51 protein-coding genes, 2 tRNA genes, 2 pseudogenes and 1 riboswitch (2 of these 56 only partly in view) are annotated in these 56,522 nt (G+C 64.5%); of the genes and pseudogenes, 38 read left to right on the top strand and 17 right to left on the bottom strand.

Going from position 1 to position 56,522, the window contains the following annotated elements; translation table 11 throughout:
- From AC5RTE_RS02940 to AC5RTE_RS02930, 3 genes are all read left to right on the top strand, one after another.
- A protein-coding gene (locus tag AC5RTE_RS02940; RefSeq protein WP_494039898.1) for an ATP-dependent Clp protease proteolytic subunit crosses the window boundary here: on the top strand, nt 1-274 show its 3' end. The gene continues 386 nt to the left of window position 1, outside the view; only the last 274 of its 660 coding nucleotides appear in the window; its start codon lies beyond the left edge, outside the window; the stop codon is at nt 272-274.
- Nucleotides 275-449: 175 nt separating this feature from the next.
- Nucleotides 450-1,730, top strand: coding sequence for an ATP-dependent Clp protease ATP-binding subunit ClpX (gene clpX, locus AC5RTE_RS02935; protein ID WP_494039897.1), 1,281 nt, complete (start codon nt 450-452; stop codon nt 1,728-1,730).
- 99 nt (nt 1,731-1,829) lie between these two features.
- Complete coding sequence (locus AC5RTE_RS02930) at nt 1,830-2,462, top strand: mycothiol-dependent nitroreductase Rv2466c family protein (RefSeq protein ID WP_494039896.1); 633 nt, start codon at nt 1,830-1,832, stop codon at nt 2,460-2,462.
- Between the two features lie 342 nt (nt 2,463-2,804).
- Here AC5RTE_RS02930 and valS read toward each other — a convergent pair whose 3' ends face one another.
- Nucleotides 2,805-5,426 (bottom strand): valine--tRNA ligase, encoded by a 2,622-nt coding sequence (valS, locus tag AC5RTE_RS02925; RefSeq protein WP_494039895.1) that lies wholly within the window; start codon nt 5,424-5,426, stop codon nt 2,805-2,807.
- A gap of 127 nt (nt 5,427-5,553) precedes the next feature.
- On the opposite strand from valS, the gene AC5RTE_RS02920 reads away from it, so the two are divergent.
- The 5 genes from AC5RTE_RS02920 to ndk all read left to right on the top strand — a co-directional run bounded on the left by AC5RTE_RS02920 (nt 5,554) and on the right by ndk (nt 12,345).
- A complete protein-coding gene (locus AC5RTE_RS02920) occupies nt 5,554-6,312 on the top strand; it encodes an SDR family oxidoreductase (protein WP_494039894.1) in 759 nt (252 codons plus the stop codon).
- A gap of 393 nt (nt 6,313-6,705) precedes the next feature.
- Nucleotides 6,706-10,038 (top strand): isoleucine--tRNA ligase, encoded by a 3,333-nt coding sequence (ileS, locus tag AC5RTE_RS02915; RefSeq protein WP_494039893.1) that lies wholly within the window; start codon nt 6,706-6,708, stop codon nt 10,036-10,038.
- A gap of 3 nt (nt 10,039-10,041) precedes the next feature.
- Complete coding sequence (locus tag AC5RTE_RS02910) at nt 10,042-11,400, top strand: bifunctional folylpolyglutamate synthase/dihydrofolate synthase (RefSeq protein WP_494039892.1); 1,359 nt, start codon at nt 10,042-10,044, stop codon at nt 11,398-11,400.
- A gap of 3 nt (nt 11,401-11,403) precedes the next feature.
- On the top strand, nt 11,404-11,871 hold the full coding sequence (locus AC5RTE_RS02905; protein ID WP_494039891.1) for a DUF4233 domain-containing protein: 468 nt from the start codon (nt 11,404-11,406) through the stop codon (nt 11,869-11,871).
- A 54-nt stretch (nt 11,872-11,925) separates the two neighbouring features.
- A complete protein-coding gene (gene ndk / locus AC5RTE_RS02900; protein WP_494039890.1) occupies nt 11,926-12,345 on the top strand; it encodes a nucleoside-diphosphate kinase in 420 nt (139 codons plus the stop codon).
- A gap of 80 nt (nt 12,346-12,425) precedes the next feature.
- Here the strand turns inward: ndk and AC5RTE_RS02895 are convergent, their stop codons facing one another.
- Nucleotides 12,426-13,109 (bottom strand): vitamin K epoxide reductase family protein, encoded by a 684-nt coding sequence (locus AC5RTE_RS02895; RefSeq protein WP_494039889.1) that lies wholly within the window; start codon nt 13,107-13,109, stop codon nt 12,426-12,428.
- A gap of 451 nt (nt 13,110-13,560) precedes the next feature.
- On the opposite strand from AC5RTE_RS02895, the gene AC5RTE_RS02890 reads away from it, so the two are divergent.
- The 13 genes from AC5RTE_RS02890 to AC5RTE_RS02830 all read left to right on the top strand — a co-directional run bounded on the left by AC5RTE_RS02890 (nt 13,561) and on the right by AC5RTE_RS02830 (nt 27,195).
- Nucleotides 13,561-17,037: an Rne/Rng family ribonuclease gene (locus AC5RTE_RS02890; RefSeq protein ID WP_494039888.1), complete on the top strand. Its 3,477-nt coding sequence runs from the start codon at nt 13,561-13,563 to the stop codon at nt 17,035-17,037.
- Nucleotides 17,038-17,248: 211 nt separating this feature from the next.
- A riboswitch (TPP riboswitch) is annotated at nt 17,249-17,346 on the top strand.
- Between the two features lie 7 nt (nt 17,347-17,353).
- On the top strand, nt 17,354-18,874 hold the full coding sequence (thiD, locus tag AC5RTE_RS02885) for a bifunctional hydroxymethylpyrimidine kinase/phosphomethylpyrimidine kinase (RefSeq protein ID WP_494040144.1): 1,521 nt from the start codon (nt 17,354-17,356) through the stop codon (nt 18,872-18,874).
- A gap of 263 nt (nt 18,875-19,137) precedes the next feature.
- Complete coding sequence (rplU, locus tag AC5RTE_RS02880; RefSeq protein WP_306639081.1) at nt 19,138-19,446, top strand: 50S ribosomal protein L21; 309 nt, start codon at nt 19,138-19,140, stop codon at nt 19,444-19,446.
- A gap of 59 nt (nt 19,447-19,505) precedes the next feature.
- Nucleotides 19,506-19,769 (top strand): 50S ribosomal protein L27, encoded by a 264-nt coding sequence (gene rpmA, locus AC5RTE_RS02875; RefSeq protein WP_009372867.1) that lies wholly within the window; start codon nt 19,506-19,508, stop codon nt 19,767-19,769.
- Nucleotides 19,770-19,885: 116 nt separating this feature from the next.
- On the top strand, nt 19,886-21,475 hold the full coding sequence (gene obgE / locus AC5RTE_RS02870; RefSeq protein WP_494039887.1) for a GTPase ObgE: 1,590 nt from the start codon (nt 19,886-19,888) through the stop codon (nt 21,473-21,475).
- Entirely contained in the window at nt 21,465-22,616 is a 1,152-nt protein-coding gene (gene proB, locus AC5RTE_RS02865) for a glutamate 5-kinase (RefSeq protein ID WP_494039886.1), read from the top strand. Before obgE ends, proB begins: the two co-directional genes overlap by 11 nt.
- A gap of 26 nt (nt 22,617-22,642) precedes the next feature.
- Nucleotides 22,643-24,022, top strand: coding sequence for a glutamate-5-semialdehyde dehydrogenase (locus AC5RTE_RS02860; RefSeq protein ID WP_494039885.1), 1,380 nt, complete (start codon nt 22,643-22,645; stop codon nt 24,020-24,022).
- A 77-nt stretch (nt 24,023-24,099) separates the two neighbouring features.
- The gene (locus AC5RTE_RS02855) at nt 24,100-24,330 is read left to right on the top strand and encodes a hypothetical protein (RefSeq protein WP_494039884.1); all 231 of its coding nucleotides are present in this window, start codon (nt 24,100-24,102) and stop codon (nt 24,328-24,330) included.
- Nucleotides 24,275-25,000 carry a nicotinate-nucleotide adenylyltransferase gene (gene nadD / locus AC5RTE_RS02850; protein ID WP_494039883.1) on the top strand — a complete coding sequence of 242 codons (726 nt, stop codon included), beginning with the start codon at nt 24,275-24,277 and terminating at the stop codon, nt 24,998-25,000. The genes AC5RTE_RS02855 and nadD overlap by 56 nt, the downstream gene beginning before the upstream one ends.
- A 7-nt stretch (nt 25,001-25,007) precedes the next feature.
- On the top strand, nt 25,008-26,303 hold the full coding sequence (locus AC5RTE_RS02845) for a hypothetical protein (protein ID WP_494039882.1): 1,296 nt from the start codon (nt 25,008-25,010) through the stop codon (nt 26,301-26,303).
- Nucleotides 26,304-26,350: 47 nt separating this feature from the next.
- On the top strand, nt 26,351-26,752 hold the full coding sequence (gene rsfS, locus AC5RTE_RS02840) for a ribosome silencing factor (protein WP_494039881.1): 402 nt from the start codon (nt 26,351-26,353) through the stop codon (nt 26,750-26,752).
- Nucleotides 26,753-26,865: 113 nt separating this feature from the next.
- Nucleotides 26,866-26,941, top strand: a tRNA-Ala gene (locus AC5RTE_RS02835).
- 181 nt (nt 26,942-27,122) lie between these two features.
- A tRNA-Ala gene (locus AC5RTE_RS02830) sits at nt 27,123-27,195 on the top strand.
- Between the two features lie 87 nt (nt 27,196-27,282).
- On the opposite strand, the gene AC5RTE_RS02825 is transcribed toward AC5RTE_RS02830, so the two are convergent.
- On the bottom strand, nt 27,283-28,599 hold the full coding sequence (locus AC5RTE_RS02825; protein ID WP_494039880.1) for a class I SAM-dependent methyltransferase: 1,317 nt from the start codon (nt 28,597-28,599) through the stop codon (nt 27,283-27,285).
- 69 nt (nt 28,600-28,668) lie between these two features.
- Between AC5RTE_RS02825 and AC5RTE_RS02820 the strand changes: the two genes are divergently transcribed.
- From AC5RTE_RS02820 to AC5RTE_RS02795, 6 genes are all read left to right on the top strand, one after another.
- Nucleotides 28,669-29,751, top strand: a complete 1,083-nt coding sequence (locus tag AC5RTE_RS02820) for an FAD-dependent oxidoreductase (protein WP_494039879.1) — start codon at nt 28,669-28,671, stop codon at nt 29,749-29,751.
- A 50-nt stretch (nt 29,752-29,801) separates the two neighbouring features.
- The gene (locus AC5RTE_RS02815) at nt 29,802-30,956 is read left to right on the top strand and encodes a class I SAM-dependent methyltransferase (protein ID WP_494039878.1); all 1,155 of its coding nucleotides are present in this window, start codon (nt 29,802-29,804) and stop codon (nt 30,954-30,956) included.
- Between the two features lie 191 nt (nt 30,957-31,147).
- Nucleotides 31,148-32,350: an ROK family transcriptional regulator gene (locus AC5RTE_RS02810; RefSeq protein WP_494040143.1), complete on the top strand. Its 1,203-nt coding sequence runs from the start codon at nt 31,148-31,150 to the stop codon at nt 32,348-32,350.
- A 105-nt stretch (nt 32,351-32,455) separates the two neighbouring features.
- On the top strand, nt 32,456-33,808 hold the full coding sequence (locus AC5RTE_RS02805; RefSeq protein ID WP_494040142.1) for an extracellular solute-binding protein: 1,353 nt from the start codon (nt 32,456-32,458) through the stop codon (nt 33,806-33,808).
- A gap of 2 nt (nt 33,809-33,810) precedes the next feature.
- Nucleotides 33,811-34,692, top strand: a complete 882-nt coding sequence (locus tag AC5RTE_RS02800; RefSeq protein ID WP_494039877.1) for a carbohydrate ABC transporter permease — start codon at nt 33,811-33,813, stop codon at nt 34,690-34,692.
- Entirely contained in the window at nt 34,689-35,570 is an 882-nt protein-coding gene (locus tag AC5RTE_RS02795; protein WP_494039876.1) for a carbohydrate ABC transporter permease, read from the top strand. The genes AC5RTE_RS02800 and AC5RTE_RS02795 overlap by 4 nt, the downstream gene beginning before the upstream one ends.
- Nucleotides 35,571-35,611: 41 nt before the next feature.
- Here AC5RTE_RS02795 and AC5RTE_RS02790 read toward each other — a convergent pair whose 3' ends face one another.
- Nucleotides 35,612-35,815, bottom strand: coding sequence for a hypothetical protein (locus AC5RTE_RS02790; RefSeq protein ID WP_494039875.1), 204 nt, complete (start codon nt 35,813-35,815; stop codon nt 35,612-35,614).
- A gap of 410 nt (nt 35,816-36,225) precedes the next feature.
- Here AC5RTE_RS02790 and AC5RTE_RS02785 point away from each other — a divergent pair, with 410 nt between their 5' ends.
- Nucleotides 36,226-37,191, top strand: a complete 966-nt coding sequence (locus AC5RTE_RS02785) for a methylenetetrahydrofolate reductase (protein WP_494039874.1) — start codon at nt 36,226-36,228, stop codon at nt 37,189-37,191.
- Nucleotides 37,192-37,244: 53 nt separating this feature from the next.
- Nucleotides 37,245-37,985: pseudogene (locus tag AC5RTE_RS02780) on the top strand (hypothetical protein); the annotation flags it as partial.
- A 52-nt stretch (nt 37,986-38,037) separates the two neighbouring features.
- Here AC5RTE_RS02780 and AC5RTE_RS02775 read toward each other — a convergent pair.
- Nucleotides 38,038-38,541, bottom strand: coding sequence for a DUF2004 domain-containing protein (locus tag AC5RTE_RS02775; protein ID WP_494039873.1), 504 nt, complete (start codon nt 38,539-38,541; stop codon nt 38,038-38,040).
- A 45-nt stretch (nt 38,542-38,586) separates the two neighbouring features.
- The gene (locus AC5RTE_RS02770; protein WP_494039872.1) at nt 38,587-39,504 is read right to left on the bottom strand and encodes a LysR family transcriptional regulator; all 918 of its coding nucleotides are present in this window, start codon (nt 39,502-39,504) and stop codon (nt 38,587-38,589) included.
- A 411-nt stretch (nt 39,505-39,915) separates the two neighbouring features.
- Here AC5RTE_RS02770 and nrdH point away from each other — a divergent pair, with 411 nt between their 5' ends.
- The 4 genes from nrdH to nrdF all read left to right on the top strand — a co-directional run bounded on the left by nrdH (nt 39,916) and on the right by nrdF (nt 44,620).
- Nucleotides 39,916-40,161 (top strand): glutaredoxin-like protein NrdH, encoded by a 246-nt coding sequence (gene nrdH / locus AC5RTE_RS02765; RefSeq protein ID WP_050054847.1) that lies wholly within the window; start codon nt 39,916-39,918, stop codon nt 40,159-40,161.
- 128 nt (nt 40,162-40,289) lie between these two features.
- A complete protein-coding gene (nrdI, locus tag AC5RTE_RS02760) occupies nt 40,290-40,742 on the top strand; it encodes a class Ib ribonucleoside-diphosphate reductase assembly flavoprotein NrdI (protein ID WP_494040141.1) in 453 nt (150 codons plus the stop codon).
- Nucleotides 40,743-40,762: 20 nt separating this feature from the next.
- On the top strand, nt 40,763-42,883 hold the full coding sequence (gene nrdE, locus AC5RTE_RS02755) for a class 1b ribonucleoside-diphosphate reductase subunit alpha (protein WP_494039871.1): 2,121 nt from the start codon (nt 40,763-40,765) through the stop codon (nt 42,881-42,883).
- Nucleotides 42,884-43,645: 762 nt separating this feature from the next.
- Complete coding sequence (gene nrdF / locus AC5RTE_RS02750; protein ID WP_494039870.1) at nt 43,646-44,620, top strand: class 1b ribonucleoside-diphosphate reductase subunit beta; 975 nt, start codon at nt 43,646-43,648, stop codon at nt 44,618-44,620.
- A gap of 66 nt (nt 44,621-44,686) precedes the next feature.
- Here nrdF and AC5RTE_RS02745 read toward each other — a convergent pair.
- The 3 genes and pseudogenes from AC5RTE_RS02745 to AC5RTE_RS02735 all read right to left on the bottom strand — a co-directional run.
- Nucleotides 44,687-44,901, bottom strand: a pseudogene (locus AC5RTE_RS02745) (integrase core domain-containing protein); the annotation flags it as partial.
- Between the two features lie 301 nt (nt 44,902-45,202).
- Nucleotides 45,203-45,793, bottom strand: coding sequence for a hypothetical protein (locus AC5RTE_RS02740; RefSeq protein ID WP_494039869.1), 591 nt, complete (start codon nt 45,791-45,793; stop codon nt 45,203-45,205).
- Nucleotides 45,790-46,287: a DM13 domain-containing protein gene (locus tag AC5RTE_RS02735; protein WP_494039868.1), complete on the bottom strand. Its 498-nt coding sequence runs from the start codon at nt 46,285-46,287 to the stop codon at nt 45,790-45,792. The genes AC5RTE_RS02740 and AC5RTE_RS02735 overlap by 4 nt, the downstream gene beginning before the upstream one ends.
- 256 nt (nt 46,288-46,543) lie before the next feature.
- Here AC5RTE_RS02735 and AC5RTE_RS02730 point away from each other — a divergent pair, with 256 nt between their 5' ends.
- Nucleotides 46,544-46,735: a three-helix bundle dimerization domain-containing protein gene (locus tag AC5RTE_RS02730; protein WP_494039867.1), complete on the top strand. Its 192-nt coding sequence runs from the start codon at nt 46,544-46,546 to the stop codon at nt 46,733-46,735.
- 44 nt (nt 46,736-46,779) lie between these two features.
- Here the strand turns inward: AC5RTE_RS02730 and AC5RTE_RS02725 are convergent, their stop codons facing one another.
- The 3 genes from AC5RTE_RS02725 to AC5RTE_RS02715 all read right to left on the bottom strand — a co-directional run bounded on the left by AC5RTE_RS02725 (nt 46,780) and on the right by AC5RTE_RS02715 (nt 48,352).
- Entirely contained in the window at nt 46,780-47,001 is a 222-nt protein-coding gene (locus AC5RTE_RS02725; protein WP_494039866.1) for a glycerophosphodiester phosphodiesterase, read from the bottom strand.
- Complete coding sequence (locus tag AC5RTE_RS02720; protein ID WP_494039865.1) at nt 46,998-47,483, bottom strand: PI-PLC domain-containing protein; 486 nt, start codon at nt 47,481-47,483, stop codon at nt 46,998-47,000. Before AC5RTE_RS02720 ends, AC5RTE_RS02725 begins: the two co-directional genes overlap by 4 nt.
- 323 nt (nt 47,484-47,806) lie before the next feature.
- A complete protein-coding gene (locus AC5RTE_RS02715) occupies nt 47,807-48,352 on the bottom strand; it encodes an AMIN-like domain-containing (lipo)protein (protein WP_494039864.1) in 546 nt (181 codons plus the stop codon).
- A gap of 272 nt (nt 48,353-48,624) precedes the next feature.
- Between AC5RTE_RS02715 and AC5RTE_RS02710 the strand changes: the two genes are divergently transcribed.
- A complete protein-coding gene (locus tag AC5RTE_RS02710) occupies nt 48,625-49,185 on the top strand; it encodes an RBBP9/YdeN family alpha/beta hydrolase (RefSeq protein ID WP_494039863.1) in 561 nt (186 codons plus the stop codon).
- A 60-nt stretch (nt 49,186-49,245) separates the two neighbouring features.
- Complete coding sequence (locus AC5RTE_RS02705) at nt 49,246-50,142, top strand: DNA/RNA non-specific endonuclease (RefSeq protein ID WP_494039862.1); 897 nt, start codon at nt 49,246-49,248, stop codon at nt 50,140-50,142.
- Between the two features lie 93 nt (nt 50,143-50,235).
- Here the strand turns inward: AC5RTE_RS02705 and AC5RTE_RS02700 are convergent, their stop codons facing one another.
- The 5 genes from AC5RTE_RS02700 to AC5RTE_RS02680 form a co-directional block, all read right to left on the bottom strand.
- Entirely contained in the window at nt 50,236-50,667 is a 432-nt protein-coding gene (locus tag AC5RTE_RS02700) for a hypothetical protein (RefSeq protein WP_494039861.1), read from the bottom strand.
- Between the two features lie 880 nt (nt 50,668-51,547).
- Nucleotides 51,548-52,315, bottom strand: a complete 768-nt coding sequence (locus AC5RTE_RS02695; protein ID WP_494039860.1) for an SCO1664 family protein — start codon at nt 52,313-52,315, stop codon at nt 51,548-51,550.
- A gap of 2 nt (nt 52,316-52,317) precedes the next feature.
- Nucleotides 52,318-52,872, bottom strand: coding sequence for a DUF3090 domain-containing protein (locus AC5RTE_RS02690; protein ID WP_494039859.1), 555 nt, complete (start codon nt 52,870-52,872; stop codon nt 52,318-52,320).
- Between the two features lie 24 nt (nt 52,873-52,896).
- Nucleotides 52,897-53,589 (bottom strand): MSMEG_4193 family putative phosphomutase, encoded by a 693-nt coding sequence (locus AC5RTE_RS02685; protein WP_494039858.1) that lies wholly within the window; start codon nt 53,587-53,589, stop codon nt 52,897-52,899.
- Between the two features lie 65 nt (nt 53,590-53,654).
- Entirely contained in the window at nt 53,655-54,017 is a 363-nt protein-coding gene (locus AC5RTE_RS02680) for a UBP-type zinc finger domain-containing protein (protein WP_494039857.1), read from the bottom strand.
- A 158-nt stretch (nt 54,018-54,175) separates the two neighbouring features.
- Between AC5RTE_RS02680 and AC5RTE_RS02675 the strand changes: the two genes are divergently transcribed.
- Together AC5RTE_RS02675 and AC5RTE_RS02670 are read left to right on the top strand one after the other, a co-directional pair.
- Nucleotides 54,176-55,942 carry an NAD(P)/FAD-dependent oxidoreductase gene (locus tag AC5RTE_RS02675; RefSeq protein ID WP_494039856.1) on the top strand — a complete coding sequence of 589 codons (1,767 nt, stop codon included), beginning with the start codon at nt 54,176-54,178 and terminating at the stop codon, nt 55,940-55,942.
- Nucleotides 55,926-56,522 carry the 5' portion of a hypothetical protein gene (locus tag AC5RTE_RS02670; RefSeq protein ID WP_494039855.1) on the top strand. It continues 264 nt past the right edge of the window, so only the first 597 of its 861 coding nucleotides appear in the window; the start codon lies at nt 55,926-55,928; its stop codon lies off the right edge, out of view. Before AC5RTE_RS02675 ends, AC5RTE_RS02670 begins: the two co-directional genes overlap by 17 nt.

Below are 56,522 nucleotides of genomic sequence, written 5' to 3'. Positions count from 1 at the left end.
CCTGCCTAACGCCCGCGTCCTGATCCACCAGCCGGCGCTGTCCGGCGGCCAGGGCGGCCAGGCTTCGGACCTTGAGATCCAGGCCGCCGAGGTCATGCGCATGCGGTCCTGGCTTGAGGACACGCTGGCGCACCACTCCGGCCGGACGTCCGAACAGGTCAACAACGACATCGAACGCGACAAAATCCTCACCGCAGAAGAAGCGCAGGTGTACGGCCTGATCGACCAGGTCCTGGATTCACGCAAGATCAAACCGCAGGCCATCAGCAGGTAGCGGTAAAGTAAAGCGCCGGTGGCGCCAATCATTTGGCTCCACCGGCCTTTTCCTTCCACCCTCGGAAGCGAATGTGACCTAGAGTGGATGTTGTCACAACCGGTCCACGCAGGCTGGGTGGGATTCCAGCAACGGTGCAAGGCTGCCTGGCAGCAAAATACTAAGGGGTTCACATATGGCTCGGATTGGCGAGAGCACGGATCTGCTGAAGTGCTCTTTCTGCGGAAAGAGCCAGAAGCAGGTGCGCAAGCTCATTGCCGGGCCCGGTGTCTACATCTGTGATGAGTGCATTGAGCTTTGCAACGAAATCATCGAAGAAGAACTGGCGGAAGTTGCAGACCTCGGCAGCTTCGAGCTTCCCAAGCCCCGCGAAATCTTCGACTTCCTGCAGGAATATGTGATCGGCCAGGAGCCTGCAAAACGCTCCCTCGCCGTCGCCGTCTATAACCATTACAAGCGGATCCAGGCCGGCCACGCGCCGAAGTCGGGCACTCTGGCCGAGGGCGGCCATCATGACGACGTCGAGATCGCCAAGTCCAACATCCTCCTTATCGGCCCCACCGGCTGCGGAAAGACCTACCTGGCCCAGACGCTCGCCCGCCGCCTGAACGTGCCCTTCGCTGTAGCCGACGCCACGGCCCTGACCGAGGCCGGCTACGTGGGCGAGGACGTGGAGAACATCCTCCTGAAGCTCATCCAGGCCGCCGACTACGACGTCAAAAAGGCCGAGCAGGGCATCATCTACATTGACGAGATCGACAAAATCTCCCGTAAAAGCGAGAACCCCTCCATTACCCGCGATGTCTCCGGCGAGGGCGTCCAGCAGGCCCTGCTGAAAATTTTGGAGGGCACTGTTGCCTCCGTTCCTCCGCAAGGCGGCCGGAAGCACCCGCATCAGGAATTCATCCAGATCGACACCACCAACGTGCTGTTCATCGTCGCCGGCGCCTTCGCCGGCCTCGAGGAAATTATCGGCTCGCGGTCCGGACGGAAGGGGATCGGCTTCGGCGCGCCCCTGAATGAGGCCAGCAAGAAGATCGACTCCTACGGCGAAGTGATGCCGGAGGACCTGCTGAAGTTTGGACTCATCCCCGAATTCATCGGCCGGCTCCCCGTGATCACCACCGTGTCCAATCTGGACCGGGACGCCCTGATTCAGATCCTTTCCACGCCCAAGAACGCGCTGGTGAAGCAGTACCAGAAGATGTTCCAGATCGACGGCGTGGAATTGGTGTTCGATGACACCGCCCTGGACGCAATCGCGGAGCAGGCATTCGAACGCGGCACCGGTGCCCGCGGCCTGCGCGCCATCATGGAGGAAGTGCTGCTTCCTGTGATGTTCGATCTTCCCAGCCGTGAAGATGTGGCCAGCGTGGTCATCACCGAGGACGTCGTCCTCAACGGCGCCGAGCCCACCATGATCCCGCACGTCACCAAGCGCCGGAAGTCTGCCTGATCCGGCGCCTGCCCGGGCCCTCGTGTTGATACAGGCGGCGTACCACTACGCCAGTTGTGGCTGCCCCCTGCGCAGCCACCCACCCCGGAAGGACTCTCCATGACTGAAGCTGCTGCCAGTACTGAACCTGCACGGAACAAGGCGGACTTCTGGTTCGATCCGCTGTGCCCCTTCGCCTGGATCACTTCCCGGTGGATTGGCGAAGTGGAGGGCGTCCGCGACATTGAAACTGTATGGCACGTCATGAGCCTTGCCGTCCTGAACGAGGGCCGTGACCTCGAGCCCGCCTACCGGGAATCCATGGACAACGCCTGGGGCCCGGTCCGCGTCATAATCGCGGCGCAGAAGGACTACGGCCAGGAAGCGGTTAAGGCACTGTACGACGCCATGGGCTCGATGATCCACGAGCGCGGCGAGAAGGACCGCGCCGTCGTAATCACGAAGGCGCTGGCGGAGTGCGGTCTGCCTGCCGACCTGGCGGCAGCCGCCACTACCGATGCCTTCGATGCCGATCTGCGTGCAAGCCATGAAGAAGGCATTTCGCTGGTGGGCGAGGACGTGGGAACGCCTGTGGTCGCTTTCAACGGCACGGCGTTCTTCGGCCCGGTCCTCACCAGGATCCCGCGGGGCGAGGATGCAGGCAAGCTTTGGGACGCCACCACGGCCATCGCTTCCTACCCGCACTTCTTCGAACTCAAGCGCAGCCGCACAGGGCGGCCCGAATTCGACTGATCATGTGGTGCCGGCCCCGCGGCAGGGAGCCGAAGAGCCCCGCTGGAACTACTCGTTTGTAGTTTCACCGGGGCTCTTGTGCTTCCCCGAGGGCAGGACAAGAATGGTTTTACCCCCTTCGAAAGAAGAGGGACGCAGAAACCAAAGATTCAGTGACATGTATTCAAACGCAGCCATCGGCAAAGTTAGAAGCAGGCTACCAGTGACGAGGTAGGAAGACCTGAAGATTCTGAGGATTCTGCCAGACCATCAAGGCGTCACCAGATGGCCGAAAAAGTCGAAGCCCCACCAACGGCAAAACGCTGATGGGGCTTCCCCTTTGCCCTGGGACGGTTAGTCCGGTCAGGCCTGGGCCGGCTCCTCCGAGGCAGCCAGGGCCACGTCGCTCACCGTCAGGTCGCCGTCGCCCACCAGCAGGGTAATTTCCCGGGCGTTCGACGCGGCCTTCAGGTCGCCAAGCCCCGCCTCCAGCTGTGCGGTAAGCGCTTCGGAGGCCGTGATGGTGGCCGAGAGAACCTCTGTCCGCTGCTTGACCTTTGCCTCGGACTTCGCCTTGCGGACTCCGCTCAGCGCAACACCGACGGTGGCAAGCATCGTGGTGTCACCGATGGGAACGTCCAGCGGTGCGGGCCACGGCGCCCGGTGCACCGAGCCGTTGCGCCACCATCCCCAGACCTCTTCAGTGGCAAAGGGCAGGAACGGTGCGAACAGCCGGAGCAGGGTGTCCAGGGTGGTGGCCAGTGCTGCGAGCACGGAAGCCTGTTCGGCCTCACCCGCGGCGCCGTATGCCCGGTCCTTGATAAGTTCCACGTAGTCGTCCGTGAACTGCCAGAAGAAGCTTTCGGTGATCTGCAGCGCGCGGGCGTAATCGTAGTTTTCGAACGCCCTGGTGGACTGGGCCACGACCTCCGCGAGCTGGGCAAGAACTGCCCGGTCCAAGGGGTTGGTCAGTACCGGTAGATCGCCGGAGAGCACCGATGCTTCTGTTGCGCCGAGGTTCAGGACAAACTTCGAGGCGTTCAGCAGCTTGATGGCCAGGCGGCGGCCGATCTTCATCTGGGCGATCTCGTAGGCGGTGTCGGCCCCCAGTTTCGCCGAAGCGGCCCAGTAGCGGACAGCGTCGGAGCCGTATTCCTCCAGGACGTCGGTGGGGACCACCACGTTGCCCTTGGACTTGGACATCTTCTTGCGGTCCGGGTCGAGGATCCAGCCCGAGATGGCAGCATGCTTCCACGGGGCGCTGTTCTCCAGGGCGTCCGCGCGGACCACCGAGGAAAAAAGCCAGGTCCGGATGATGTCGTGGCCCTGGGGCCGGACGTCAAACGGGAACACCTTCGCGAACAGGTCCTCATCACGCTTCCAGCCGCCCACGATCTTAGGTGTCAGGGAGGACGTAGCCCATGTGTCAAGGATGTCAGCGTCGCCGGTGAAGCCGCCGGGAACATCGCGCTGGGCTTCATCGAAGCCGGGGGCGGCGTCGGCAGCCGGGTCCACGGGGAGCTGGTCGTCGGACGGCACGATGGGGGAGTCGTAGTCCGGGTTGCCGTCGGCATCCAGGGGGTACCAGACGGGGATGGGCACGCCAAAGAAGCGCTGGCGGGAGACCAGCCAGTCACCGTTCAGGCCGGAGATCCAGTTCTCATAGCGTGAGCGCATGAAGGCGGGGTGGAAGTCGATTTCCTGGCCGCGGGCGATAAGCCGCTCACGCCGGTCCTCGTCCCGGCCGCCGTTGCGGATGTACCACTGGCGGGATGTCACCACTTCAAGGGGCTTGTCGCCCTTTTCGTAGAAGTTGACGGGGTGCATGATCTTTTTGGGCTCGCCCTCGAGCAGGTCCGCAGCGGTGAGGAGCTTGACCACCTCTTCCTTGGCGCTGAAGACGGTCTTGCCCGCAATGGCGGCGAAGGCTTCCCGGCCGATGTCGGTGGTGATCCATTCGGGAGCCTCGCTGATGATCCGGCCGTCCCGCCCCACGATGGCGCGGGTAGGAAGCTGCAGTTCGCGCCACCAGGTCACGTCAGTCAGGTCGCCGAAGGTACACACCATGGCGATGCCGGACCCCTTGTCCGCTTTGGCGAGTGGGTGGGCCTTAACTTCAACCTCGACGCCGAACACCGGGGACGTGACCTTCTTGCCGAACAGCGGCTGGTACCGTTCGTCGTCGGGATTCGCCACCAGTGCGGCGCAGGCAGCCAGCAGTTCGGGACGGGTGGTTTCGATGTAGATCTTCTCCCCGTCCTCGGTGAAGAACGGGTAGCGGTAGTACGCCCCGGGCACCTCGCGGTCCTCCAGTTCGGCCTGCGCGACGGCCGTGCGGAAGGTGACATCCCAGAGGGTGGGCGCCTCGGCCATGTAGGCGTCGCCCGCAGCCAGGTTGGCCAGGAAGGCCCGCTGGGAGACTGCGCGCGAGTTGTCGTCGATGGTGCGGTACGTCAGTTCCCAGTCCACGGACAGGCCAAGGGTCTGGAACAGGTTTTCGAAGACCTTCTCGTCCTCGACGGCAAGTTCCTCGCACAGTTCGATGAAGTTCCTGCGGGAGACGACGTCGAAGTCACGCTGGTTCTTGGCTGGCTGTGCCGGCGGCTGGTAGTCAGCGTTGTACGGAATGGAAGGGTCGCAGCGGACGCCGTAGTAGTTCTGCACTCGGCGTTCAGTGGGCAGGCCGTTGTCATCCCAGCCCATGGGGTAGAAGACGTTCTTGCCGGTCATGCGCTGGTAGCGCGCCAGCACGTCGGTCTGCGTGTAGGAGAACATGTGCCCCACGTGCAGTGATCCGGAAGCGGTGGGAGGGGGAGTGTCGATCGAATAGACCTGCTCCCGGGTGGTTTCCCTGTTGAACTTGTAGGTCCCCTCGGCAAGCCAGCGCTGCGTCAAGGCAGCTTCGAGGCCTTCAAGGGCCGGCTTGTCCGGAACGTTGATGGGGGCGGTGTTGGGCGTGTCTGTACCCTGAGTGTCTTCAGCCATCTGCCAATTGTTTCATGTCCCCGCACGTCCGCCTGCCGGAGGGCATCAGCCGCGCAGCGCGGGCACCAGCGTCACAGGCCGACACAGCTTCCGGCCTTCGCCGGACGGCTGGCGCTAGGGTGGTGCAATGACTTCGGACTTCCAGGAAAAGGCAGCTTTGGTAACCGGTGCGAGCAGCGGAATCGGGGAGGCAACGGTCCGCGCGCTGGCAGCCCAGGGGTGGACGGTGTTCGCGGTGGCCCGCCGTGCAGAGCGTCTTGCCGCCCTCGAAGCCGAGACTGGCGCCGTCGCGCTTCCTGCTGACATCTCAGAGGACGACGACGTGTCCCGGCTGCTTGCCCGGGTGACCGAAGCGGGGGGCATAGACACCCTGGTCAACATTGCGGGCGGAGCCAGGGGAGCGGACACCATCGGCGACGCAAGTACCGAGGACTGGGAGTGGATGTACCGTGTCAACGTCCTGGGCACCATGAAGCTCACCAGGGCGTTCCTGCCGATGCTCCGCGCCCACGGCGAAGGCACTGTGCTGAACCTGACCTCCACGGCGGGCATATCGGCCTACGAGGGCGGGGGCGGCTACAACGCTGCCAAGTCCGCGCAGCACGCCATGACCGGTGCGCTGCGGCTCGAGGAAGTGGCAAACAACATCCGGGTGATCGAAGTGGCGCCCGGCCTGGTTCAAACCGAGGAATTTGCCTTGAACCGGCTGGGTGACCCGCAGGCCGCCGAAAAGGTCTACCAGGGAGTTGAGAAGCCGCTTACGGCAGAAGACGTGGCGGAGGTAGTCCGTTACGCCGTAACTGCACCGCACCACGTCAACCTGGACCAGATCGTGATCCGTCCGGTGGCCCAGGCCGCCAACCACAAAATCATCCGCAAGGGTTAGCCAGCCCGACGGCGGCACGAGGCAGGCCGAGGCGGCGGCGTGCACTGCGGCTTCCGGCACCGTCCATCTGCCAACTCTTATTGGTGGCCCGGGCCCGGGAATAGTAGACTCGAAAGCGGCTACGACCCGGCTATCACCGGTGAGCTTCCGGAAGAACGCGTTAACCGCCGGCCAGGTGGGAAGCGTCAGTAGAACCGGACGGGTAAGCCCGTCACAGCAGTAATGAGAGGCCGGAGCACGCCTGTTCCCCCGGGAACTGGCAGCGCCGGTAAGTGAGGTGGTACCGCGGTGAGCGTGAAGTCCAGGCGGACAGCACGGCAACCGTCCTCGCATCCTGAACGGAACTGAAGGCCCCGGCCGGCAGTTCGCCCAGCTCAACCCAGGATGTCGAGAATGACGTATTACCCGAAGGCCTCAGCCGCCACCAGTGGCACCTCCTCCAGGGGTGCAGGTGTCTCCGCTTCCGTGAAGTTCCCGGAAATCGAAGAGCGCATCCTCAAATACTGGGACCAGGACGGCACCTTCCAGGCCAGCATCGACCAGCGCAGCGCCGACGCCCCGGGCGGTGCACCCGGCAGCAACGAGTTCGTCTTCTACGACGGGCCGCCCTTCGCCAACGGCCTGCCGCACTACGGCCACCTGCTGACCGGCTACGCCAAGGACCTGGTGGGCCGCTACCAGACCCAGCGCGGCAAGCGCGTGGAGCGCCGCTTCGGCTGGGACACCCACGGCTTGCCGGCAGAGCTGGAAGCCATGAAGCAGCTGGGCATGACGGATAAGACCCAGATCGAAGCCATGGGCATCGACAAGTTCAACGACGCCTGCCGCGCCTCCGTCATGAAGTACGCCGACGAGTGGCGCAACTACGTGACCCGCCAGGCACGGTGGGTGGATTTCGACAACGACTACAAGACCCTCAACGTCGAGTACATGGAGTCCGTCCTCTGGGCGTTCAAGCAGCTCCACGAAAAGGGCCTCACCTACAACGGCTACCGCGTGCTGCCCTACTGCTGGAAGGATGAGACGCCGCTGTCCAACCACGAGCTGCGCATGGACGACGACGTCTACAAGAACCGCCAGGACCAGACGGTAACGGTGACCTTCCCCATCACTGCCGGCGAATCGGAACTGTCCCGGCAGCTCGCCGGCGTGCAGGCGCTGGCCTGGACCACCACACCCTGGACGCTTCCCACCAACGCCGCGCTCGCCGTCGGGCCCGCCATTACCTACGCCGTACTGCCCGCGGGACCCAACGGCATCAAAGCCGCCTCCGCCGACGCACCCGTGAGCGGCAGCTTCCTGCTCGCTGCGGACCTGCTGGCCAACTATGCCAGGGACCTCGGGTACGACGACTTCGAGGCAGCGCAGGCCGCCGTCGTCTCCACGCACACCGGCGCAGAGCTGGAAGGCCTGGCGTACCAGCCGCTGTGGCACGACTTCGCGGACAACGAAAAATACGGCATGGAAAACGCCTGGCGGTTCCTCGTGGCCGACTACGTCACCACCACCGACGGCACCGGCATCGTCCACCAGGCCCCGGCCTACGGCGAGGATGACCAAAAGGTCTGCGAGGAGGCCGGCATCCCGGTGATCCTCTCCGTTGACGAAGGCGCAAAGTTCCTCCCGCTCTTCAAGCACGGCGACCTTCACGACATCGTGGGCCTGCAGGTCTTCGAAGCCAACAAGCCCATCACGCAGGTGCTGCGCGCCCAGGGCCGCCTGGTCCGCCAGGCCAGCTACGAACACAGCTACCCGCACTGCTGGCGCTGCCGCAACCCGCTGATCTACCGGGCCGTGTCCTCCTGGTACGTGGAAGTCACCAAGTTCAAGGACCGCATGTCCGAACTGAACCAGGAGATCAACTGGATCCCCGGCAACGTCAAGGACGGCCAGTTCGGTAAGTGGCTCGAAAACGCCCGCGACTGGTCCATCAGCCGCAACCGGTATTGGGGCAGCCCCATCCCGGTGTGGCAGTCCAGCGATCCCGAATATCCCCGCACCGACGTCTACGGCTCCCTCGCCGAGATCGAAGCGGACTTCGGCCGCTTGCCGCTGAACAAGGACGGCCAGGTTGACCTGCACCGCCCGTTCATCGACGACCTGACCCGGCCCAACCCGGATGACCCCCGCACTCCGGAAGAGGGCCAGTCGGTGATGCGCCGCGTGGAGGATGTGCTGGACGTCTGGTTCGACTCCGGCTCCATGCCCTACGGCCAGGTGCACTACCCGTTCCAGAACGAGGCCTGGTTCGACACCCACAACCCTGCGGACTTCATCGTGGAGTACATCGGCCAGACGCGCGGCTGGTTCTACATGCTGCACATCCTTTCCACGGCGCTGTTCGACCGGCCAGCCTTCCGCAACGTCATCAGCCACGGCATCGTGCTGGGCTCCGACGGGCAGAAGATGTCCAAGAGCCTGCGCAACTATCCGGACGTCTCCGAGGTGCTGGACCGCGACGGCTCGGACGCCATGCGCTGGTTCCTGATGTCCAGCCCCATCCTCCGCGGCGGCAACCTGGTGGTCACCGAGCAGGGGATCCGCGACGGCGTCCGCCAGGTCATCCTGCCGCTGTGGAACGTGTACAGCTTCTTCACGCTGTACACCAACGCCGCGGCCGGCGGCGCAGGGTATGACGCCCAGCTCCGCTACGACGGGTACGCCGACACCCTGGACCAGTACCTGCTGGCCAACACCGGCGAACTGGTCCGGAACATGACGGTTCAGCTGGACACCTATGACATCTCCGGCGCCTGCGACGAACTGCGCAGCTACCTGGACATGTTGACCAACTGGTACGTCCGCCGGAGCCGCCAGCGGTTTTTCAATGAAGACCAGGACGCCTTCGACGCCCTGTACACCGCACTGGAAACCGTGTCCCGCGTGGCCGCGTCCCTCCTGCCGCTGGTCACCGAGGAAATCTGGCGCGGCCTGACCGGAGGCCGCTCCGTGCACCTGGCCGACTGGCCGGACGCCAACCTGTTCCCGGCCAGCCCGGACCTGGTGGAGGCCATGGACAAGGTCCAGCAGATCTGCTCCACCGGGTCCTCCCTCCGCAAGGGAGCAAACCTCCGTGTCCGCCTGCCGCTGCAGGAACTGACGGTCGTGGCACCGGGCGCCGACGCCCTCACCGGTTTTGCCGGCGTCGTGGCCGATGAGCTCAACCTCCGCTCAGTCCGCCTGCTGGATGCGGCCACTGCCTCGCCCGAGGAGTTCGGCATCCAGCAGAAGCTGGTGGTCAATGCCCGTGCCGCCGGCCCGCGCCTGGGCAAAAACGTGCAGCTGGCCATCAAGGGCTCCAAGTCCGGCGACTGGTCCGTGGACGACGCCGGTACGGTCACCGCCGGCGGGCTCCAGCTGGAACCGCAGGAGTACACGCTGGAGACAGTGGTGGCTGATTCCGAGGGCGGACCTGCTGAATCAACGAAAGCAGTCGCTGTCCTGCCGGGCGGCGGATTCGTCGTCCTCAACACCGAGGTCACCCCCGAACTGGAAGCCGAAGGCCTGGCGCGCGACATGGTCCGTGCCATCCAGCAGGCACGCAAGGACGCCGGGCTGAAGGTCAGCGACCGCATCCGGACCTCAGTGACGGCCCCGCAGAACGTCGTCGACGCCCTGCTTGCCAACGCTGACCTGGTCAAGGGCGAAACGCTCACCGTGGACCTCACGGCGGAACCCACTGATATCGCAGAGCCGGCTGTCGGCGTCGAAAAAGTAGAGGCGTAATCCATGACTGACGAATTTTCCGTAGAGAGCGTCTACGCCGAACTGCTGGGCCGGGCGCCGGAAAACAAGATGGAGCCGCGGCTTGCCCCGCTGTTCCGGGCGATGGACGTGCTGGGGGAGCCGAACAAAGCGTTCCCGATCATCCACGTCACCGGGACCAACGGCAAAACGTCCACCGCCCGGATGATCGAATCGGTCCTGCGGGCCCACGGCCTGAGCACCGGACGGTACACCAGTCCGCACCTGACGAAGGTCACCGAACGGATCAGCATCGACGGCCATCCCGTCCCGGACGAGACCTTCGTCCGGATCTGGGATGAGATCCGGCCGTACCTGCAGATTGTCGACGCCGAGCTGGAGGCAGAGGGCCAGCCGCGGCTGACGTACTTCGAGTGCCTCACCATCCTTGGTTTTGCGGTCTTCGCGGACCAGCCCGTTAACGTGGCGGTCATTGAGGTGGGCCTGGGCGGCATTACGGACGCCACCAACGTGGGGGACGGGCAGGTTTCGGTGGTCACACCCATTTCGCTGGACCACACCGACCTGCTCGGGGACACCACCGAAGACATCGCCTACGAAAAGGCCGGCATCATCAAGCCCGGCGGCTACCTCGTCAGCGCCGCCCAGCCGCTGGACGCCGCCCAGGTCCTGCTGGAGAAGGCCAAGGACGTTGGCGTGCCCTTCAAGTTCGAGGGAGTGGAGTTCGGCGTCGAGTCCCGGACCGTGGCAGTCGGCGGCCAGATGGTCACCATCCAGGGCATTGCCGGCCGCTACCCGGACTTGCTGGTGCCGCTCCACGGGGCACACCAGGCGCAGAACGCAGCAGTTGCCGTTGCAGCGCTGGAAGCGTTTTTCGGCGGCGAAAAGGAACTTGGGTTCGACGTGCTCCAGGAGGGCTTCGCGGAGGTCACTTCGCCCGGCCGGCTTGAGGTGGTCCGCACAGCGCCCACCATCGTGGTGGACGCCGCCCACAACCCCGACGGCGTCAAAGTTTCCGCGGCTGCCCTTCAGGAGGCCTTTACCTTCACCAGGCTTGTCCCGGTGGTGGGCATCCTCAAGGAGAAGGACGCCGAAGAGATTTTGCGCCAGCTCAAGGAATCCCTGGGCGGGATGGCGGAGGAGTTCTGCTTTACGCAGTCCAATTCACCGCGCGCCGTGCCGGCAGCCGAACTGGCCGAGCTCGCCATCGATCTCGGCTTCGGCGAAGACAACGTGCACGTAGCGGAGAAACTCGATGACGCCCTGGAGTGGGCTGTGGAACGCGCCGAAGCGAACGACGACCTTTCCGGCGGCGTTCTGGTCACAGGCTCCATCACACTGGTGGCCGAGGCCCGCATCCTGCTCGGGAAGACGGAGGCATAGCCGATGGCGAAGCTGACCAAAGCCCAGCGCGAATGGCGGCCGGGCATGCCCAGGAAGCGGCGCTCCACCAAAGTGATGTTCGCGTCCACCGTGCTGCTCCTGGAAGCCTTTGTTATGTTCTTCGCCACCCTGGCGGTGTTCGGGCTTCGCCGCGGGGAGTTCCCGCCCGCACTCATCCTCGGGGTGGGAATCGGCCTGAGCGTGCTGATGATTGTGGCCTGCGCCTTCCTCACCAAACCGTGGGGCATTGGGCTTGGCTGGATCCTGCAGCTTGTCCTGATCCTCACCGGCATCTTCGAGCCTGCCATGTTCCTGGTGGGTGCCCTGTTCGCAGCAGCCTGGTGGTACGGGATCCGTACCGGAATCCGGCTGGACCGGGAAGCCGGTGAAAGGGCCCGCGAGCAGGCGGCCTGGGAAGCGGCCCATCCGGAAGAGTCCGCGGGGCCCGGCCAGCAGCCCCCGTCCCCCTAAACAAAGTCACCGTAGACTTGACCCGAAAACCTCTACCAACGCATTGGAGCAGTTGTGACTACTGAGCGCACCCTCGTCCTGATCAAGCCCGACGGCGTCGCCCGCAACCTCACCGGGGCCATCCTGGCCCGGATCGAAGCCAAGGGCTACACCCTGGCGGAGCTGAAGAAGGTGGAGGCATCCCGTGAGCTGCTGGAGCAGCACTACGAGGAACACGTGGGCAAGCCCTTCTACGAGCCGCTGGTCGAGTTCATGCTCTCCGGTCCGGTGGTGGCAGCCATCTTCGAAGGCCACCGCGTCGTCGAAGGCTTCCGCGCCCTGGCCGGCACCACTGACCCCACTACGGCCGCCCCCGGCACCATCCGCGGGGACTTCGGCCGCGACTGGGGCGTGAAGGTCCAGCAGAACCTGGTGCACGGCTCCGACTCCACGGACTCTGCCGAGCGCGAGATCAAGATCTGGTTCCAGGGCTAACAGTCCGGGACGACAGATAAGGCCGATGTTCTTCGCGAACATCGGCCTTATCTGTCACCTCGCTTGGCTGGGCTGCAGCGTCAGAAGCCCGAAGTTCCGGCGAAAACCTGGATGAAGGCGAAGAAGATGGTGGCAATGACCGCCACGTAGAGCAGTGCGGTGATAATCCACCCGGAATCGCCCAGGATCCGGGCCGCGTTGGCCGGCACCGGAATAACCCCGGCGGTGATGTTCCGGATGGTCACCCAGACGAACAGGGGAATCATCGCCGCCCAAACGATCATGCAGAACGGGCACAGCACGTGGATGTCGTAAAGGGCCTGCGACCACAGCCACACCACAAAGACAAAGCCGAGCGTGACGCCTGCCTGCAGTCCTGCCCAGAACCAGCGGGCAAAGGTGGCTCCGGCCAGCAGTCCCATGCCCACCGTGATAACTACGGCGAACGCGACGATCCCGATGAACATATTGGGGAAACCGAACAGAGAGCTCTGCCAGGTCTGCATCACCTGGCCGCAGGAGATCCAGGGATTTACGTCGCACACGGTGGTGTGGTTGGGGTCCTGAAGCACTGCAAGCTTTTCCAGGACCAGGGTCCCCGAGGCGAGCCAGCCGATGACTCCTGTGATGACCAGCAGCCAGCCGAAGGGCTTGTTCCGTGTCATCGCCGGCACAGCACCTGCTGTCCTCCCGGCCGGGTCCGCGTCCTGGTTCAGGCTCCGTTCCTGTGCAGGGGTGCTGCTGAGGGGGGAGATGCTGGGCATTGGTGTGGCGTCCTTTTCATCCGGTGCTCCTTGCCTGATTGTAACGCCGGAGGCTGGAAGGAAGGTCCAGGCGGACGGGAACAGCCGGCGGATCCGGTGCTGCCTCCGACGTGATTTAGTCCGGGTATGAGAGAATGATGGTGGCTGGAAGCCGATCCACATTCGGACTCCGGTCCGGTGGCTTGTTCCCAAGACCGCCAATGACGAGCAGGGCAGGCATCGGTCTCACCGACGCAGTCTCCCGCGACTCCATTGCGCGGCACCTGGTTGTGGCACGTAGAACAACGGGTTTCAGAACATCCCACCGGCCCCCACGGGCTGCCGCACCCCACTGCCGGTGCGAACCTGGGGGTATCCACTTGACTTCTGTCAACGCCTGCGGGTCTTGACAATATGTGCCCCAATGGGTGCCGGATGTGGCGGTACGTCAGGGGCAGGAGTGTTGCCACATATGGATAATGAACAAGTTTCAGCCGTTAACGACGAAGCATCGGCCGCGGAGGCAGACGCTGCCCCCAAAAAGGCTACGAGGACCCGCCGGAAGGCCGCTCCCAAAGCCGAGGCCCTGACTCCGCCAACGGACCTTCCCGCAGAGGGCGCCGCCAGCGCTGACCCTTCCGCAGCTGCCGCCGTCGAAGTGGAAGCGGATGTTGTGGAATCCGGCGCTTTGGAGGCCAAAGCTCCCGTCCGGCGGACGCGTGCCCGGAAAAAGGTAGAAGCAGCGGAACCGCTCCCCGCCTTCGCCGAAGACGCAGAACCCGAATCAGCAGCCGTTAACTCCACGCCGGACACCGGTGCTGATGCCGGTGCAAGCGCCGGGACCCCTGGGCTCGACGCCGCGGAGCCGGCCGCCGAAGTCGTTGAAACGAAGCCCGTCCGGCGCCGCCGGGTTGCCACGCGCAAGACCTCCGCGCCTGCCGTCGCAGTGGAACCCCCAGCCGCAGCGGCAGAGCCGGCAGGGGAACCCGCCGCTACCCAGTCACCCGCAGATCTCCCGGCAGCCGTAACTCCGGCCGGCGCTGCTGAGGCAGCCGCTGCAGTGCCCGCAGCAGCAGTCCGGCCGAACGCACCAGAGGCCCCTGCAGAAGAAGCTGCAGAAGAGCCAGCCCCCGAACCGGAGGCCGCACAGGCTGCTCCCAACATTGAGGCACCGCAGGCAGCCACCGCGGAAACGGCGCCCGCGGCTCCTTCCAGCCCCTTCGGTTCCCTTTTCATGGAACCCGCTTCCCCCACCTCCGTGCTGTTCCAGGCGCCGGACCTGAGCACCGTGGTGCGTCCGGCTCCCGCAGTAGCGGAAGAGGTTGGAGAGGACGACGCCGAGGACGGCGATGCGGAAGACGCCAACGGCCGCCGCAGGCGCCGGGGACGGGGCCGCCGCGGCCGCAGCCGCCTCGGAGAGCGGGAAGCCGACACCGACCTCGAAGGCAGCGAAGATGTTGACGGAGATGTCCCGGACGACGCCGACGAGGAGTCCGCGGGACAGGTGGAGGAAGGCGTCACGTCCCGCCGTCGCCGCCGCCGCCGCCGTGGCGACCAGGACCTCGAACTGACGGGTGGGGGAGACGACGATCCGCCCAACACGGTTACCCGCGTGCGCGCACCGCGCGCCGTGACTGAACCGGCCGTCAGTAACCGCGTCACCAGCGTCAAGGGATCCACCCGGCTGGAGGCGAAGAAGCAGCGCCGGCGCGAGTCGCGTGACACCGGCCGCCGCCGCACCGTCATTACCGAGGCCGAATTCCTTGCCCGCCGCGAGTCTGTCGACCGGCAGATGATTGTGCGCCAGCGCGACGACAGAATCCAGATCGCCGTCCTCGAAGACGGCGTCCTGGCCGAGCATTTTGTGTCGAAGACCCAGCAGGATTCCCTGATCGGCAACGTCTACCTCGGCAAGGTCCAGAACGTGCTGCCTTCCATGGAAGCCGCCTTCGTGGACATCGGGCGCGGCCGGAACGCCGTCCTTTACGCCGGTGAGGTGAACTGGGAAGCCGTCAACCTCGAGGGCAAGCAGCGCCGTATCGAAAATGCGCTCAAGTCCGGTGATACCGTGCTGGTCCAGGTGACCAAGGACCCCGTGGGACACAAGGGCGCACGCCTGACCAGCCAGATCTCACTCCCCGGCCGCTACCTGGTGTTCGTTCCCGGCGGTTCCATGACCGGCATCTCGCGCAAACTGCCCGACGTAGAACGCAACCGCCTCAAGCGCATCCTCAAGGACCGGCTCCCGGAGCAGGCGGGCGTCATCGTCCGCACCGCCGCCGAGGGAGCGTCCGAGGAAGAGCTGACACACGACATCAACCGCCTGCGCGCGCAGTGGGAAGGCATCGAAAGCCAGTCGAAGTCCACCAAGATCCTTGCTCCTGAGCTGCTGTACGGCGAACCGGACCTCACCATCAAGGTGGTCCGTGACGTCTTCAACGAAGACTTCTCCAAGCTGATCGTTTCAGGCGAGGAAGCCTGGGACACCATCGAGGCGTACGTCACCTATGTGGCGCCGGACCTGGTGGGACGCCTCGAAAAGTGGACCAAGGACCAGGACATCTTCGCTGCTTGGCGCATTGACGAGCAGATCCACAAGGCGCTGGAGCGGAAGGTCTTCCTCCCGTCCGGCGGTTCGCTGGTGATCGACCGCACCGAAGCCATGACCGTGGTGGACGTCAACACCGGCAAGTTCACCGGCAGCGGCGGCAACCTCGAAGAGACGGTGACCAAAAACAACCTCGAGGCTGCTGAAGAAGTGGTCCGCCAGCTCCGCCTCCGCGACATCGGCGGCATCATCGTCATCGACTTCATCGACATGGTCCTTGAATCCAACCGCGACCTCGTTCTGCGCCGCATGGTGGAATGCCTGGGACGCGACCGCACCAAGCACCAGGTTGCCGAAGTGACCTCCCTTGGCCTGGTGCAGATGACGCGAAAGCGGATGGGCACCGGACTCCTGGAAGTCTTCGGCGAGCAGTGCGAAGCGTGCGCCGGCCGCGGTGTCGTCACCCATGACGACCCCGTTGAGCACCGGCGGGCCAACATCGTAGCCGCCGAACACCACGTCCAGCGGACCGACAGCCGGCCGGAACCCCGCAGCGAAGGCCACCGCAATGACGCCCCGCGCATCGACAGCAGCCAGGCCGGCGTGCGTCCGGACCGGAAGCGGCGGCGGGGCCGTGGCGGCCAGCAGCCCGAGGTTGCCCCCGCGCCTGCCGTGCCCGTCCACACAGTCCAGCCCGACCCCACTGACGCTGAGCGGCACGCGAAGGCGGAAGCCACCCGGCTGGCCCTTGCCAACATCGCCGCCGCCGCGCATGCAGCCCACTTGCACGACGACGAAGTGGCCGCAGCCAGGCTGGCTGCCGCGGACCATTCCGCGCCCGCCCCTGCTCCGGCTCCCGCAGTGGAAACAAACCGCGACGACGATGCGCGCCCGGCCGCCGTGCTGACCTTTGGCGGCGAGAAGGTGGTGCTGCCGTTCGTGGACCACGCTGAGGAGCAGCCGCAGAAGCCCGCACTGACCCTGGACCGGCTTGCCGAAGCGTTCGCCCACCTGGGCCAGCCGGCGCCCGCACAAGCGGAGCCTGAGCAGACCGAACCGGAGCAGAAACCGGCGGAGCGCGTGGAGCCGGTACAGCCGGCCCGCGTGCCTGCTGCAGCCGCTGCCGGGGAACCGGCGAAGGACTACACGGACCACACGCTGGAGCAGTCCCGGCAACGGCGCCCGCGGCGCAACCGCAGTGCCAGCCGCGCCCAGGGAGCAGCCAACGAAACCTCCGTGCAGCATCACGAAAGCGTGGCGGCAGCCAGCACAGGGCATACCCACGAGGCAAAGGCTCCGGCGCCGGCCGGTGCCGGCGGTGCCGGCCTTGAAAAAGCGTCAACAAAGCCCGCAGAGGCGCCCATCATCCTGGGCGTAGGCGTACCGGCCTCGGAGCTCTAGCCGGAGCGCTCACGGGCACGTACCGGCGCGTTTCAACAAGTCCCCGTTCAGTGGACAAAACCCCATGAAGTTCCAGGGGATTTGTCCACCGGGCGGGGACTTTTGCGTGCAGGGCCCGCAGGGCGGGATGCGGAGCTGCGCGCCATCAGCGTGCGGCTTCGGGTCGCAATGTGTCACCTTCAGCCTGGGGCGGGCAAAAAAGCTAGGCTGGGGAACCGACACGGGGTGCCGCGCAGAGAGCCGGCTGAGATTCAGACCCGTTGAACCTGTCCGGTTAGCACCGGCGAAGGGATGTCCTTTGTCTACGACTCTTGTAATGCCCGCAGCCACCCCTGGACCCGCCACTGCGCCGGCATTGCCGGGCCGGCAGGTACCCAGGGTCCTGTCCATCGCCGGCTCGGATCCTTCCGGCGGTGCCGGTATCCAGGCGGATTTGAAAAGCATCGCGGCCCTCGGGGGGTACGGGATGGCAGCCATCACTGCCCTCACAGCCCAGAACACGCACGGAGTAAGGTCCGTTCACGTGCCCCCTGCAGCATTCCTGGCAGAGCAACTCGACGCCATCAGCGACGACATCACCATCGACGCCGTGAAAATCGGAATGCTCGGCAACGCCGACGTCATTGGAACGGTGGCGCAGTGGCTGCAGAAGGTGCGGCCCGCCGTCGTGGTCCTGGACCCAGTTATGGTTGCCACCAGCGGCGACCGGCTCCTGCACGAGTCTGCCGAAACGGCCCTGCGCGAACTCCTGCCGCTGGCACACCTCATCACCCCCAACCTCGCGGAGCTCGCCATGCTTGTGGGCGGGCAGTTGCAGGACAGCTGGGGCGGCGCGCTGGACCAGGGCCGCGCCCTCGCAGCCGCCAGCGGCGCAACCGTACTGGTCAAGGGCGGCCACCTGGACGGCAACGAGTGCCCGGACGCGCTGGTCAACACCCTGGGCCTGCTGTCCCATGAAGTGGTGGAGGTGCCAGGGGAGCGGCTTGCAACGACGAACAGCCACGGCACAGGCTGTTCGTTGTCCTCTGCAATGGCCACCGCCCAGGCGCGGCTGGGGGACTGGGAAGCGTCACTCCGGGAAGCCAAGCCGTGGCTCGCCGGCGCGCTCAAGGCCTCGGGAACCCTGGAGGTGGGGACAGGCAACGGGCCCGTGCATCATTTCCACCACCTGCAGCCGGTGCCGGCGGAAGGCAGCTTCGCGGCGCAGCTGCGGCGTGAGGCGCAGCCGGACCTGGAGGATATCTATGCCCTCGGCTTCATCCGCGACCTGGCTACGGGCAGCCTTCAGGAGCACCAGTTTGAGTACTACCTCGCGCAGGACGCCCTCTACCTCAACGGCTATTCACGGGTTCTGGCAAGGGCGAGTTCGCTGGCGCCCACCGAGGCGGAGCAACTGTTTTGGGCTGCTTCGGCCGGGCAGTGCCTGGAGGTCGAGTCGGAGCTTCACCGCTCCTGGCTGGGCGCGCGCTCGGTCCTGCCCCGGCTCGGCCCCGTCACCAAGTCCTACGTTGACCACCTGACGGCGGCCTCGGCGTCGGGCAGTTATGCGGTCCTCGCGGCGGCAGTCCTGCCCTGCTTCTGGCTGTACGCCGAGGTAGGCGCCACGCTCCACGCCCAGTTTGTTGCCGCCGGTGAACCTTCCGCGCACCCTTACGCGGAGTGGCTGCGCACCTATGCCGACGAAGACTTCGCCGCCGCCACCCGCAGGGCCATTGCCATAGTGGATGAAGCGGGACGCAGGGCCTCCGCTGCCGAGCGGCCCGCCATGATCACGGCATTCAAACAGTCCTGCCGCCTGGAAGTGGACTTCTTCGACGCGCCGCGCCTCCATGCCTGACACCGTGGCCGCGGCCTTGCCGGTAGTATGGTGGGGCACGGTCCCGAGGCCGGGATTCAGCAGTGGTACTTATCACAGCCAGCCCGCCGGAACCAGCCTCATTTGCGGCCGAAGCCAAAATTAGCGTATTCTGGATCTTCGGTGCTTACGCCAACACTTGGGTTATGACCCCACGGCGTTGAGGCACAGCGAGAAACCAGGCTTTTATTGGCCGGTTCCGCACGCAAATTTTGTAATAAACGTCGAGAGAAGTGAGTTCCCAAGTGGTGTACGCGATTGTCCGCGCAGGCGGCCGCCAAGAGAAGGTTTCCGTTGGAGACTTCGTTACCCTTAACCGCGTCGCCGGTGGAGCTGGCAGCACTATCCAGCTGCCCGCACTGCTCCTGGTTGATGGTGACAAGGTCACCACCGCCGCTGCTGACCTGGCCAAGGTAACTGTTACGGCTGAGATCCTGAACGACCTCCGTGGTCCGAAGATTGTGATCCAGAAGTTCAAGAACAAGACCGGTTACAAGAAGCGCCAGGGTCACCGCCAGGAACTGACCAAGGTCAAGATCACTGGTATCCAGTAACCTTCGTTACTGTTCAGGTTTTTCAGCAGATCCCCAGAATTTAGAGGCAGGCATTTCAAATGGCACATAAAAAGGGCGCGAGCTCCACTCGCAACGGTCGTGATTCCAACGCTCAGTACCTCGGCGTGAAGCGCTTCGGCGGCCAAGTCGTCTCCGCAGGCGAGATCATCGTCCGCCAGCGTGGCACCCACTTCCACCCGGGCGCCGGCGTTGGCCGTGGCGGCGACGACACCCTGTTCGCACTGACCCCGGGAGCCGTTGAATTCGGCACCCGCCGCGGTCGTCGCGTCGTCAACATCGTTGCTGCTGCAGCTGCAGAGTAACAAACAGTTCTGAAGCGGTGGAGCGGGCCAGTTGGTCCGCTCCACTGTTCTTTTAACCGCATTACAATCGTCTTGGCGCCCCGCGGCGTCCAGGAAACAGCATTGAGGAGAACCACGTGGCCAGCTTTGTAGACCGGGTAGTACTGCACGTATCCGGCGGTGCCGGCGGTCACGGATGCGTCTCCGTCCACCGCGAAAAGTTCAAGCCGCTTGGCGGTCCCGACGGCGGCAACGGCGGCAATGGCGGCGACGTGATCCTTCGCGTTGACCACCAGACCACTACCCTCCTTGACTACCACCACGCACCCCACCGCCACGCCACCAACGGTGGCCCGGGCATGGGTGACTGGCGTGGCGGCAAGAACGGCGAAACCCTGATACTCCCCGTCCCTGACGGCACCGTGGTCAAATCCAAGGACGGCACGGTCCTCGCGGACCTCGTTGGTGAAGGCGCCGAATACGTAGCCGCAGCAGGGGGCATCGGCGGCCTCGGCAACGCCGCGCTCTCATCACAGAAGCGCAAAGCACCCGGGTTCGCCCTGCTCGGTATCGAGGGCGAGTCCAGCGACATCGTCCTGGAGCTTAAGTCGATCGCCGATATCGCCCTGGTGGGCTTCCCGTCCGCCGGCAAGTCCAGCCTCATCGCCGCCATGTCCGCGGCCAGGCCTAAAATTGCTGACTATCCTTTCACCACGCTGGTTCCCAACCTCGGCGTGGTCCAGGCCGGTGACGTGCGCTTCACCATCGCCGACGTTCCTGGCCTCATCGAAGGCGCCAGCGAAGGCAGGGGACTGGGCCACCACTTCCTGCGCCATGTTGAGCGTTGCGCCGCACTGGTCCACGTCCTTGACTGTGGCACCCTCGAGTCGGACCGGGACCCACTCGCCGACCTCGCGATCATCGAGGCCGAACTGGAAAAGTACGCCGTGGACATGAGCTACGCCGGGCAGGACGGGGAAGTTGTTCCGCTGAACCACCGCCCCCGCCTCGTGGCGTTGAACAAAGTGGACCTGCCCGACGGCAAGGACATGGCCGAGTTCGTCCGCCCGGAACTCGAATCCCGCGGCTACCAGGTGTTCGAGGTGTCGGCCACCAGCCATGAGGGCCTCCGCCAGCTCGGCTTCGCCATGGCCGGCATCGTTAAAGCTGCCCGCGAGGCAGTGGCCGCCGCGCCGCCCAAGGTCCAGCCGGCCGTGTTGCGGCCCCGGGCCGTGAATGAATCCGGATTCAGGATCCGCCGCGAGGAAAAGGGCCTGGAGCCGCTGTTCCGCGTCCTGGGAGAGAAGCCGGAGCGCTGGGTCAAGCAGACGGACTTCACCAACGAGGAAGCCATCGGCTACCTGGCCGACCGGCTGGCCAAGCTCGGTGTGGAGACGGAGTTGTTCAAGCAGGGCGCCAAGCCCGGCGACACCGTGGTGATCGGCGGGGACGACGGCGTCGTCTTCGACTGGGAACCCACCATGATGGCGGGCGCGGAACTCCTGGCCTCTCCCCGCGGCACCGACATCCGTTTTGCCGACATCGGTGACCGTCCCACGCGCGGCCAGAAGCGCGAAGAGCAGCAGGAACGCAAGGATGCCAAGGCCGCCGCCCGCGCCGAGCTGGAAGCGGAACGCAAGGCCGGCATCTGGACCGAGTCCGTCAGCAGCCGCAGGGTGGCCAAGCCCCTCAAGGAGAGTGGACTGGACGCAGGCGATGAGTTCTAAGGCCGTGGCTGCGGAACCGCTCACCCGGTCCGTGGACAGGAGCGTCCTTGCGAACGCCGGCCGCGTTGTGGTCAAGGTGGGCTCGTCGTCACTGACAAGCATCAAGGGCGGCATCTCCGAGAAGTCCCTGACGGCCTTGGCGGACGCCCTGGCCGCCAAGCGGAATACGGGGACCGAGATCATCCTCGTCTCCTCCGGTGCCATTGCCGCCGGCCTGGCTCCGCTGGGCCTTGCCAAGCGTCCCCGCGATCTCGCCACGCAGCAGGCAGCGGCGAGTGTTGGGCAGGGCCTGCTGATGGCCCGCTATACCCAGGCCTTCGGTGCACACGGTGTCACCGTCAGCCAGGTCCTGCTCACCGCCGAGGACCTGATGCGGCGCAGCCAGCACACCAATGCGTTCCGCGCCCTGGACCGGCTGCTCAACCTTGGCGTGGTCCCGGTGGTCAATGAGAATGACACTGTAGCCACGCACGAAATCCGGTTCGGCGACAACGACCGCCTCGCAGCCCTGGTGGCCCACCTGGTGCGCGCGGACGCGCTGGTGCTGCTCTCCGACGTCGACTCCCTGTACGACGGACCGCCCTCGCTCGGTGCCAAGAGGATTCCGCTCGTGGAAGGCCCCCACGACCTTGACGGCGTGTCCATCGGCAAGACCGGCAAAGCCGGTGTCGGTACCGGCGGGATGCTGACCAAGGTGGAGGCTGCGTCCATGGCCGCCGGCTCCGGCATCCACGCCCTGGTCACATCCACCCCCAACGCCGCTGCCGCGCTGAACGGCGAAGACGTGGGCACGTGGTTTACGGTCAACGGGGCCCGCAAGCCGGTCCGTCTGTTGTGGCTGGCTCACGTGGCGTCCGTCCAGGGCCGCCTGGTGCTGGACGACGGCGCCGTCAGAGCTGTGCGCCATCACCGCACATCGCTGCTGCCCGCCGGAATCTCCGCGGTGCACGGTGATTTTGAAGCCGGCGACGCCGTCGAGATCGCCAGTGCCGACGGCACCGTGGTTGCCCGCGGACTCGTCAACTACTCCGCGGCCGAGCTGCCCCAGATGCTGGGCAGGTCCACCAGGGACCTCGGTGAGACTTTGGGCAGCGGCTATGACCGCGAAGTTGTTCATGTGGATGACCTCGTGCTGGTGTGAGCCCCGGGCTCGCCTAAACTTGGAGCATGACTGAAGCCCTGATCCACCAGACCGCTGAAAACTCCAGAGACACTGCTGCGCCTGCCGGTGCGCCGTCCGTCGAGTTCCCCGCAGCATCGGTCCCGGCTGACGTTCCGCTTTCTTCCGGTGACGTTGAGGCAGCAGTGCACGCCGTCGCAGACCGTTCCCGCCACGCTGCGCGGCGGATGGCCATGGCCAACCGGGCCTGGAAGGACCGGGCCCTTCGCGCCGTGGGCACTGCCCTGCAGGAGGGCACCGCCGCCATCCTCTCTGCGAATGCCGCCGACGTCGCAGCTGGAAAGGCCAACGGCACCTCCGCCGCCATGCTGGACCGGCTTACCCTCACAGAAACCCGGATTGCGGGACTCGTGGCCGCCCTCGATAACCTGGCCGGCCTGCCGGATCCCGTGGGCAACGTGGTCCGAGGGCAGACCCTGCCCAACGGGCTGCGCCTTCGGCAGGTCAACGTACCCATGGGCGTGGTGGCGGCCATCTACGAGGCGCGGCCGAACGTCACCGTGGACATTGCCGGCCTGGCCCTCAAGAGCGGCAACGCCGTTATCCTTCGGGGCGGCAGTGCGGCCCAGGCCACCAATGAAGTGCTGGTCCGTATCCTGCGCGAGGCACTCGAATCGGTGGGCCTGCCTGCCGACGCCGTCCAGACAGTTGACCAGTACGGCCGTGCCGGCGCCAATGTCCTGATGCGCGCCCGCGGCAGGGTGGACGTGCTCATTCCCCGCGGCGGCCGCGAGCTCATCCAGACTGTGGTCACCAACTCCGCTGTTCCCGTTATCGAGACGGGGGAGGGGAATGTGCATATCTTCATTGACGAGTCCGCCAGCGAAGACATGGCCGTGGAGATCCTGCTGAACGCCAAAACCCAGAGGCCCAGCGTGTGCAATACGGTCGAGACGCTGCTGGTCCACTCCGGGTCAACGGTCCTGCCTGCCGTTGCCGCCGCCCTCAGCAAGGCCGGCGTCCGGCTGCACGCCGACGAGCGTGTCAGGGCATCCCTTCCCGCTTCGATCGCGTCCGAACCTGCCACTGACGAGGACTGGGCCACCGAGTACATGGACCTTGACCTCGCTGTTGCCATGGTGGACAGCATGGACGAGGCCGTGAAGCACATCCGCACCTGGTCAACGGGGCACACCGAGGCGATCCTCACCAACGACCTCGCCAACGCGGAGCGGTTCATTGCCGAAGTGGATTCCGCCGCCGTCATCGTCAACGCCTCCACCAGGTTCACCGACGGCGGGGAGCTTGGCCTGGGTGCCGAGGTGGGCATTTCCACCCAGAAGCTGCATGCACGCGGCCCGATGGGTCTGACGGAACTCACCACCACCAAGTGGATCGTTCAGGGCGAGGGCCAGATCCGCGGGTAGCAACGCGGTAACATATACCAGAAGTCAGAAACGGCGGAGCTTTCCGCTGCCACAATTGTTGAACCCAAGGGGAGAAAATGCTGTTCCAGCAGATTGCCACGACCATCGCCGAAGGCGAAGAGCACGAACTCGCCCCGCTGTGGGCTGAGCCGTGGGTCTTCGGAGTGGTGATCTTCGCCATCCTGCTGGTGATGATGTTCATCACGCTGTCCTACTCCAACCTTGGCAACCGCCATGCCGCAACGGAGGAGCATGCGGATCCGCACCGCCAGCACCCCAACAAGCACGACCACGGGCAGGGCCACTAACATTTCCCGCGCACTTCACCATAACGGTGCCAACGGCAGGTTGCGCCTGGGCGTCATGGGCGGGACGTTTGATCCCATCCATCACGGCCACCTGGTGGCAGCCAGTGAAGTGGCTGCCGAGTTTGATCTGGACGAGGTGGTCTTTGTTCCCACCGGCCAGCCCTGGCAGAAGTCCCACAAACAGGTCAGCGAGCCTGAGCACCGCTATCTCATGACTGTCATCGCCACGGCGTCCAACCCGCGCTTTACCGTCAGCCGCGTGGATGTTGACCGGCCTGGACCCACCTACACCATCGACACGCTGCGGGACCTCCGGGCCCAGCGCCCGGACGCGGATCTCTTCTTCATCACCGGCGCCGATGCGCTGGCGCAGATCCTGTCCTGGAAGGACATCGACGAGTTGTGGTCACTGGCCCACTTTGTGGGAGTGACCAGGCCGGGGCATGTGCTCGACGGCATGGGCCGCAGCGACGTCAGTTTGCTTGAGGTGCCCGCAATGGCCATTTCTTCCACCGATTGCCGCACCCGCGTGGCGGACAACAATCCGGTGTGGTACCTCGTGCCGGACGGGGTTGTCCAGTACATCGCCAAGTATGGTCTTTACCTGGACGGCACGGCGGGTGCCAGTGCTCCAATCTCCGAAGCAAGCGAACCAGCCAGCACTGAATGAGTTCTCTATGAGTCAGGAACAGCCCCCCATCCGCAGCCGCCGGGAACTCCGGAAGGCCAGGGACGCGCAACAGTCATCCGTGTCCACCGCCACGGACGAGCTTTCGCCTGCCCAAAAGAACCCGGCTCCCAACCGTCCCGCCCCGGGCACCGCAGCCACGGCTCCTGAACAGACGCACACCCAGCGCTCTTCGCAAATCCGCGCGCGGGACCGCGCGGCACTGCGCACCATCAAGGAACTGGAAGAAAAAGAGGGTCAGCTGGCAGCGGGAGGGCCGCCCACCCGGCGTCAGCTTCGCCTGCAGCAGCTCAAGGAACAGGCGCTTACCAGTGCCAACCCGATCGTTGCCCCGGCCGTGCCGGATGGTTCAGAGGGCAAGGCTCCCGCAGCCCCCGCCGCCGCCGCCAGGAACAAGGCAGGGGAGCAGGACCCGCAAGAGCCACAGGGCAAGCCTTTCCCAGGCGGTGCTTCCGTTGGAACCGCCGCGCCTGCACTGGCGCCAGTGGCCCCGGATGGGATGACCGTCGAACAGGCCTTGGCAGCCAGGTCACTGATCGCAGAGCAGGCCAAAAACCAGATCGCGAAGATGCAGCACATCGCCTCGCTGGATCCGGAAGCCGTGGATCCGGAGATCCTGGCGGAGCAGATCGCCCTGGCGGAACGTGCGGCCGTGATGAACCGGCGTGCCATGGCCAAGCAGAAGCTTGCCGAACAGACCGGCATACCGGCCCCCGCCACCGACTCGCCCAAAGACCCCGCGCCCCGGCAGCAAGGACCGAAGCCGGCCCCCGTTCCGGCGCAGCGGCCGGCTCCCTCGGCCGCCAGCAACCTGGCGATGGTCACCCCTCTGGAATTCGTCCAGGTGCCGGGCGTCGACCGGCCGGTCATGAAGCCACCGGCCACGAGCCACGTTCCGGTCACCACACGCCCCGGGACGAAAGTGGTGCCGTCCGGCACCAGGAAGCGGCGTCCCGCGGGCGGTGACCGTCCGACCTCGTCCGACGCCGGACCCGGCCGTTCGCAGGTATTAGCCCGGGCAGAGGCTGCGGCGAAGGCAGCAGTTCTGCCCAAGCCTGCGGTCCTGGCGCCGGCAGTGGTGGCAGAGAACCACATCGGGAGTGCCGTCGAGGACCTGCCCCGTGTGCCCGCCCGGCAGGCCCACGGGCTGGATCCGCTGGACGCGGCAACGGCAGGAATGGCGCGGGCCACCCGGAACCGCATCCTTCAGTTCTCTGTCCTTGCCTTCGGGATCCTGGCCCTCATCGCCGGCATCCTCCTGATCATCAGCGGAATGTCCCGCTGACCGGCGCTGCCGGCACCACAAGCTTTCAAAACCAACAAGGAGTCCGCGTGACTGCATCAGATACATCCATCACCACAGCCCGCACTGCCGCCAAGGCAGCTGCGGACAAGATTGCCCAGGACATCGTGGCTCTGGACGTGAGTGAACGCCTCGCCCTGGCAGATGTTTTCCTCATTGCCTCCGCCCCCAGTGAGCGGCAGGTCAACGCCATCGTTGATGGAATTGAAGAGGAACTTGCCAAGCAGGATTTGCGGCCTGTCCGGCGCGAAGGCCGTTCCGGCGGCCGGTGGGTCCTGCTCGACTACTCGGACATCGTCATTCACGTCCAGCATGAAGAAGACCGCGTCTTCTATGCGCTGGAGCGCCTGTGGAAGGACTGCCCCGTGGTGGACCTGCAGCTGGAAGACGACGCTTCGGCGAAGGCTGCTGCTTCCACAGACTCGGAGTAGGCACGCAGACCGGCCGAATATGCCCGATTTGGAATTTTCGGAATTGCTGTTCTAAGATATTTGAGTTGCTCCGGCGAACACCGGAAGAAAAGCTTTTTGAGCGGCAATAATTCGGGGCTGTGGCGCAGCTGGTAGCGCACCTGCATGGCATGCAGGGGGTCAGGGGTTCGAGTCCCCTCAGCTCCACCAATAATCCGCCGGGATCACAGGATCCCGGCGGATTTTGTGTTTATCCGCCCGGGAAGCGGCTGGTTCGGCCTGCTGCCGGGCGCGGAAACGGTTGAAGGTGCCGATTGGCGCGCAGCAGCAAAGTGCATTAAGCTGATCAGGTTGCTTCGGCGGGAACCCTCCCACTGCGGCAGCAAGGTCCGGGGCTGTGGCGCAGCTGGTAGCGCACCTGCATGGCATGCAGGGGGTCAGGGGTTCGAGTCCCCTCAGCTCCACCGGTCATCCTCCTTGCAGGAGGAAAAAGGAACCACCCGTCCGGGTGGTTCCTTTTCTGCTTCCCGGGACGTTACAGGTTCGAACCGCTATAGCCACTGCCTGCGCCGCAGGGGCGGCTGGTCCCCGCCTGGCCGCTGGACAAGAACCTGGTTAACTCCCGTCAGATTGTTTTCAAACCCCAGGGCGCTGGAAGCCATATACAGCCGCCACACCCGGGCCCGTCCCGGGCTGGTCAGCTGTACCGCCTGGTCCCAGTGCTCTTCCAACCGGTGGACCCATGCCCGCAGGGTGAGGGCGTAATGCCGGCGCAGGGCCTCCACGTCCAAAATCTCGAAGCCTGCAGCTTCCAGGGCGGCGGACATTTCGCTAAGGCTGATCATCTCGCCGTCGGGGAATACGTAGCGGGGGATAAAGGAGTCCGGGTCCGGCGCGGTGGGTCCGGCGTTCCAGGAGATGGCGTGGTTAAGCAGGCGGCCGCCAGGGCAAAGCAGCTCGAACAATGCCGCGGTGTAGCGTGGCATTTCTGTCCGTCCCACGTGTTCGGACATCCCTATGGAGCTGATGGCGTCATAGGGCCCGTCCTGGACATCCCGATAGTCCTGCACCCGGATGTCCACTCTTTCGGTGAGGCCGGCCTCTGCCGCACGTTTGCGGGCCATGATGGCCTGTTCCTGGGACAAGGTAACACCCACCACGGTCACGCCGTACTTTGCGGCAGCGTGCAGGGCAAAGCTGCCCCAGCCACAGCCGACATCCAGCACCCGCATCCCGGGCTTGAGCCCCAGCTTGCGGCACACCAGGTCCAGCTTTGCCTCCTGGGCGGCGTCCAGGCCGCGGGCAAGGCGGTCCCCTGCGGGGGCCAGTCCGTCCTCCTCTTCAGGCCACACAGCGCAGGAGTAGACCATCGAGACTCCCAGGACCATTGCGTAAAAGTCATTGCCGACGTCGTAGTGGTGGGAGATGGCAGCGGAGTCCCGGCGCCGTGAGTGGAGCCTGCCCTTTCGGGCGATCCGCGCCTCTTCGGGCGGGGGAGCGGGGTTGGCGCCGATTGCCCCCAATCTGACGGCCGTCCGGAGCAGTGTCCAGAGTTCCCCGGCGGTGAGCGGTTTGAAGGGCCCTGGCTGAGCGAACTTTCCGGCCGAGCTCAAAGCGGTGAAGGCGGCAAATACGTCGCCGGGTGCATCAATGTCGCCGGAAACGTAGGCACGGCTGAGGCCCAACTGGCCTGGGGACCAAAGCATCCGCCGCAGGGCTCGCCGGGACCGGAACTCCAGCAGCGGCGCTCCTTCCGGCCCGGCCTCCGAGCCGTCCCATGCTCGCAGGCGGAGCGGTATTCCTTCCGTGCCCAGCACGATGGCCAGGGCTTTCGCGAGTCGTGCGGCGTTCCCTTTGCTGGTGGTCATGGCAGTCCTCCCTATGTCCTTTGGGGCCAAGACTAAGGCAGGCACGCCCTGCACGACTATCATGGGTGGGTGAATCCAGCCCGCGCCGACGTTGTTGTCATCGGCGCGGGCCAGGCAGGTCTTTCCGCCGCCTATCACCTCCAGCGCCGGGGGCTGGAGTTCGTAGTGCTCGACGCCGAGGAAGGTCCCGGCGGGGCATGGCGGCACCGCTGGAAAAGCCTCCGGATGGCCACCGTCAACGGCATCAGCGACCTCCCCGGCATCGCCAAGCCAGCGGTGGATCCGAGGGAACCGAGCTCTGAGTTCCTGACGCGTTACTTCCGCGCCTACGAGGAGGAACTGGGCCTGTACGTCCAGCGTCCGGTCAAGGTGGGGTCGGTCAGCCGCGAGGACCGGGACCCCGCCGGCAGGCTGTTGGTTGCCACCTCTGCCGGCATCTGGAGTGCAGCGGCGGTCATTAACGCCACCGGCACCTGGACCCGGCCGTTCTGGCCCGTCTATCCCGGGCAGTCCACGTTTCGGGGCAGGCAGCTCCATGTGGCCGGCTATGTCTCTGCCGAAGAGTTCGCAGGCAAGCATGTGATCGTGGTTGGCGGCGGAATCTCTGCAGTCGGCCTCCTGGACGAAATATCCCGCGTCACCTCCACCAGCTGGTTCACCCGGCGGGAGCCGGTGTGGCGGGAGGCGGAATTCGACGCGAAGGCCGGCCACGACGCAGTGGCACTGGTCGAAGAGCGGGTGCGCCAGGGCCTGCCCCCGCAAAGCGTGGTGTCAGTAACCGGGCTGATCCGGACACCGGCCCTGCGTGCGGCTGCGGCACGCGGTGCCCTCAACCGGCAACCGATGTTTGCAGCGATTGAACGCGACGGCGTCCGCCTGGCCAGCGGGGGCTTCCTGGCAGCAGACGTCATCCTGTGGGCCACCGGCTTCCGGGCCGAACTCGAGCACCTTGCCCCGCTGCACCTTCGCGGACCGGGCGGCGGCATCGTGATGGACGGAACCCGGGTGGCAGCCGAGCCGCGCGTCCATCTCGTGGGCTACGGGCCGTCGTCGTCAACCATCGGCGCCAACCGGGCGGGCCGCGCAGCAGTCGCTTCCATCCTCAAACTGCCGGGAGTCCGGCCTGCTGCCGGGACGGTAAATTGGGGCTGATGGCGGGAGCAGGGCACACATTGCAGACGGGACAAGGCGGCAGGAACCTGGTGGCACTACAAACTCTTGAGGACGTCTTTGCGGTGCTTCGGCGGCGGCCGGATGTTGACGCGCCCAACCTGCAGGCCTGGGATGCCACAGACCGCCTGCTGCTTGATTCGGCAGCGGAACACGTGTCCGCCGGAAGCAGACTGACCGTCATCGGCGATCGCTACGGTGCCCTGACCCTGGGTGCCTACGCAGTGCTCAGCCCCGCTGTGCTGCGCGTGCACCAGGACCTCATCACCGGCGAGCAGGCGCTCCGCCTGAATGCCGCGGAGGTGCTGGAGGCCGGGACCGAAAGCGGCCTCCCGTTCCTCCAGCTGCCCCTCGGGCGCGAGCTTCTGGAGGGTGCAGAAGCTGTTGTGCTGCAGCTGCCCAAGACCCTTGCAGAGCTGGATGAAATTGCGGCCTCAGTGGCCCGCTACGCTTCCCCCGACGTGGTGCTGCTGGCCGGGGGCCGTGTAAAGCACATGTCCCTTGGCATGAATGCGGTCCTGGAGCGTCACTTCAAGTCCGTCACGCCGCAGCTCGCCCGGCAGAAGTCCCGGGTGATTGTCGCCGCCGGGCCTCAGGGGAGCGAAGGCCCGGAACACTTTCCCGTCATCGAAAACCTGGCAGAAATCGATCTCGACGTTGCCGCCCATGGTGCGGTCTTTGCCGGGCCAAAGCTGGATATCGGCACCCGGTTCCTGCTGACGTTCCTGCCGTCCATGCGGCCCGCCCAGCACGCCGTGGACCTCGGCTGCGGCACCGGAATACTTGCGGCAATGTACGCCCGGCAGCATCCCGGTTCCACAGTAACCGCCACAGACCAGTCAGCCGCCGCCGTCGCCTCCGCCCTGGCAACTGCCCGCGCAAACGGCCTCGCGGGACGGATCCGTGCTGTGCAGGATGACGCCATGGGCACTATGCCGGACGGGAGCGCGGACCTGATCCTGCTCAATCCGCCGTTCCACGTGGGCGCCGGCGTCCATGCCGGGGCGGGCCTGAAGCTGATCGAAGCAGCAGGGCGCGTGCTGGCCCCCGGTGGCGAGCTGTGGACCGTCTACAACCGCCACCTTGCGTACCTGCCCGCGCTTGAGCGGCGCGTCGGGCCCACCGTCGTGAAAGGCCAAAACCCCAAGTTCACGGTGACCGTAAGCACCCGCCGCATACCGCGTTGACCATGCCTGAATCCTGAGCAGCCCGAAGGGATGGCCAGCCAAAGGTGCGCCGCGCTGTCGGCCGGTCCTATGGGTCTGCGCCGATGGGTAACGTACGATTCAAGCATCAGCATCTATGTGCCGGACACGAAGGGGACGCCGTGACTGAGATCCGCCAACCCTCACCACGACGCGGCACCAACCTGCCCAGGATGGGGGACTTCAACCTCACGGTGATCCTGGACGCCATCCGCAGGACTGCCGGGGGGCTCAGCAGGGTGGAGCTCGCCCAGATCGTCGGGCTTTCGCCGCAGACCATCTCCAACATCTCCCGGCGCCTCCTGGACCAGAACCTTATTGTCGAAGCCGGCAAGGAGGGCAGCGGTCCCGGCAAGCCCCGCACCATCCTCCGCCTCAACCCCGGCGGCATGTTCGCCGTTGGCGTCCACCTCGACCCTGCCGTGACCACCCTGGTGGTCCTGGACCTGGTGGGCGCCGTGGTGCAGCACTCGCGGATCAAGACGCCCGGCGGAAACGATCCCGGCTCCGTCATTGCCACCATCGCTGCCGAGATCTCCCAGCTCGTCGCGGATTCCGGTGTGGACACGGACAGGATTGCCGGCCTTGGCGTGGCGGCTCCGGGCCCCATCGACCTGGACAACGGCACCGTGGTTGACCCGCCGCTCCTCCCGGGCTGGGACAGGGTGGAACTGCGCAACGCGCTTTCGGAAGCCACCGGCTACTCGGTCCTCATGGACAAGGACGTCACCAGCGCGGCAGTGGCGGAAACCTGGGCAGGCGGTCCGAGCGGGGCCGGCAGCTTCATCTTTATGTACATGGGCACCGGCATCGGGTGCGGGATCGTCCTGAACGACGAGGTGGTCCGGGGCACGTCCGGCAACGCCGGCGAAATCGGGCACATCGTGGTGGACCCGGACGGCCCGCCCTGCGACTGCGGCCTCCGCGGCTGCGTAAAGTCCTCCTGCATCCCGCAGGTGCTGGTGGCCGAGGCCGAAGCCGCCGGTATCCTGGACGGCTCGCGGTCCGGCAACAGCGGCGCAGAAATCCAGCAAAGTTTTTCCGCGCTGTGCGACCTTGCCGACGCAGGAAACGAACAGGCGCTGGCCATCATCGACAAGTCCGCGGTGCGGGTGGCACGGGCGGCTTCGGTGGTGACCAACACGTTGGACGTGGAGCGGGTAGTGTTCGGCGGGCCATTCTGGAGCCGCCTCGCCGAACGGTATCTCGACAAGATTCCTGCCTTGCTCGATGCCAACAGCGACACCCGGCTGATCCATCCCATCGAGGTGGTGGGGACCGGGGTGGGCGAGGATGTTGGCGCCATCGGCGCAGCATCCCTGGTGCTGGAACATACCCTTGCCCCCCGCGCCCAGAGGCTTCTGCTGGAGAGCTGAAACGGTGCCCTTGCCTGGGGCTGGGCACCGATCTAGCATTTGCGTATTGCCGCGGCTGGGGCCCGCCGACAAAGGGGCACCGCAGCCTTGATTGAATGGAGCACCATGCGTCGCCCGGCCCTGAAGACCATGTCCCTGATTGCTTCCGCGCTGATGGTCCTGACGGCGTGTACGCCAGGTGCTGCCGAGGACGAGACCAAGACGCTTAAGGTGGTTTATCAGAAGACTGATTCCTTCACCGCCTTGGACACAATGTTCCAGGCAGCGAAGCAGCAGTTCGAGGCCGCGAATCCGGGAGTCTCAGTTGAGCTGCAGCCCATCCAGGGCAATGACGACGACTACGGCACCAAGCTGGCCCTCGCCCTGAGGTCGCCCTCCACGGCGCCGGACGTCTTCTACGAGGACACCTTCAAGGTCCGCTCCGACGTCGACGCCGGGTACCTCCTTAAACTGGACAGCCACCTTGAGGGCTGGGCGGACTGGGACAAATTCGACGACGGCGCCAAGGCGGCAGGGCGGGCGGACGACGGCGGAATTTACGCAGTGCCGCTGGGCACCGACACCCGGGCCATCTGGTACAACAAGAAGATCCTTGAAGCGGCAGGGATTACCGTCCCCTGGAAGCCGCGCAGCTGGCAGGACATCGTGGACACCGCACGCAAGATCAAGGCCAATGATCCTTCGGTGGTCCCCTTCAACATGTACGCCGGAAAGGGCACCGGGGAGGCAACTGTGATGCAGGGCTTCTACCAGCTCCTGCACGGAACCGGGTCTGCGCTGTACGACGAGGAAACGAAAAAGTGGGTGGTGGGTTCCGCCGGCTTCAAGGACTCGCTGACCTTCCTCAAGACCCTTTACGACGAAGGGCTTGCCGTAACGCCTGCGGAAGCCCTGGATGCGAACGTGTGGAAAAAGGTGTTCGGCGAATGGTTCCCGAACGGGAAGCTCGCGGCCACCGTGGAAGGCTCCTACGCACCGTCGTTCTGGCAGGAAGGCGGCAGCTACGAGTGGCCGGGCTACGAGCAGGAGATGGGAGTTGCCCCGTTCCCCACGCGCGACGGCGGCGCCCCGGGAGCGGTGAGCATGTCCGGCGGCTGGACCCTTGCCATCGGCGCCGGCACGAAGGAGCCCGACCTCGCCTTCAGTTTCCTCACCACGGCGATGAACCGGGAGAATTCCCTCGCTTTCACGCTGGACAGTTCGCAGATCGCTGTCCGCAGCGACGTTGCCGGGGACTCCGGCTACCAGGCGGCAAATCCGTTCGTGAAGGATGTCTCCGACCTCGTTTCCGTGACGCGGTACCGCCCTGCAACGTCCGACTATCCCCGGATTTCCGCCGCAGTCCAGGAGGCCACAGAGGCCGTCATCACCGGCAACCGCTCGCCGGAACAGGCCGCTGAGGAGTACGACTCAGCGGTCACGGACATCGTGGGCGGCGACAACACCGTCCGGAAGTAAACGTGCCGGCCCGAACGAGGGGACGCAGCCTGCTGCGTTACCTCCCCGTCCTGCCTGCCGTCCTGCTCCTGGTGGTTTTCCTTGCCGGCCCGGTGCTGTGGGCTTTCCACGCGTCCTTCACCAACGCCGGACTGACCGGCCGCAACGCTCGCAGCCCCAATTGGATCGGCCTGGAAAACTACCAGCGGCTGCTGGTGGATCCGGTGTTACCCCTGTCGCTGGGGCTCACCGTGCTGTTTGTTATCGGGTCAGCGGTCCTGGGGCAGAACCTGCTGGGGCTTGCCCTTGCCGTCCTCATGTGCCGCGCCCGCCGGGTTGTCTCCGGTGTTGTTGGAACAGTGGTGGTGGCAGCCTGGGTGCTTCCCGAGATCGTTGCCGCCTTTGCCGCCTATGCCTACTTCAGCCGCGACGGTACCCTGAACCAGTTGCTGGGCGGCCTGGGTATGGGCGAGCAGGACTGGCTCTACTCTTGGCCCATGGCCGCGGTGGTGCTGGCCAACGTCTGGCGGGGAACAGCCTTCTCAATGCTCGTCTACCGCGCGGCGCTGAACGATGTTCCCGCTGAGGTGGCCGAAGCCGCACAAATGGATGGTGCCCGGGGCTGGCAGGGCCTCGCCTTCATAACGCTGCCCATGATCCGCGGGAGCATCGCCACCAACCTGATGCTGATCACGCTGCAGACGCTGGCCGTTTTCACCCTGATCTGGGTGATGACGGCCGGGGGCCCGGCCAACGCAAGCACCACGCTGCCCATCCTGGCCTACCAGGAAGCTTTCCGGTTCGGGGACATCGGGTACGGCACTGCCGTAGCTTGCGTGCTGATCCTCATCGGGGCGGTCTTCGGCGCCGTCTACATACGGCTGCTCAGGGAGTCGAAGCAATGACAGCGCCCGCCCAAGCATCGGAAGCCGTTCCTTCCGGGCAAGCTCCTGCGCGGACCCATTCAGGGCGCGGCAGCAGCACTCCCGCTGATGTGTCACTGCTGATTCTGGGCTGTTGTTTCCTGCTGCCACTGCTCTGGCTGGTCCTGGCTTCCCTGGACGCCGGGGCCGGGCACGAAACAAGGGTCCCTGCCCAACCCGGTCTCGAAAACTTCGCAGCCATCATGACACCCGGGCTGCTGTTCCAGCCGCTGTGGAACAGCCTGGTGCTGTCTGCCGGCACGGCCACCGTCACCCTCGCTGCGGCCGTGCTGGCCGCCTACCCGCTGTCCCGCTACCGGTCCAGGTTCAACACGCCGTTTATGTACGCCGTCCTTTTCGGCACCTGCCTGCCCATCACAGCCATCATGGTGCCGGTTTACGGGCTGTTCGTTCAGCTGGAACTCCTGGACTCGATGCCGGCCACGATCCTATTTATGTCCGCCACCGCCCTGCCCATGGCCATTTGGATGACCCGGAACTTCATGGATGCAGTGCCTGCCTCCCTGGAGGAAGCTGCCTGGGTGGACGGCGCGTCGAGGATGACGGCACTGCGCACCATCGTCCTCCCTCTCATGCGCCAGGGGCTTGGCGTGGTGTTCATCTTTGTGTTCATCCAGGCATGGGGGAACTTCTTCGTCCCGTTCGTGCTGCTCCTTTCTGAGGCGAACCAGCCGGCCGCCGTGTCCATATTCAGCTTTTTCGGACAGCACGGGGCAGTCGCCTACGGCCAGCTGGCTGCGTTTTCCATCCTGTACTCACTGCCGGTCCTGGCCATGTACGTCATCGTCGCCAAGGGCGCCGGAAGTTCCTTCGCCCTTTCGGGCGCGGTGAGGGGTTGAACCGGCCCTGCAGCGCGAGCGGCCTGGCCCGGAAGCGGACGTCAGTCGATGTCCTCGATGACCACTCCGTAAGGGACGGTGTCGTCGAGGTGGGCCTGATGGCCAGTGGGGCCGGGGTTGTAGGTGACCCGGACGCCATGCAGCTTGTCCGCAGCAGACTGCTGCAGGACAGGCTTGACGGTGCTGATGAACATCTCGCTTTTGTCGGCGAGAAACTCCTTGTAACTGGCTGGAAGCTCGCTCATGTCAAAAGGATAGACCTGGAAAGGCACAGTGGGGAGAGGGGCCTTTCTGTCGGAACGGCCCGGTAAGGGAGCCGCACCGGGAAGGGTTGCAACGAAGATTGTTCTGCCACAAGGCCGAAGCGGGGCGTAAGACTGCGTCTTAATTCGGTCCGCACCTTGAATGCTCTTCCTGGCGCTCCTAGAGTTCTATACAAGTTACCGCGGTAACGTGTCAGCGATCCTCCGTTGCGGAGGGTGTGGGTGCCCCCATGTGGGCCTGACATTTGCCTACGGACAACTTCATTCCAGGCGTAACAGTCGCGGCTGCGTCCTCGTGAAGTTCCTCCGTGTTCCCCAAACTCGAATCATTGCCGGCGTCCTGTCACAACTGTTGACAGGCAGCCGTCAATGGCCCAAAGCCAAGGACGCAAATGTCGCCACCCAGCCCTATTGACACACACCCTAATCTTTCCGACGCCGCTCCGGTGGCCCTCTCCTACGAGCTGTTCCCGCCACGTTCGCCGGCAGCTGCGGAAACCCTCTGGACCACCATCCGCGAGCTGGAAACCACCGAACCGGACTACGTCTCTGTCACCTATGGTGCCAGCGGCTCCAACCGGGACACCGCCGTCGAACTCATCAACCGGCTCCTGATCGAAACCACCCTCCGCCCGCTGGCACACCTCACGTGCGTCGGAAACACGCCGGAGGAGCTGGCTGGAATCATCGGTGAACTGCTGGACACCGGCGTGCGCGGCATCCTCGCCCTGCGCGGTGATCTGCCCAAGGAGGGCGGGGCCCATGTGCCCGGGTCATTGCGCTATGCACAGGATCTGATCGAACTGATCCGCCGTGTTGAACAGCGCCGCTCGGCGCTGCTGTGTGCCGGGAAAATTGCGGTGGGCGTCGCGGCGTATCCCACCCGCCATCCTGAATCACCCAGCGAGGAACACGACGTCGAGGTGCTGCTCGCCAAGCAGCGTTCGGGCGCCGATTTCGCCATCACCCAGGTCTTTTTCCACGCCGAACAGTACGCGGACCTGCTCACCAGGGCCCGGCGCGCAGGCGTCACCATCCCCATCATTCCCGGCGTCATGCCCCTCACCAGCCTCCGCCGCCTGAACCGGCTTGGCGAACTGGCGGGTGTGGAACCTGATCCCCGGCTGATCGCGCGCCTCGGCGGCGCAGACACTGACCTTGAAAGGCTCCGCATCGGCGTAAACGCCACCGTGGACCTTGCCAACGCAGCACTGGAGGCCGGTGCTCCCGGTATCCACCTGTACACCTTCAACGAGCACCAAAGCGCCCTCGAGGTCCTGGACAAGCTGGCCCTTCCACGGCGCAGCAGGGCCGGCACCCGCCAGGCAGCGGCCGCCGGCCGCCAGCTCGCCGGCTAAACACTTCTTCCTCCGCACCACCCGTAAGCACTACCTGCAACTTAGGAATTGCCGAGTTGAAGGCCGCGGCGGGCAGGCTCACCGTCTCCACCTCCACCTCCACGTCCACGCAACACGTCCCGCACGACGTCGTCGAAGAGACGCAGCTTCCCGGGCAGCTCCGCAGCTGGCTGGCCTTCTCCGACCAGAAGGCAGTTGAGGTCAAGACCCTGGCCTCCTACCTGGCAGAACCGGCCTCGGCCAGGGCAGCCATCGACGAAGCAACTGCAGTGATCGCTTCCCGTGCCACCGCTGAAGGCGTCCGCCGTGCGGACGTCCGTGCCCGCACCCTCCTTCCGCTGAAGAAGGCTGACCACGCCGACTACCTGAAGTGGTCTGTGGATTCCTTCCGCCTGGCAACCGCCGGTGCTGCGGACGCCACCCAGATCCACACCCACCTCTGCTACTCCGAGTTCGGCGTGATCATCGACGCCATCGACGGCCTCGACGCCGACGTTACGTCCATCGAGGCCGCATGGCCCCGCATGGAGGTTGTGCACGACCTCGAGTCACACGGCTTCGGGCGCGGCGTGGGCCCGGGCGTTTACGATATCCACTCCCCGCGCGTACCGGGTACCGAGGAAGCCACCGAGCTGCTGGGCACCGCCGTCAAGCACGTGCCTACCCGCCAGCTGTGGGTCAACCCGGACTGCGGCCTTAAGACCCGCGGCTACACCGAGACGGAGGAATCCCTGCGGAACCTGGTGGAGGCCACCAGGACCGTCCGCGCGGGCCTGCTGCAGGCCGTGAAGTAAGGCAACAAAAAACGGTGGTTGAGCCCTGAGCCCAACCACCGTTTTTGCGTTGTCAGGACCAGACGATCTCGTCGTCCACCACGCCATCCTCATCGGCTGACGCCACGAGGACCTCATCAGTGAAATGCTCGCCCAGGGTGAAGTCCATGACGAAGTAGCGTTCGGGCTGGCCGGGGTAGATACCAACGTGGCCAAGTTTCAGCGCCTTGAGGAACACCGCATGGGTCAACTGGCTGCGGTCGGAGACGCCGAAAACCTTTTGCAGGTGCTCGTCCTTGAGCGCGCTGCAGTGGAAGTGGAGGTACTCCTGGGGGCTGGTCCCCTCCTGCTCCAGCTCCTCGGCGATCATGTCCCGCACCTCGTCCACCAGCTCAGGCAGGAAGCGCAAACGGTAGTCGACCTTGCGCAGGGCGGCTTCGTCAAAGTGATCGTGTGCGGTAACGTTCAGGTCGATTTCCAGCGGATGGCCGCGCAGTTCATGCTTGGCGGCGATGAAGTGATCCCTGCCGTGGTTGAGCTCGATCTCTCCAAAGTGCTGGCTCGCTACCTTGTTCATAGTTTCAACATAGACCCGAACCGCAGTGCATTCCAGCGTTCCGGGCTAATTCACCGCTGTGCGCATCCCCGCCAGCGTCTCGGCCAGCAGGTCAACAAACAGCTGCACCCGGGCTGTTTTCCTGTCATTGATCAGCAGCGCGAAAACGTTGCGGGCAAGCCGGATCTCGGGAACGTCAAGCACCACCACTCCGGCAGGCCGGTGGCGCAGTGCCAGTTCGGGAACCAGCGCCGCCCCGAGCCCTGCCGCGGCCATCTCCAGGCTCGCGTGGAAGTCGTCACTGTGCGCCACCACCCGAGGATGCAGGTTGCAGCCCGCGAAGAGCCGTTCAATCACCATGGCATCGCTGGTACCCGGGTGGTGCATGATCCAGGGCATTTCGGAGAGGTGGTCGGCAGCAACCTTGGCGTCGGACCGGAAACCCCAGCCGGCGGGCAGCACTACCCGGAAGTTGTCGTCGCCGATCCATTGCCGGTTAATGGTGTTCGGCCACGCGAACCCGGTCTGGCCCACCTGGAAGACCACGGCCAGGTCAAGGTCGCCGCCAGTACGGAGCCCCTGAATGGTCTGGCCGGGCTCCGCTACGGACACCTTCAGGTCAATGCCCAGGTTCTTCCAGGCCGGGTTCTTCAGGATCCGGGGGAGGACGTAGGTTGCCAGGCTGGGAAAGATGCCCAGCCGAAGTTCCTGGTTGGCAGTGTCCTGGGTCCTGGAAGCTGCGGCCATAAGGGCTTCCATGTCCGTGAGCACCTTGGCTGCATGCCGGGTCATGACGACGGCGGCTTCCGTCGGCACCACGCTGCGTGCGGAGCGCTGGAAGAGAACGACGCCGGTGTCCCGTTCCAGCGCCGACATCTGTTGGGAAACTGCCGAGGCTGTATAGCCCAAGGTTGATGCCGCCGCCGCGAACGACCCCAGCCGCGTGACCTCCAGGAGGGTCTTCAGGTGTACCGGATTTACCACCTGATCACAGTACTCTGCGGCCCAGCGCTGAAGAAGCTGCCGCTATGTCCGCTCCCTGTACTTAGTGGCCGTGGTGTTGCTCACCTGTAAGGGTTCCCGGGGTCACTTTACGCGCCATTTTCGATGCCGGGGGCGGACGCCTCCGGGGCACCGACACGCCGTCTTTTCCACGACACGCAGGGCGTTAAATGTGGCTAAGTACTCCACAGGGTGTGGATTCCGTTCGCTAAAACAGCGGGATCCCGGACATTTTGGCGGCACCTCCCTGTGGATTAAAGGTGCATTAAATGACATACTTGTAATACATCATCTTGGGGTTCCGAAGCGGCGTCTGCACTACATGTAGTATCGACATACAGCTTGGACCGGGACACCGGACCAGCGAGGACTTCGACAAAGGGGACAGGAACAATGACCGTAACGGTTTACACAAAGCCTGCTTGTGTTCAGTGCAACGCCACCTACCGGGCGCTCGACAAAAAGGGCATCGCCTACCAGAGCGTTGACATCTCCCAGGACGCCGAGGCACTCGAGCGCCTGAAGGCTCTGGGCTACATGCAGGCACCCGTTGTGGTTACCGACCAGGACCACTGGTCAGGCTTCCGCCCGGACAAGATCGAGGAACTGGCGCTCTCCGCTGTCTCCTCCGTGGCCTAGGGGTCACTCCTTTTCCTGCCCGCAACAGACAACAAGCTGAGGTGACTCCGACGGCAGCACCAGCAGCCCAGGACTTCCACACAGCACAGGAATCCCGGACATCGCAGGAACCTCCCGCGGCTCAGCGCGTGGATGCTTCCGCGCCGGCTCCGGCTGTTGTTACCGGCAGCCGGCTCATCTACTTTTCCTCGGCATCCGAGAACACCACCCGCTTTGTCTCAAAGCTGGGCCGTGAGGTGGCGCGGATTCCGCTGCTCGCCAAGGATGCACCCCTCCTCGCCACCCAACCGTTCGTGCTGGTGGTGCCCACTTACGGCGGCACCGGGGGAGAGGGTTCTGTGCCCAAGCAGGTTATCCGGTTCCTGAACGTTCCGCAGAACAGGCAGCTGCTCCGCGGAGTGATCGGTGCCGGCAATACCAACTTTGGGGACAACTACTGCATGGCGGGGGACATCATTGCCGCCAAGTGCGGAGTACCGCACCTCTACCGCTTCGAATTAATGGGCACGCCAGAAGACGTGACCCGCGTAAACAATGGATTGGACACGTTTTGGACACGACTGTCGCAGACACAGAAGTAACCAGGGCCCAGAAGCCTGAGATGCCTGCCGCTTACAAGGGCCTGGGGTATCACGAGCTGAACGCCATGCTGAACCTCTACGGCCCCAGCGGCGAGATCCAGTTCGAGGCGGACCGCGAAGCCGCGCACCAGTACTTCCTGCAGCACGTGAACAACAACACCGTGTTCTTCCACGACCTGGAAGAGAAGCTCGAATACCTGGTCAAGAACGACTACTACGAGCGCGAGACGCTGGACCAGTACACGATGAACTTCATCCGTGACCTGTTCAACCGCGCCTACAAAAAGAAGTTCCGCTTCGAAACCTTCCTGGGCGCCTTCAAGTTCTACACGTCCTACACACTCAAGACGTTCGACGGCAAGCGCTTCCTGGAGCGCTACGAGGACCGCGTCTGCATGGTGGCCCTGCACCTGGCCCGCGGCAACGAACAGCTCGCCACCCAGATGGTGGACGAGATCATCGACGGCCGCTTCCAGCCGGCCACCCCCACGTTCCTGAACGCCGGCAAGAAGCAGCGCGGCGAGCTGGTCTCCTGCTTCCTGCTCCGCATCGAGGACAACATGGAGTCGATCGGCCGCTCCATCAACTCCGCCCTGCAGCTGTCCAAGCGCGGCGGCGGCGTGGCGTTCGCGCTGACCAACATCCGCGAGGTCGGCGCGCCCATCAAGCAGATCGAGAACCAGTCCTCCGGCGTCATCCCCGTGATGAAACTCCTTGAAGACAGCTTCTCCTACGCCAACCAGCTCGGTGCCCGCCAGGGTGCCGGTGCCGTGTACCTGCACGCACACCACCCGGACATCTACCGCTTCCTGGACACCAAGCGTGAGAACGCCGACGAGAAGATCCGCATCAAGACCCTCTCGCTCGGCGTCGTCATCCCCGACATCACATTCGAGCTGGCGAAGAAGGATGAGGACATGTACCTGTTCTCGCCGTACGACGTCGAACGCGTCTACGGCATGCCGTTCTCCGACGTCTCGGTCACCGAGAAGTACTACGAGATGGTGGACGATTCCCGGATCAAGAAGACCAAGATCAAGGCGCGTGAGTTCTTCCAGACCCTCGCCGAGATCCAGTTCGAGTCCGGCTACCCGTACATCATGTTCGAGGACACCGTAAACCGGGAAAACCCGATTGACGGCAAGATCATCATGTCCAACCTGTGCTCGGAGATCCTCCAGGTTTCCCAGCCCACCACGTACAACGATGACCTGTCCTACGCGGACACCGGCAAGGACATCTCCTGCAACCTGGGCTCGCTGAACATCGCCAAGGCCATGGACTCCCCGGACTTCGGCCTGACCATCGAGACGGCCATCCGTGCACTCTCGGCGGTGTCTGACATGTCCAACATCACCTCCGTGCCGTCCATCGCCAAGGGCAACGACCAGAGCCACGCCATCGGCCTGGGCCAGATGAACCTGCACGGCTACCTGGCACGGGAACGGGTCCACTACGGTTCCGAAGAGGGCCTGGACTTCACCAACATCTACTTCTACTCCGTGGTGTACCACGCAATCCGCGCCTCCAACCTGCTGGCCATCGAGACCGGCCAGACGTTCGGCGGCTTCGAGAAGTCCAAGTACGCGTCGGGCGAGTTCTTCGACAAGTACACGGAGCAGGAGTGGGTGCCGCAAACCGAGAAGGTGCGGGAGCTGTTTGAGAAGGTGCACATCCCTACGCAGGCTGATTGGCTGGCGCTGAAGGCTTCGGTCATGGAGCACGGCATCTACAACCAGAACCTGCAGGCCGTGCCGCCGACGGGCTCGATCTCCTACATCAACAACTCCACCTCCTCGATCCACCCGGTGGCGTCCAAAATTGAGATCCGCAAGGAAGGCAAGCTGGGCCGCGTCTACTACCCGGCGCCGTACCTGACGAACGACAACCTGGAGTACTACCAGGATGCGTACGAGATCGGCTACGAGAAGGTCATCGACACCTACGCCGCTGCCACCCAGCACGTGGACCAGGGCCTGTCCCTGACGCTGTTCTTCAAGGACACCGCCACCACCCGCGACATCAACAAGGCCCAAATTTACGCATGGAAAAAGGGCATCAAGACTATCTACTACATCCGTCTCCGCCAGCTCGCGCTGGAAGGGACCGAGGTGGACAACTGTGTTTCTTGCATGCTCTAGTCAGTCGAATTAGGCCGATATTCTGTAGGGGATGAAGGATGGAAACGACGACGGCGACGGGCGGCTTGGTCTACGGCATCCGGCTTCGGCGGGAGGTCAAGTACCGCTATGTCGGTATCACTACCAAGACAGCCAGTCGTCGTTTCCATCAGCACCTGCGAGTGGCCGCGGAGGGACGGAAGACCCCGTTCTATGACTGGGTTCGTAAGCAGAACCCGGTTGACCTCATCGCTGATGAGCTGGATTGGATAGAAGGCCTGCAGGAGTTTCGGATGGTGGCCTTGGTCCTACCGGGGTCATTTGGACCGAGGAGATGCGGGAGGCTGCACGAATCCGGAATACAGGCAGAAAAGGTCTGAGCCGCCCGGGTGCTGCCAATCCATTCCACGGTAAAAGGCACAGCCCAGAGCAACGCAAGAAGTGGGAAGAAAGCCGTAAAGGGACAAACTCTGGAGCGGATAACCCCAATTTTGGAAAGTTTGGGCCCGACCATCCGGGATTCGGGCATGCTGTCAGCGAGGAAACACGGAAGGCGCTTTCGGAAGCAAAGAAGGGTGCCGGGAACCCGAACTTCGGGAAAAAGGCCAGCGCCGAAACCCGTGCGAAAATGTCAGCAGTACGGAAGGGCCGCCCAATGCCTTCCAGCCAGCGCACCGCACACACCAGACATCACACCAACAAAGGCATCGAGAAAGCCGACTGCAAGTACTGCGTCGAGGACTCAGCCAAATCAAGTCTCTCTTCAGAAAGTGAGTCGGAGTCATGACCGAAAAAGTAAAGCTTCTCAGCCATGTTGAGGCGATCAACTGGAACCGCATCCAGGACGATAAGGACGTGGATGTCTGGAACCGCCTGGTCAACAACTTCTGGCTGCCGGAGAAGGTGCCGCTGTCCAACGACGTCCAGTCCTGGAACACGCTGACGCCGGCTGAGCAGCAGCTCACCATGCGCGTGTTCACCGGGTTGACCCTGCTAGACACTGTCCAGGCAACTGTTGGCGCTGTTTCGTTGATCCCGGATGCGCTCACCCCGCACGAGGAGGCCGTCTACACGAACATCGCGTTCATGGAGTCGGTGCACGCCAAGAGCTACTCCTCCATCTTCTCCACGCTGGCCTCCACCAAGGAGATCGACGAGGCGTTCCGCTGGTCCACCGAGAACGAGAACCTTCAAAAGAAGGCTCAGATTGTCATGGACTTCTACCAGGGCGATGACCCCCTGAAGCGGAAGGTGGCGTCGACGCTGCTTGAGAGCTTCCTGTTCTACTCAGGCTTCTACCTGCCCATGTACTGGTCCTCGCGCGCCAAGCTGACGAACACGGCTGACCTGATCCGCCTGATCATCCGCGACGAGGCCGTGCACGGCTACTACATTGGCTACAAGTTCCAGCGGGCCCTCGAAACGGTTACCCCGGAACGCCGCCAGGAGATCAAGGACTACACCTTCGAGCTGCTCTTCGAGCTGTACGAAAACGAAGTCCAGTACACGCACGATCTGTACGACGGCGTGGGCCTGGCCGAGGACGTCAAGAAGTTCCTGCACTACAACGCCAACAAGGCCTTGATGAACCTGGGTTACGAGGCCATGTTCCCGGCATCCGTCACCGACGTGAACCCGGCCATTCTCTCGGCCCTGTCCCCGAACGCTGACGAGAACCACGACTTCTTCTCGGGCTCGGGATCTTCGTACGTGATCGGCAAGGCCGTCAACACCGAAGATGAGGACTGGGACTTCTAGGTTTCTGGGGGATCGGAACCTAGTTGGCGATTTCGCGACTAGTTGTTCTCTGTCAGTGGGGTGGTTGTTGTAGAAGTTTAGCCATGGCTGCAGGGCCTCGGTGCGTGCCCGGTTGGACGTGAAGGGTTGCCGGTAGGCCCATCCTTCCTGGAGGGTGCGGTTGAAGCGTACTGCTTTGCCGTTTCGCCAGGGGTGCCGGGGTTTGAACAGGATGTGTTGGCGGCCAGTGCGTCCTGGAAGTTCCGGGAGAGCCGGTAGGCGAAGGCGTTATCTGTCATGACCCGGCGAACGGGTACGCCTTGGTCTGCCCCATGGCTGCTGCGGCCCGGGTAGGAACCACAAGCTCCGTGCTACTCGCAGCGTTCCGCCACCGTTGGCATCTTCCCTTGGAAGTGTGCGTCAATGGTTCCGTCCTCGCCCAAGGTGCGCTGGCTCCGGATGACCGCATCCGTACCGGAGAGGGTAGCAGCCTTTTCAAGCCAGGTGGAGTCCGGAGGCCCTGCTATTGCAGGGCCTCAAGCCCGTCTCACTCATCCCGTTTATGGATTGAGCCGGGGAGCGGGACTTTAAAGGACGGCCCCGTCATGGAGCCTGGTCCGCTGAGATCGGCGGGGGAAGCCCCTTGTCCAGAACGCGATCATCAGCCTGACAGTCGCTGCACCGCCGGCATAGATCCAGGGCGACCCCCATGCGCCCTCCGGAGTCGGGGTTGTGAAGGACACCACGGCCGCGGCCGCGGCCAGTAACGCCTCCGAGCCGGCCTGCAGTGGCCGGGCCCCATTCTCGGGGCATGCCAGGCGGGTGAGCGGGATGATCGGCAGGAGGAACAGGCAGAGGCTGAAGATTGGCCAGATGCCTTTGAAGGTGAAGATCACCAGACAGCCAGCCGCCGGCCCAGCAGCCCACGTTAAACAGTGCCAGGGGAACGAGCAGGGCGCCGGGCAGCAGGAACGCCACGGCCTGCCTAACCGACGGGATCTTCCCGGTGGGCCCGAGAATGCAGGCCCCGATCAGCAGGTAGACGGCCGCATACCAGGGCAGCAGCTGGATGATGGGATTCGCCAGGTTGAACACCAGCAGGGACAGCGCCGGGACCACGACGCAAACGGCGGCGAACGTCCACGAGCGGTGGGCCGGAGCGGGATATACCCAGGCACTAGCCTGAGCCTTCACTTCTGGTCGCTGAGGACTGCCACTGCCCGCGTGTTCTTGGCGGAGTAGTCATAGATCAACACACTCCGAGCTGGATCCTGCATGGCCGTCCACATTTGTGCGTCCATCACAAAACGTTGGGTGGCGCCGTCCCGGAATTGGCCAATCTCGATCATCTCCGTCGATGACAATTCAAGATTTCCGCCGACGCCGGCAGCAAGAGTGCCGGGGCTGAGCATGACGCGAAGATCCTTGCCGGGCTCACTCGCCATGTTCTCTAGCTGCAGAACTGCGCCGGACTCGTTGACCTCGAGGGTGGCCGTGCCAGAGGTAGCTGCAGTCAGGGACTGGAACGAGCCCTGCATCGTGGCGGACACAGCCGAGGGACTAGGGAAAGCCGAAGCTGCTTCGACTGGGCGGGTGTCCTGATCGTGCCCAGGCTCTGAGTAAGTACACCCCGCCAGGACCGACACCAGGACTCCGGCGAGCAGCACACGTCGCACCAGTTTCATCATGCCCCCGATGATTCGTTTCTTTGGCACCCTACCCGAGTCCAAGGCGGGGAGGCACAACCAGGCCACCGCACATATTGAGCCCATGGCCCGGATCTGCCCGGTCACGAGCTGCTTGTGCCAGGACTGCCCGGAGGAGCGCTGCATGCTGACCGTGGGAACCAGGGGCAACCTGCCCAGGGCAGGTAGTGGTCAATAGCCCTTGCCGACGAAAAAATCCAGTCTTGCATCTGGGAATCCTCGCCTCGAAACTCTCCCAATGGGCGTCATTGAAGAACTGCGTCCACTCGACCACGTCGTGGACCGCCTCGCGGAAAAGTACCCGGACATGCCGCGGAAACGCATTGAGGACATCGTCGAGCAGGAGCACCGCTTCCTGGACGAAGGCAGGGTCCGGGCCTATGTTCCGGTCCTGGTTGAACGCGCTGTCAGGGACCGGCTAAGACAGTAGTCGCACTCGCCAGACATCTGGGCTTCCAGCGACTTGGTTGCTGGTTAGCTTGTTGCCAGGCCAGATGCACCAGGAGTCAGAGCGTACTCCTTGGGTAGCTTCAGTGACAGTTCCTCCGTGACGTCGCGGATACGGTCCAGGTAGTCGGTGATGAGTCCGTCGCCGCCGGCGTCCATGAGGGCGCGCATGGTGGGCTGGTCGTTGACGATCCAGGGGATGACCTGCATGCCCTTGGCGTGTGCGCGTTCCACCATGTCGGCCGTCACGACGGGGTGTAGTCGGGGTCGGTGACCTTGCCGTTCTGCGGGTTTCCGTGGACGAGGGAGATGGCGTCGAAGCCAAGGGAGGCAGCGGCCTTGACGAGGTCCCCGCCGAAGTCATAGGAGTCGGTGCCGCCCAGCCAGGGTGAGGCGCCGGGCTGGCCGGTCTGCAGGAAGTCCTTGTTGGTCAGGGCCACGGTCCGGAGGCCGGGTTTGCGGTCCTGCACGAGGCAGAGCGCGCCCCAGTCATAGCTTTGGATGGAGACGCGGTGCTCCATGTTGACGGCCTTCATCTCGCGGATGGCGACGTCGACGAACTGTTCGCGCGACGCGGTCTGCGCGGGGGCGCCGGCTTCGACCTTAGTTACAATGTTGAACTTCACCTGGCTGGCCTTCTGGACTTCGTTCCACTGGGTATTGCGGTCGACCTTGGTGAAGGCCTCTGCCTTTGCTGTAAGGCCCTTCTGGGTTTGCCCGTTGGTGGCCACAGCGCAGTTTGCGGCTGACAGGGTGGCTACTGCTCCGAGTGCGTGGTGGGGATGCCTGGCGACCGAATGCGATCAAACGTAGGTGCTGGGAGTGGCGAAAGCGACAACGACAGGTGCCGAGAGGATGAAGCCGAGAGATGGGAGAGTGGCCCCGGGAAGTGGCTCCGGGCAGGACGAGCGCTCAGGTCGACTGGCCGGCGGACAGGAAGTTCATGCTGGCAGTTACCTGGGGAGCTTGGGAAGCCCGCGGTGGCCTTAGCTGAACCACACGGAAGAAGGTGCCGCACACCGAATCCCGGGCGTGCGGCACCTTCTCAATTACGTCACCAGGAGTGGGCGACGTCCACGATCAGCCGGGAACCGGATCCAGGCCCGTCCAGGGTGAAGACCCTGAAGGGCAGCCGGGCGCGGACGCCCAGGCCGATGCTGGTGGAACCCTCAAAGCTTCCGGCGTAAACGACCTGCCGGAAGGTCTGGTAGCCGGCGACGTTGGACAGTTCAGCCTTTGCCGCCGGGTTGTAGGTGAGGTTGCCGTTGCTGTCATACGAGGGTGCATTCACGACGACCTGCAGGCGCGCTTTGCCATACACGGGGATCGTGTAACCGGTGGGGTCCTGGATGATTTCCGGGACGTAGCGGACCGTGTAGCCCTTCGCAGGGCCGTTGAGGTCAACCACCATCCGGTCGAAGCAGGGTTGCTGCCCTGTCCGGACGTTGGTGACGGACGCGGAGCTCATCCCGGCCATGGATTTAGCCAGGGAACCCCATTCGAGACCGCAATACGATGCTGCCGAGGCGGGCCCCGGTGCCAGAATGCCCAGCCCGACGGCTGCCAGGAGGGCCGTGAGCCAGAGGAGGAGTTTTTTCATTGGGGGTGCTTCCAAGGGGAGTGGGGCGGTTGGATAGCTCAAGATTAGGGAGTGCGAGGGGCACAAAACGAGGCTTGTTGCCGCTTCGGGGCGAAACCGTAAAGAACACCACCTCCCGGTCACGTGCTAGTAAATTCGAGGGTTCTCGTCCGGCCGTTTTAATCGTTTTGGTGCCGTTTCTGGACCCGCCCGTGACGCCGGGTAACGACGCCGGGCGCCGCCGTCGCGGCGTCGCTACCCGGACTGCCGGCAACCCCTTAGGCTCATTGCCTATGAGCGAAGTCGAGCGCGTCATTATTGTCCACGGGTACGAAGCTGCACCGGATGCTAACTGGTTTCCTTGGCTTGAAGGTGTACTCCAAGCAGAAGGCATCGGCGTCACTGTCGTTTCCCTGCCCGCCCCGGACGCTCCTGATGCGGCAGCGTGGGAGAGCGCTGTCAGTGCCGCTCTTGGGGTGCCCGATAGCAGGACGGCGGTTGTGGCACATTCCCTCGGCGCGGTTACTGCACTGCGAGTACTCGCGGCGCTGCCGGAGCCATGGGAGCTAGGCGGTCTTGTGCTGGTGGCCGGCTTCACTCAACCACTGGAAGCGTTGCCGGAGCTGGATGGCTTTCTTGCAACGGACGTTGACGTTGAACGCGTGGCCAGGAGTATCGGCAAGCGGGCCGTTCTCCGCTCGGATGCGGATCCCTTTGTGCCGCCGGCAGCGTCCGATGAGCTTGCCGGGCGGCTCAACGCACAGCTACAGGTGGAACCAGGAGCGGGACACTTCATGGCTAAGGATGGGGTGACCACCCTCCCAGCCGTGCTTGACCTGCTGGGGTCGCACTAGGAACCGCCTTCGCCGCCTTGGTGACACCCCACCTTCACCGGGCACTGATAGGGTCCGGGCATGGATGATGAATTATTGCTTGCACGGACCGCTACCGTCGAAGACCTCGCCGCCAGGGGCGGCTACAATGAGGGCTTCCTGGGCGTTACCGTACCCATCCCGACGCTGGCCGGGGTCGAGACAGTCCTTTTGCCATACACGCACTTCTCAGTGCTGATGCGCCCGGACAAACGCCTCGCGGCCGTGACAGCACTGGGGATTGATGGCGGCAAACTCATGGACCTGGACCGCGCAGGAATCAACTGGCGGCTGGATCCACGGCTGCGTGAAGACCAGCAGACGGGTGAACGGGTCTACGCCCGCAACGACATCGATCGCGGACACCTGGTCCGACGTGCGTCCGCCGTCTGGGGTGAGAGCCGGGCCGAGGCGGCACAGGCCAACGAGGACACATTCCACTACACCAACGCTGCGCCGCAGGCCGCCAAGTTCAACCAGGGCATGGAACTGTGGCTCGGCATGGAGTCCTACCTCCTGGACCACGCCGCCCATCACAGCCGGAAACTCCTGGTGTTTACCGGGCCGATCTTCAGCGACCTCGACCCCGTCTATCGGGGAGTTGGCATCCCCCTGCGGTATTTCAAGGTCGCAGCCTTCATCCATGGGGGCGAGCTGGCAGCCACCGGGTATGTCGTTGACCAGACACCCCAGCTGGCCGACCTGCCGGACGTGCCGCGGCCGGGCGCCGTTGAGGAGGCTCCGCCATTGGGCCCGTTCCGAACCTTCCAGGTACCCCTCCGCGATATCGCCGAACTCACCGAACTGAACCTCGACCAACTCGTTGCCGCCGACAGGATGCCGATCGCCGCAACCCTCCGCACCGCCCGGGTCGGGACCACCTGGCGGGAACTGGTGTCCACAGAGTGCCTTGATCTTGACTTTGACCTGGACGCGTAAGGGAACACCCGCCAGCCTGGCCTCTGAGGACCTCCATCAAACAGGCGCGGGCCAGCGCCGGTAGCCGGATTAGCGTTACTGGCCCGTGTCGCCTCAGGACGCGGCGATGACGATGTTCTTATGAATGGGCTTCCACCCGGCCTCGAGGAGCTTATCGACGTCGTAGCCGTCCGACACCAGTACCGTCTCAGCAACACCCACACCGCTTACATGGACGACCTCATGATCGTCCGTGAGATCGGAACAACCGCCCACCCACATGGCCTCAGCGTCTTGGCGTACGGCGACCACACAAGCCCTGCGGCCGTCGTCGCTTTTCGCTCCGAAATACCTGACCTCGTTGTGCTCGACCAGGAACCTCACGGTATTGGAAGGTATCTCGTCCTCCGGCCATACGGTGATCCCGGCAGGAAGTTGATCTTCCGCATCGGCTGGAGACTCAAGAGCGCTGATTTTCGGTGCTGAAGTGCAGCCCGCCAGTAGAAGTGCTGCGACAACTGCGGCTGCAAAAACTTGCTGTTTCATAGCGCTGCCCCCTCAGGCTCATGGTCACGTCAGCCTACTGCGTTGCTGCCTTACGTGTTACACCCATCGACCTCGAAGGTGATTGGGGGCGTTTACCTGCGGACTTTCCTCAGCCGCAGCCTGCGACGTACTGGGGCTTGCCCTGTGACTGGGCGGACACGCCGCCAAGGCTTGTGAGCGTGGCTGGTGTGCTGTTCCGCCGGGGCGGAAGCCACCAGCGTTGAGCCGTTACGCCGCCGACGCAACCGCAGGATCACGATCACAGTCAGTCCAATCCAGGCGAAAGCGGCAAAGAAGACCAGCAATACCGTGGGGACCGTGTCCATGGCTCATAGTAGGTGCTGGGGATGTCCGGTTCCCCTGTCCACTCAAAAGGTTTACTAACCCGTAACTGAGGTGGAGGGACCGTTATCTGCTGATGATCTTCCAGCCGGGGCCACGTGCCCATCACGGAAATGTACTCACGACGGTCCGGTCCCTGCCTACACCCACAGAGGTCCGTTTTGGCGGAGCGTATCAGATCCGGCCTGAGGTGCTTCCACGCCGCCGGGCGGCAAGAGCGGCGAGGTCTCGGATCAGCCGCTGCACCTCGTGCTCCCGGCCGGTAGAGGGCTTAGCCTGCTGTGCAGGCCGCGGCCGAACAAGGGAATTTTTGGGCGGGCCGGGAACCGGAGCTTTCCCGCCACGTGCTTCCTCCACCAACGGTGCCCTGCTCATACGTCCCCCCTGACGTAGTCATCTGCTGTCTGCAAGTCACTCTAGGAAGCCCGAGGGACAAAGCGGAAGCACGTTTGCCCCTTCTTGGGGAACAATTGTGTCGATCTTGAGTTTCCGCCCTACAAAGCCACTGCCTGCCCGGGGTGACGGGATGGAACAGGCCTTAAAACAGCGGCCAGGGCACCGCCGGCATCCCGCCACTCGGAGCCGGAAAACGCCCTGCTGAGCGCAGCCGGGCGCAACGCGCGGCAAGCGAGGCAATCTCGTCGGCGCTGAGCAGGCCCGCCAGGTTTCGGCCCAGCTCACCGTGAAGTTCCTTGCTGACACGATCGATGCCTTCGTGCTCCTCAGGGGTCAGAGCCTCGCCCAGCCACCCCCACAGCACTGTGCGCAGCTTGTGGTCACGGTGAAACGTGAGCCCATGGTCCACGCCGTGCCGGTGTCCGTCCCACATGGCAAGAATGTGATCGCCCTTGCGGTCCGCATTGTTGACGACGACGTCGAACACCGCCATCCGCCTGAGCGCCGGAGAGTCCTCGTGGACGAGGGCGACCATCCGCCCGTCCTCATCCTGACCTTCAAGAACGTGTTTCCAACCGGTCTTCGGCACGCCGTCCGACGCAACGAGGTCCACCGCGTTCTGGCCGGGGTCAGTGTCCTGCCACAGCTGCACCATCCCTTTACCTAAGGGACCATCGCGCAGCCAGGTGCGCGGCACCACGTTCCAGCCAAGAACCTCCGAAACCAGGTAGGCGGCAACCTCCCGGTGGGCAAGGAAACCATCGGGAAAATCCCACAGCGGTTTTTCCCCGGCAACCGGTTTGTAGACGACGGTCGCGTCGCCGATGGTCCCCACGAAGGTGGCGTTCGACGCCGTCGTAATGCGCCCGGTTAGCGTCAGCTCCGCGGTCATCAGGTCGGGCGCGGACATTATTACACCTCGGGCAGAGTGCAGACGTGGCCGTCGGCGTCTACCGGGTATCCGCAGAGCGGGCATGCCGGACGCCCGGCGCCCACGACCTCACGGGTGCGCTTGGCGAATGCGCGGGCGGTGCCAACTGGCATCCGCACCAGCAGCATTTCGGGCACGTCAGCCTCGTCCTGATCAAGGGCTTCGTCGCTGCCATCAGGGTCGATATCGGTGATCGGGTAGGCCTCTATGACGACCTGGGCGGTCGTCGGGTCCCAGCCTAAGCTCATGGCGCCGGCCCTAAACTGCTCATGAACGGCCTCGAGCTGATCATTGTCCACCAGTTCTATGGGAGTACCGGTGGGAACACTGTGGGGGTTGCCCTCCAAGGTCAGAAGCTGGTCGAGGATTTCGTCGATTTTCTCCGCGAGCAGAGCCGACTGGTGCTTCTCCAATGCGACACTTACGATTTGGGTCCCGGCCCGCACCTGCAGGTAAAACGTACGCGCCCCAGGAAGGCCAATGGTGCCAACAACGACCCGATCAGGCCAGGCAAATTCATGAACACGTGTAGGCATACGAGCATTTTAGGCACATGAGGTTCAGAGCGCCCTTTGCCCTGCACCGCCTCCCACCGGCGCGTCGCTCGAGTGGACGCCGTTCGACAGCCAGGACAGATCCCCAGCGTCGGTGTTGGTCGCGTACACGCTCGGCCGGCTGGCGCCGTAGCTGACGATCGATACGGAGGCCGGCCCAACGTTTATGCGCTGGAACAGGTCGAGGTGCATGCCCAGCGCGTCGGCGACGATGGATTTGATGATGTCACCGTGACTCACCGCCACCCATACAGCTCCCCGCCCGTACTCGGCCTCGAAGGCTGCATCGTGGCGGCGAATGGCCGCTACCGCCCGAGCCTGCATGGCAGCCATGGACTCACCGCCGGGAAATACGACGGCGGACGGCTGCGACTGCACAGCCGGCCACAGATCCTCCGTGGCGAGATCACTGAGCGTGCGGCCCTGCCACTCGCCGTAATCGCACTCGGTGAGGTCGGGGTCCACCGGCGCGTACGGAGAGCCGGCCTGGCGGTCGAGGATGAGCTGGGCGGTCTGCCGGCAGCGCTCGAGAGGGCTGGAAACCACCCCAACTACGGGCACGCCCGCGAGCCGCTCTCCGGTCAACGCCGCCTGCTCGCGGCCGACCTGGTCCAGGCCGACGCCTGCGGCCCGACCGGCCAGCAGCCCGGTGGCATTGGCTGTGGTGCGGCCGTGCCGCACGAGAAGAACTGTCGCCATCCACCCAGCCTAACCAGCGTCCCTCGGTGAAGCCCGCCGTCGCGCGCTTAATTGTGGCGCCGCGGCTACCGGTGCAGGCGCTCCTGCCAGTCTGCCGGAACCTTGTCCGCCGGTGCAGGTGCCGGCTGCTCCGGCGGCCTGGATTGAGGATCCGGAAGCCGCGGGCCGCGAAAGAACTTCTTCGTGGTGTGCTCGTAAAACCAGTCCTCCCCAGGTTCAAAGGACCTGATGACGGGGTGACCGGCCGTGAGGGCGTGGAGACTGGCATGTTGCGAGGGTGATGAATCGCAGCATCCAATGTGGCCGCATTGCGCACACCGGCGCAGGTGCAGCCACCATCCCGGGCCGTCACCGCCGAGGCACTCCAGGCACCCGGGTCCACTGGGTGTGGCGCCGAGGCTGATTCCTGGGATATGGCGCTCCTCCATGGGGTCCTCCATTTTCACCGCGCTCCGGTTCTGCTCAGGTCATCCTGCCTGCCCCGCATCGGGAGCTATTCTGACAGAGTCTTCGCGCCCTTGTCGCCGGTGTCCCACCGCGAGTATCGTGAGCGCCACCGAACCATTGAACCGGAAAGACAACGGCCATGGAGCACTCGGTTCCGATCATGCTGGTTGCCACGAAAGACCCGACCTCTCTGCGCATTCTTGAAGACGAGTTACGCCGGCGGTACGGTGCCGACTACGAGGTGGTGGCCTGCGCCGACCACGCCCACGGGCGGGCGGTGCTTGAGGGGCTCCGGCGCTGGAACCGCCCGGTCGCCCTCATCCTCGCATGCTACGGCCCGGCTGACCGGGGTGGACTCGATTTCCTGAGGCGTGCGTATGGCTTCCACCCAGCCGCCAAGCGGGGTGTTGTGGTGACATGGGGTGACTTCGCCAGTGCCCCCACTGTGTTCCAGGCAGTCGGGCAGGGGTACGCCGAACTGGTGATCATACGTCCCGAACGTTCGCGCGACGAAGAATTCCATGGCGCGATCACTGACGCCCTCGACGACTGGCACCTGGCCCAGGGGGTTTCGTTCGAGGCCGTCCGGCTGGTCGGGGAGGTCGGCGACGAAAGGACTCATACGTTGCGCGACTCCTTGAGCCGGAACCACATCCCGGTGGGCTTCCACCCAGCAGGATCCGAAACGGCGCAGCGCACGCTGGAAAGCGTGGACCTGCGGGACCCCGTGCTGCCGGTCATGGTGCTGGATTTCACCGTTCCACCAATTGTCCTTGAGAACCCCAGCGACCTTGAGATCGCCGAAGCGATGGGGGTGACGCGGCCGCCGCCGGCGGACAAGATTTTCGATGTGCTGGTGGTGGGAGCTGGTCCTTCGGGTCTTGCGACCGCCGTTTATGCCTCCTCCGAGGGCCTGTCCACCATGGTGGTGGAGGGGGAAGCTGTGGGGGGCCAGGCCGGTACCAGCTCATTAATCCGCAACTACCCTGGCTTCTCCCGGGGTGTGAGTGGCGCGCACCTGGCCTACCGCTCCTTCCACCAGGCCTGGACTTTGGGCACTGACTTCCTGTTCCTCCGGAAAGTGGAGGGGCTCGAAAGCGAGGGGGCTTTGTACGTTGCTTCAATTTCGGATGGCAGCGTCGTGCGCTGCCGCACTGTCGTGGTGGCCACCGGAGTGGACTACCGCCGCCTCGGCCTGCCTCAGCTGGAGGATCTGGTGGGCAGGGGCGTCTTCTATGGCGCCACGGTCTCCGAGGCCCCGTCAATGGCGGGGAAGCACGTCTGCGTCGTGGGCGGCGGCAATTCGGCCGGACAAGCGGCGCTGCATCTGGCGAAGTACGCGAAGAAAGTGACGCTGCTGGTGCGCGGGCCCTCGCTGTCGGCCAGTATGTCGGAGTACCTCATCTCCCAGCTTGGGGCTACCCGCAACGTTGCTATCCGCTACCGCACCAGGATCGTGGGGGGCCGTGACCAGGACAAATTCCTTTCCGCCGTCAAAATCTCTGCAACGGGAGCGCATGAGTCAACCCCGAGCGAGGAAATTGAAGCCGGCGGCTTGTTCGTGCTGATCGGTTCGGTGCCGCGGACCGCCTGGCTGCCCGACGCCGTCGAGTGCGACCCCGCAGGCTTTCTGCGCACGGGAGTCAGCCGGGAGGTCAGCGACGCCGGGCCTGTCACGTCGGGGAGGCCTCCGTTGGCGCTGGAGACCAGCATGCCCGGCATTTTCGCCATCGGCGACGTGCGGGCCGGTTCGATCAAAAGAGTGGCTACCGCAGTCGGCGACGGGGCCACGGTGGTCTCGATGCTGCACACCTACCTCGCCGAGAACCCCCTGCCTGCCCCGCTCCCTGCCCCTGCTGAGGCACCCCTATCGGAGGAGTTGCCCGGCGATGCCGGCTTCAACTGAGGTCACACCCCTCATCCCGCCGATGCGGTGGCTGCTCTACGCCGCTGCATTTCTCGTGTTTCTTGCCGGGCTCGTGTTGTTCGTGTTTCCGCTCCGGACTGCGGAGTGGTTCGCATGGACAGTCAATCCGCCCATGACCGCGGTCTTCCTCGGGGCGGCTTACTGGGCGAGCGCTGGCCTGGAGGTGACAGGCGCCCGCTCAGCGACTTGGGATCTGGCGAGGCTGGCAGTCTGGCCCGTGTTCATCTTCACGACCTTGACTTTCGGAGTCACCCTGCTTCATCTCGATCGCTTCCACCTGTCCTCAGACACTGCCTTCCTTGCCCAGTTAGCCGCCTGGGCATGGCTGGCAATCTATGCCATTGTGCCCGTGGCCATGCTCGTCGTCAGCTGGATGCAGGTCCGGTCCCGGCCCCCGGCTACCAGAACCGCAACGGCGGGACGGCCCGTGCTGCCCCCGGCGCTCCGGTTGCTTTTGGCGGGAATCTCCGGGGTGCTGCTGCTATATGGCTTGGCGCTCCTGGCGATTCCCCTTCAGGCCGCAACCTGGTGGCCGTGGCCACTGTCCGAGCTCACCGCG

Source organism: Arthrobacter sp. K41, from assembly GCF_059089645.1.
Note: the sequence above shows the minus strand (reverse complement) of the source record. Positions and strands in the feature narration are given on the sequence as shown.

What these genes read in the sequence shown, in the direction of transcription:
- clpX (WP_494039897.1), top strand. Translation starts at nt 450, where the DNA reads ATGGCTCGGATTGGCGAGAGCACGGATCTGCTGAAGTGCTCTTTCTGC.
- AC5RTE_RS02930 (WP_494039896.1), top strand. Translation starts at nt 1,830, where the DNA reads ATGACTGAAGCTGCTGCCAGTACTGAACCTGCACGGAACAAGGCGGAC.
- valS (WP_494039895.1), bottom strand. Translation starts at nt 5,426, where the DNA reads ATGGCTGAAGACACTCAGGGTACAGACACGCCCAACACCGCCCCCATC.
- AC5RTE_RS02920 (WP_494039894.1), top strand. Translation starts at nt 5,554, where the DNA reads ATGACTTCGGACTTCCAGGAAAAGGCAGCTTTGGTAACCGGTGCGAGC.
- ileS (WP_494039893.1), top strand. Translation starts at nt 6,706, where the DNA reads ATGACGTATTACCCGAAGGCCTCAGCCGCCACCAGTGGCACCTCCTCC.
- AC5RTE_RS02910 (WP_494039892.1), top strand. Translation starts at nt 10,042, where the DNA reads ATGACTGACGAATTTTCCGTAGAGAGCGTCTACGCCGAACTGCTGGGC.
- AC5RTE_RS02905 (WP_494039891.1), top strand. Translation starts at nt 11,404, where the DNA reads ATGGCGAAGCTGACCAAAGCCCAGCGCGAATGGCGGCCGGGCATGCCC.
- AC5RTE_RS02895 (WP_494039889.1), bottom strand. Translation starts at nt 13,109, where the DNA reads ATGCCCAGCATCTCCCCCCTCAGCAGCACCCCTGCACAGGAACGGAGC.
- AC5RTE_RS02890 (WP_494039888.1), top strand. Translation starts at nt 13,561, where the DNA reads ATGGATAATGAACAAGTTTCAGCCGTTAACGACGAAGCATCGGCCGCG.
- thiD (WP_494040144.1), top strand. Translation starts at nt 17,354, where the DNA reads ATGCCCGCAGCCACCCCTGGACCCGCCACTGCGCCGGCATTGCCGGGC.
- rpmA (WP_009372867.1), top strand. Translation starts at nt 19,506, where the DNA reads ATGGCACATAAAAAGGGCGCGAGCTCCACTCGCAACGGTCGTGATTCC.
- proB (WP_494039886.1), top strand. Translation starts at nt 21,465, where the DNA reads ATGAGTTCTAAGGCCGTGGCTGCGGAACCGCTCACCCGGTCCGTGGAC.
- AC5RTE_RS02860 (WP_494039885.1), top strand. Translation starts at nt 22,643, where the DNA reads ATGACTGAAGCCCTGATCCACCAGACCGCTGAAAACTCCAGAGACACT.
- AC5RTE_RS02855 (WP_494039884.1), top strand. Translation starts at nt 24,100, where the DNA reads ATGCTGTTCCAGCAGATTGCCACGACCATCGCCGAAGGCGAAGAGCAC.
- nadD (WP_494039883.1), top strand. Translation starts at nt 24,275, where the DNA reads ATGCGGATCCGCACCGCCAGCACCCCAACAAGCACGACCACGGGCAGG.
- AC5RTE_RS02845 (WP_494039882.1), top strand. Translation starts at nt 25,008, where the DNA reads ATGAGTCAGGAACAGCCCCCCATCCGCAGCCGCCGGGAACTCCGGAAG.
- AC5RTE_RS02825 (WP_494039880.1), bottom strand. Translation starts at nt 28,599, where the DNA reads ATGACCACCAGCAAAGGGAACGCCGCACGACTCGCGAAAGCCCTGGCC.
- AC5RTE_RS02810 (WP_494040143.1), top strand. Translation starts at nt 31,148, where the DNA reads ATGGGGGACTTCAACCTCACGGTGATCCTGGACGCCATCCGCAGGACT.
- AC5RTE_RS02805 (WP_494040142.1), top strand. Translation starts at nt 32,456, where the DNA reads ATGCGTCGCCCGGCCCTGAAGACCATGTCCCTGATTGCTTCCGCGCTG.
- AC5RTE_RS02795 (WP_494039876.1), top strand. Translation starts at nt 34,689, where the DNA reads ATGACAGCGCCCGCCCAAGCATCGGAAGCCGTTCCTTCCGGGCAAGCT.
- AC5RTE_RS02790 (WP_494039875.1), bottom strand. Translation starts at nt 35,815, where the DNA reads ATGAGCGAGCTTCCAGCCAGTTACAAGGAGTTTCTCGCCGACAAAAGC.
- AC5RTE_RS02785 (WP_494039874.1), top strand. Translation starts at nt 36,226, where the DNA reads ATGTCGCCACCCAGCCCTATTGACACACACCCTAATCTTTCCGACGCC.
- AC5RTE_RS02775 (WP_494039873.1), bottom strand. Translation starts at nt 38,541, where the DNA reads ATGAACAAGGTAGCGAGCCAGCACTTTGGAGAGATCGAGCTCAACCAC.
- nrdH (WP_050054847.1), top strand. Translation starts at nt 39,916, where the DNA reads ATGACCGTAACGGTTTACACAAAGCCTGCTTGTGTTCAGTGCAACGCC.
- nrdE (WP_494039871.1), top strand. Translation starts at nt 40,763, where the DNA reads ATGCCTGCCGCTTACAAGGGCCTGGGGTATCACGAGCTGAACGCCATG.
- nrdF (WP_494039870.1), top strand. Translation starts at nt 43,646, where the DNA reads ATGACCGAAAAAGTAAAGCTTCTCAGCCATGTTGAGGCGATCAACTGG.
- AC5RTE_RS02735 (WP_494039868.1), bottom strand. Translation starts at nt 46,287, where the DNA reads ATGATGAAACTGGTGCGACGTGTGCTGCTCGCCGGAGTCCTGGTGTCG.
- AC5RTE_RS02730 (WP_494039867.1), top strand. Translation starts at nt 46,544, where the DNA reads ATGGGCGTCATTGAAGAACTGCGTCCACTCGACCACGTCGTGGACCGC.
- AC5RTE_RS02715 (WP_494039864.1), bottom strand. Translation starts at nt 48,352, where the DNA reads ATGAAAAAACTCCTCCTCTGGCTCACGGCCCTCCTGGCAGCCGTCGGG.
- AC5RTE_RS02710 (WP_494039863.1), top strand. Translation starts at nt 48,625, where the DNA reads ATGAGCGAAGTCGAGCGCGTCATTATTGTCCACGGGTACGAAGCTGCA.
- AC5RTE_RS02705 (WP_494039862.1), top strand. Translation starts at nt 49,246, where the DNA reads ATGGATGATGAATTATTGCTTGCACGGACCGCTACCGTCGAAGACCTC.
- AC5RTE_RS02700 (WP_494039861.1), bottom strand. Translation starts at nt 50,667, where the DNA reads ATGAAACAGCAAGTTTTTGCAGCCGCAGTTGTCGCAGCACTTCTACTG.
- AC5RTE_RS02695 (WP_494039860.1), bottom strand. Translation starts at nt 52,315, where the DNA reads ATGTCCGCGCCCGACCTGATGACCGCGGAGCTGACGCTAACCGGGCGC.
- AC5RTE_RS02690 (WP_494039859.1), bottom strand. Translation starts at nt 52,872, where the DNA reads ATGCCTACACGTGTTCATGAATTTGCCTGGCCTGATCGGGTCGTTGTT.
- AC5RTE_RS02685 (WP_494039858.1), bottom strand. Translation starts at nt 53,589, where the DNA reads ATGGCGACAGTTCTTCTCGTGCGGCACGGCCGCACCACAGCCAATGCC.
- AC5RTE_RS02680 (WP_494039857.1), bottom strand. Translation starts at nt 54,017, where the DNA reads ATGGAGGAGCGCCATATCCCAGGAATCAGCCTCGGCGCCACACCCAGT.
- AC5RTE_RS02675 (WP_494039856.1), top strand. Translation starts at nt 54,176, where the DNA reads ATGGAGCACTCGGTTCCGATCATGCTGGTTGCCACGAAAGACCCGACC.